The organism is Clavibacter sp. B3I6, from assembly GCF_030816895.1.
In the GTDB taxonomy this organism is placed as follows: Bacteria; Actinomycetota; Actinomycetes; order Actinomycetales; family Microbacteriaceae; genus Clavibacter.
On record NZ_JAUSYL010000001.1, the window covers coordinates 458,389 to 514,477 of the forward strand.

General features: G+C 73.5%; 50 protein-coding genes, 2 tRNA genes and 4 pseudogenes (1 of these 56 cut by a window edge). 15 read left to right on the top strand and 41 right to left on the bottom strand.

The features are described 5' to 3' along the window. Window positions 1-216: 216 nt before the first annotated feature. The 6 genes from aceE to QFZ62_RS02160 all read left to right on the top strand — a co-directional run bounded on the left by aceE (window position 217) and on the right by QFZ62_RS02160 (window position 7,885). Complete coding sequence (gene aceE / locus QFZ62_RS02135; RefSeq protein WP_307501156.1) at window positions 217-2,913, top strand: pyruvate dehydrogenase (acetyl-transferring), homodimeric type; 2,697 nt, start codon at window positions 217-219, stop codon at window positions 2,911-2,913. Window positions 2,914-2,929: 16 nt separating this feature from the next. Then, on the top strand, window positions 2,930-4,204 hold the full coding sequence (locus QFZ62_RS02140) for a CdaR family transcriptional regulator (RefSeq protein WP_307501158.1): 1,275 nt from the start codon (window positions 2,930-2,932) through the stop codon (window positions 4,202-4,204). Window positions 4,205-4,298: 94 nt separating this feature from the next. Continuing rightward, window positions 4,299-5,219: an ACP S-malonyltransferase gene (locus QFZ62_RS02145; RefSeq protein ID WP_307507663.1), complete on the top strand. Its 921-nt coding sequence runs from the start codon at window positions 4,299-4,301 to the stop codon at window positions 5,217-5,219. Window positions 5,220-5,248: 29 nt separating this feature from the next. After that, window positions 5,249-6,262 (top strand): beta-ketoacyl-ACP synthase III, encoded by a 1,014-nt coding sequence (locus QFZ62_RS02150; protein WP_307501160.1) that lies wholly within the window; start codon window positions 5,249-5,251, stop codon window positions 6,260-6,262. Window positions 6,263-6,315: 53 nt separating this feature from the next. Then, on the top strand, window positions 6,316-6,564 hold the full coding sequence (locus QFZ62_RS02155) for an acyl carrier protein (RefSeq protein WP_012038305.1): 249 nt from the start codon (window positions 6,316-6,318) through the stop codon (window positions 6,562-6,564). Between the two features lie 79 nt (window positions 6,565-6,643). Next, window positions 6,644-7,885, top strand: coding sequence for a beta-ketoacyl synthase (locus QFZ62_RS02160; RefSeq protein ID WP_307501162.1), 1,242 nt, complete (start codon window positions 6,644-6,646; stop codon window positions 7,883-7,885). Window positions 7,886-7,964: 79 nt separating this feature from the next. Here QFZ62_RS02160 and QFZ62_RS02165 read toward each other — a convergent pair whose 3' ends face one another. Continuing rightward, window positions 7,965-8,483 carry a DUF3145 domain-containing protein gene (locus QFZ62_RS02165; RefSeq protein WP_119381530.1) on the bottom strand — a complete coding sequence of 173 codons (519 nt, stop codon included), beginning with the start codon at window positions 8,481-8,483 and terminating at the stop codon, window positions 7,965-7,967. A gap of 258 nt (window positions 8,484-8,741) precedes the next feature. Between QFZ62_RS02165 and QFZ62_RS02170 the strand changes: the two genes are divergently transcribed. After that, window positions 8,742-9,341, top strand: coding sequence for a PadR family transcriptional regulator (locus QFZ62_RS02170; protein WP_307501164.1), 600 nt, complete (start codon window positions 8,742-8,744; stop codon window positions 9,339-9,341). A gap of 1 nt (window position 9,342) precedes the next feature. On the opposite strand, the gene QFZ62_RS02175 is transcribed toward QFZ62_RS02170, so the two are convergent. Further along, complete coding sequence (locus QFZ62_RS02175) at window positions 9,343-10,203, bottom strand: DUF1684 domain-containing protein (protein ID WP_307501166.1); 861 nt, start codon at window positions 10,201-10,203, stop codon at window positions 9,343-9,345. Between the two features lie 107 nt (window positions 10,204-10,310). On the opposite strand from QFZ62_RS02175, the gene QFZ62_RS02180 reads away from it, so the two are divergent. Then, window positions 10,311-10,499: a hypothetical protein gene (locus QFZ62_RS02180; protein WP_158586975.1), complete on the top strand. Its 189-nt coding sequence runs from the start codon at window positions 10,311-10,313 to the stop codon at window positions 10,497-10,499. Window positions 10,500-10,572: 73 nt separating this feature from the next. Here QFZ62_RS02180 and QFZ62_RS02185 read toward each other — a convergent pair whose 3' ends face one another. Continuing rightward, window positions 10,573-12,243: a bifunctional 3'-5' exonuclease/DNA polymerase gene (locus tag QFZ62_RS02185; protein ID WP_307501168.1), complete on the bottom strand. Its 1,671-nt coding sequence runs from the start codon at window positions 12,241-12,243 to the stop codon at window positions 10,573-10,575. A 247-nt stretch (window positions 12,244-12,490) separates the two neighbouring features. Between QFZ62_RS02185 and QFZ62_RS02190 the strand changes: the two genes are divergently transcribed. From QFZ62_RS02190 to QFZ62_RS02200, 3 genes and pseudogenes are all read left to right on the top strand, one after another. Then, window positions 12,491-12,694 (top strand): cold-shock protein, encoded by a 204-nt coding sequence (locus QFZ62_RS02190; RefSeq protein WP_012038298.1) that lies wholly within the window; start codon window positions 12,491-12,493, stop codon window positions 12,692-12,694. Between the two features lie 116 nt (window positions 12,695-12,810). Next, on the top strand, window positions 12,811-13,098 hold the full coding sequence (locus QFZ62_RS02195; RefSeq protein ID WP_307501170.1) for a hypothetical protein: 288 nt from the start codon (window positions 12,811-12,813) through the stop codon (window positions 13,096-13,098). A 139-nt stretch (window positions 13,099-13,237) separates the two neighbouring features. Next, window positions 13,238-14,783: pseudogene (locus QFZ62_RS02200) on the top strand (sugar transferase). Between the two features lie 595 nt (window positions 14,784-15,378). On the opposite strand, the gene QFZ62_RS02205 reads toward QFZ62_RS02200, so the two are convergent. After that, complete coding sequence (locus tag QFZ62_RS02205) at window positions 15,379-16,725, bottom strand: glycosyltransferase family 4 protein (RefSeq protein WP_307501172.1); 1,347 nt, start codon at window positions 16,723-16,725, stop codon at window positions 15,379-15,381. A gap of 142 nt (window positions 16,726-16,867) precedes the next feature. Here QFZ62_RS02205 and QFZ62_RS02210 point away from each other — a divergent pair. Then, window positions 16,868-17,142 (top strand): annotated as a pseudogene (locus QFZ62_RS02210) (NAD-dependent epimerase/dehydratase family protein); the annotation flags it as partial. Window positions 17,143-17,192: 50 nt separating this feature from the next. Here the strand turns inward: QFZ62_RS02210 and QFZ62_RS02215 are convergent. The 13 genes from QFZ62_RS02215 to QFZ62_RS02275 form a co-directional block, all read right to left on the bottom strand. Then, window positions 17,193-17,648: a VOC family protein gene (locus QFZ62_RS02215; protein ID WP_307501174.1), complete on the bottom strand. Its 456-nt coding sequence runs from the start codon at window positions 17,646-17,648 to the stop codon at window positions 17,193-17,195. Window positions 17,649-17,673: 25 nt separating this feature from the next. After that, the gene (locus tag QFZ62_RS02220) at window positions 17,674-18,648 is read right to left on the bottom strand and encodes a ketopantoate reductase family protein (protein ID WP_307501176.1); all 975 of its coding nucleotides are present in this window, start codon (window positions 18,646-18,648) and stop codon (window positions 17,674-17,676) included. Beyond that, entirely contained in the window at window positions 18,648-19,499 is an 852-nt protein-coding gene (locus tag QFZ62_RS02225) for an alpha/beta fold hydrolase (protein ID WP_307501178.1), read from the bottom strand. Before QFZ62_RS02225 ends, QFZ62_RS02220 begins: the two co-directional genes overlap by 1 nt. An 80-nt stretch (window positions 19,500-19,579) precedes the next feature. Continuing rightward, window positions 19,580-21,301 carry a DUF885 family protein gene (locus tag QFZ62_RS02230; protein WP_307501180.1) on the bottom strand — a complete coding sequence of 574 codons (1,722 nt, stop codon included), beginning with the start codon at window positions 21,299-21,301 and terminating at the stop codon, window positions 19,580-19,582. Between the two features lie 91 nt (window positions 21,302-21,392). After that, entirely contained in the window at window positions 21,393-22,160 is a 768-nt protein-coding gene (locus QFZ62_RS02235) for an SDR family NAD(P)-dependent oxidoreductase (protein ID WP_307501182.1), read from the bottom strand. 25 nt (window positions 22,161-22,185) lie between these two features. Continuing rightward, window positions 22,186-23,070 carry a MurR/RpiR family transcriptional regulator gene (locus QFZ62_RS02240; protein WP_307501183.1) on the bottom strand — a complete coding sequence of 295 codons (885 nt, stop codon included), beginning with the start codon at window positions 23,068-23,070 and terminating at the stop codon, window positions 22,186-22,188. A 40-nt stretch (window positions 23,071-23,110) separates the two neighbouring features. After that, the gene (locus QFZ62_RS02245) at window positions 23,111-24,064 is read right to left on the bottom strand and encodes an isoaspartyl peptidase/L-asparaginase family protein (RefSeq protein ID WP_307501185.1); all 954 of its coding nucleotides are present in this window, start codon (window positions 24,062-24,064) and stop codon (window positions 23,111-23,113) included. After that, complete coding sequence (locus tag QFZ62_RS02250; protein ID WP_307501187.1) at window positions 24,064-24,900, bottom strand: M55 family metallopeptidase; 837 nt, start codon at window positions 24,898-24,900, stop codon at window positions 24,064-24,066. The genes QFZ62_RS02245 and QFZ62_RS02250 overlap by 1 nt, the downstream gene beginning before the upstream one ends. Further along, window positions 24,897-25,970 (bottom strand): ABC transporter ATP-binding protein, encoded by a 1,074-nt coding sequence (locus tag QFZ62_RS02255; protein ID WP_307501190.1) that lies wholly within the window; start codon window positions 25,968-25,970, stop codon window positions 24,897-24,899. Before QFZ62_RS02255 ends, QFZ62_RS02250 begins: the two co-directional genes overlap by 4 nt. Next, window positions 25,967-27,001 (bottom strand): ABC transporter ATP-binding protein, encoded by a 1,035-nt coding sequence (locus QFZ62_RS02260; protein WP_307501192.1) that lies wholly within the window; start codon window positions 26,999-27,001, stop codon window positions 25,967-25,969. The genes QFZ62_RS02255 and QFZ62_RS02260 overlap by 4 nt, the downstream gene beginning before the upstream one ends. 2 nt (window positions 27,002-27,003) lie before the next feature. Beyond that, window positions 27,004-27,903, bottom strand: a complete 900-nt coding sequence (locus QFZ62_RS02265; protein WP_307501195.1) for an ABC transporter permease — start codon at window positions 27,901-27,903, stop codon at window positions 27,004-27,006. Next, window positions 27,900-28,859 carry an ABC transporter permease gene (locus QFZ62_RS02270; RefSeq protein WP_307501197.1) on the bottom strand — a complete coding sequence of 320 codons (960 nt, stop codon included), beginning with the start codon at window positions 28,857-28,859 and terminating at the stop codon, window positions 27,900-27,902. The genes QFZ62_RS02265 and QFZ62_RS02270 overlap by 4 nt, the downstream gene beginning before the upstream one ends. Window positions 28,860-29,004: 145 nt before the next feature. Next, window positions 29,005-30,564 carry an ABC transporter substrate-binding protein gene (locus QFZ62_RS02275; RefSeq protein ID WP_307501201.1) on the bottom strand — a complete coding sequence of 520 codons (1,560 nt, stop codon included), beginning with the start codon at window positions 30,562-30,564 and terminating at the stop codon, window positions 29,005-29,007. 179 nt (window positions 30,565-30,743) lie between these two features. Between QFZ62_RS02275 and QFZ62_RS02280 the strand changes: the two genes are divergently transcribed. Further along, complete coding sequence (locus QFZ62_RS02280; protein ID WP_307501204.1) at window positions 30,744-31,289, top strand: GNAT family N-acetyltransferase; 546 nt, start codon at window positions 30,744-30,746, stop codon at window positions 31,287-31,289. A gap of 88 nt (window positions 31,290-31,377) precedes the next feature. Here the strand turns inward: QFZ62_RS02280 and QFZ62_RS02285 are convergent, their stop codons facing one another. The 5 genes and pseudogenes from QFZ62_RS02285 to QFZ62_RS15555 all read right to left on the bottom strand — a co-directional run. Beyond that, on the bottom strand, window positions 31,378-33,567 hold the full coding sequence (locus tag QFZ62_RS02285; protein WP_307501206.1) for an acyltransferase family protein: 2,190 nt from the start codon (window positions 33,565-33,567) through the stop codon (window positions 31,378-31,380). A gap of 235 nt (window positions 33,568-33,802) precedes the next feature. Next, a tRNA-Ile gene (locus tag QFZ62_RS02290) sits at window positions 33,803-33,876 on the bottom strand. 16 nt (window positions 33,877-33,892) lie between these two features. Next, window positions 33,893-35,152, bottom strand: a complete 1,260-nt coding sequence (locus QFZ62_RS02295) for a glycosyltransferase (RefSeq protein ID WP_307501208.1) — start codon at window positions 35,150-35,152, stop codon at window positions 33,893-33,895. A gap of 174 nt (window positions 35,153-35,326) precedes the next feature. Beyond that, window positions 35,327-35,584, bottom strand: a complete 258-nt coding sequence (locus QFZ62_RS15550; protein WP_373425931.1) for a hypothetical protein — start codon at window positions 35,582-35,584, stop codon at window positions 35,327-35,329. Between the two features lie 259 nt (window positions 35,585-35,843). Further along, window positions 35,844-36,323: pseudogene (locus tag QFZ62_RS15555) on the bottom strand (DMT family transporter); the annotation flags it as partial. Here QFZ62_RS15555 and def point away from each other — a divergent pair. Next, on the top strand, window positions 36,279-36,845 hold the full coding sequence (gene def / locus QFZ62_RS02305) for a peptide deformylase (RefSeq protein WP_307501210.1): 567 nt from the start codon (window positions 36,279-36,281) through the stop codon (window positions 36,843-36,845). The pseudogene QFZ62_RS15555 and the gene def overlap by 45 nt on opposite strands. 94 nt (window positions 36,846-36,939) lie before the next feature. On the opposite strand, the gene QFZ62_RS02310 is transcribed toward def, so the two are convergent. From QFZ62_RS02310 to QFZ62_RS02355, 11 genes and pseudogenes are all read right to left on the bottom strand, one after another. Then, window positions 36,940-37,012: transfer RNA gene (locus QFZ62_RS02310), tRNA-Asn, on the bottom strand. A gap of 53 nt (window positions 37,013-37,065) precedes the next feature. Then, the gene (locus QFZ62_RS02315) at window positions 37,066-38,334 is read right to left on the bottom strand and encodes an MFS transporter (protein WP_307501212.1); all 1,269 of its coding nucleotides are present in this window, start codon (window positions 38,332-38,334) and stop codon (window positions 37,066-37,068) included. Next, window positions 38,327-39,331 (bottom strand): ABC transporter substrate-binding protein, encoded by a 1,005-nt coding sequence (locus tag QFZ62_RS02320; protein WP_307501214.1) that lies wholly within the window; start codon window positions 39,329-39,331, stop codon window positions 38,327-38,329. The genes QFZ62_RS02315 and QFZ62_RS02320 overlap by 8 nt, the downstream gene beginning before the upstream one ends. Beyond that, window positions 39,328-40,122 (bottom strand): ABC transporter ATP-binding protein, encoded by a 795-nt coding sequence (locus QFZ62_RS02325; protein WP_307501217.1) that lies wholly within the window; start codon window positions 40,120-40,122, stop codon window positions 39,328-39,330. The genes QFZ62_RS02320 and QFZ62_RS02325 overlap by 4 nt, the downstream gene beginning before the upstream one ends. Further along, window positions 40,119-41,261 (bottom strand): iron ABC transporter permease, encoded by a 1,143-nt coding sequence (locus QFZ62_RS02330; RefSeq protein WP_307501220.1) that lies wholly within the window; start codon window positions 41,259-41,261, stop codon window positions 40,119-40,121. The genes QFZ62_RS02325 and QFZ62_RS02330 overlap by 4 nt, the downstream gene beginning before the upstream one ends. A 67-nt stretch (window positions 41,262-41,328) precedes the next feature. Then, a complete protein-coding gene (locus tag QFZ62_RS02335) occupies window positions 41,329-42,675 on the bottom strand; it encodes a YcaO-like family protein (protein ID WP_307501223.1) in 1,347 nt (448 codons plus the stop codon). Between the two features lie 8 nt (window positions 42,676-42,683). Further along, window positions 42,684-44,060, bottom strand: a complete 1,377-nt coding sequence (locus QFZ62_RS02340) for a YcaO-like family protein (RefSeq protein ID WP_307501224.1) — start codon at window positions 44,058-44,060, stop codon at window positions 42,684-42,686. Further along, a complete protein-coding gene (locus QFZ62_RS02345) occupies window positions 44,057-44,716 on the bottom strand; it encodes a CocE/NonD family hydrolase C-terminal non-catalytic domain-containing protein (RefSeq protein ID WP_307501227.1) in 660 nt (219 codons plus the stop codon). The genes QFZ62_RS02340 and QFZ62_RS02345 overlap by 4 nt, the downstream gene beginning before the upstream one ends. Next, window positions 44,664-45,695 (bottom strand): annotated as a pseudogene (locus QFZ62_RS15560) (CocE/NonD family hydrolase); the annotation flags it as partial. The pseudogene QFZ62_RS15560 and the gene QFZ62_RS02345, both read right to left, overlap by 53 nt. Beyond that, window positions 45,692-46,609 carry a hypothetical protein gene (locus QFZ62_RS02350; RefSeq protein WP_307501229.1) on the bottom strand — a complete coding sequence of 306 codons (918 nt, stop codon included), beginning with the start codon at window positions 46,607-46,609 and terminating at the stop codon, window positions 45,692-45,694. The pseudogene QFZ62_RS15560 and the gene QFZ62_RS02350, both read right to left, overlap by 4 nt. Before the next feature lie 106 nt (window positions 46,610-46,715). Then, on the bottom strand, window positions 46,716-46,904 hold the full coding sequence (locus tag QFZ62_RS02355; RefSeq protein WP_043669115.1) for a streptamidine-related RiPP repeat protein: 189 nt from the start codon (window positions 46,902-46,904) through the stop codon (window positions 46,716-46,718). A 105-nt stretch (window positions 46,905-47,009) separates the two neighbouring features. Between QFZ62_RS02355 and QFZ62_RS02360 the strand changes: the two genes are divergently transcribed. Further along, window positions 47,010-47,411: a hypothetical protein gene (locus QFZ62_RS02360; protein ID WP_307501237.1), complete on the top strand. Its 402-nt coding sequence runs from the start codon at window positions 47,010-47,012 to the stop codon at window positions 47,409-47,411. Window positions 47,412-47,450: 39 nt separating this feature from the next. Here the strand turns inward: QFZ62_RS02360 and QFZ62_RS02365 are convergent, their stop codons facing one another. The 8 genes from QFZ62_RS02365 to QFZ62_RS02400 all read right to left on the bottom strand — a co-directional run. Beyond that, the gene (locus QFZ62_RS02365; RefSeq protein ID WP_307501239.1) at window positions 47,451-48,479 is read right to left on the bottom strand and encodes a beta-propeller fold lactonase family protein; all 1,029 of its coding nucleotides are present in this window, start codon (window positions 48,477-48,479) and stop codon (window positions 47,451-47,453) included. A 56-nt stretch (window positions 48,480-48,535) separates the two neighbouring features. Then, on the bottom strand, window positions 48,536-49,441 hold the full coding sequence (locus QFZ62_RS02370; protein ID WP_307507666.1) for a D-isomer specific 2-hydroxyacid dehydrogenase family protein: 906 nt from the start codon (window positions 49,439-49,441) through the stop codon (window positions 48,536-48,538). 110 nt (window positions 49,442-49,551) lie between these two features. Further along, complete coding sequence (locus QFZ62_RS02375) at window positions 49,552-50,037, bottom strand: hypothetical protein (RefSeq protein WP_307501241.1); 486 nt, start codon at window positions 50,035-50,037, stop codon at window positions 49,552-49,554. Further along, window positions 50,034-50,924, bottom strand: a complete 891-nt coding sequence (locus QFZ62_RS02380) for an ABC transporter ATP-binding protein (RefSeq protein ID WP_307501244.1) — start codon at window positions 50,922-50,924, stop codon at window positions 50,034-50,036. The genes QFZ62_RS02375 and QFZ62_RS02380 overlap by 4 nt, the downstream gene beginning before the upstream one ends. 110 nt (window positions 50,925-51,034) lie before the next feature. Next, window positions 51,035-52,747, bottom strand: coding sequence for an ABC transporter ATP-binding protein (locus QFZ62_RS02385; RefSeq protein ID WP_307501247.1), 1,713 nt, complete (start codon window positions 52,745-52,747; stop codon window positions 51,035-51,037). After that, window positions 52,744-53,727 carry an ABC transporter permease gene (locus tag QFZ62_RS02390; protein WP_307501250.1) on the bottom strand — a complete coding sequence of 328 codons (984 nt, stop codon included), beginning with the start codon at window positions 53,725-53,727 and terminating at the stop codon, window positions 52,744-52,746. The genes QFZ62_RS02385 and QFZ62_RS02390 overlap by 4 nt, the downstream gene beginning before the upstream one ends. 1 nt (window position 53,728) lies before the next feature. Then, the gene (locus QFZ62_RS02395; RefSeq protein ID WP_373425932.1) at window positions 53,729-54,820 is read right to left on the bottom strand and encodes an ABC transporter permease; all 1,092 of its coding nucleotides are present in this window, start codon (window positions 54,818-54,820) and stop codon (window positions 53,729-53,731) included. A gap of 142 nt (window positions 54,821-54,962) precedes the next feature. After that, window positions 54,963-56,089, bottom strand: the 3' portion of a protein-coding gene (locus QFZ62_RS02400) for an ABC transporter substrate-binding protein (RefSeq protein WP_307501255.1). 532 nt of this gene lie beyond the right edge of the window; the window shows 1,127 of its 1,659 coding nt (coding positions 533-1,659); its start codon lies beyond the right edge, outside the window; it ends in the stop codon at window positions 54,963-54,965.

A 56,089-nucleotide genomic window follows, 5' to 3' on the forward strand; every position in this document is an offset into this window, starting at 1 on the left:
GATCTTACGCCGCCCGTCCAGGATGTCCAGCGATCGGGCCGGAGCACGCGGACGGGGCGCGCCGAGCCCCGTCCGACACCGTCGGTCGGCATGGGTAGGCTGACTCCTGGCGTACGCGCGGTCTCGCACCCTTCGAGCCCCGTGGCACCGAAGACGATGTCTGCACACCACAGGAAGAGGTCGAGGGTGACTGTCAACGACCAGGATCCGTACTCGGTGAACCACACCGATCAGGATCCGGAAGAGACCGCCGAATGGAACGAGTCCCTCGACGGGCTCGTCGAGACGCAGGGCCGGGGTCGCGCGCGCGACGTCATGCTCAGCCTCCTCAAGCGCTCCAAGGAGCTGCACCTCAACGTGCCGATGGTCCCCACCACGGACTACATCAACACGATCGCGCCGGAGAACGAGCCGGACTTCCCCGGTGACGAGGACATCGAGCGCCGCTACCGCGCGTGGATCCGCTGGAACGCCGCCGTCACGGTGCACCGGGCCCAGCGCCCCGGGATCGCGGTCGGCGGGCACATCGCCACGTACGCCTCCTCCGCCGCCCTCTACGAGGTCGGCTACAACCACTTCTTCCGCGGCCAGGATCACGCCGGCGGCGGAGACCAGGTCTTCGTGCAGGGCCACGCCTCCCCCGGCACCTATGCGCGCGCCTTCCTCGAGGGGCGCCTGAGCGAGCACCAGCTCGACGGCTTCCGTCAGGAGAAGAGCCACGAGGGCGGCGGCCTGTCGTCGTACCCGCACCCCCGCCTCATGCCGGAGTTCTGGCAGTTCCCCACGGTCTCGATGGGCCTCGGTCCGATCAACGCGATCTACCAGGCGCAGGCCAACAAGTACCTCACCAACCGCGGCATCAAGGACGCGTCCGACCAGCAGGTCTGGGCCTTCCTCGGGGACGGCGAGATGGACGAGGTCGAGAGCCGCGGCCAGCTCCAGGTCGCCGCGAACGAGAAGCTCGACAACCTGAACTTCGTCATCAACTGCAACCTGCAGCGCCTCGACGGCCCGGTCCGGGGCAACGGCAAGATCATCCAGGAGCTCGAGAGCTTCTTCCGCGGCGCCGGCTGGAACGTCATCAAGGTCGTCTGGGGCCGCGAGTGGGACGACCTGCTCGCCCGCGACACCGAGGGCGCGCTCCTCGACCTGATGAACCGCACCCCGGACGGCGACTACCAGACCTTCAAGGCCGAGAGCGGCGCCTACATCCGCGAGAACTTCTTCGGGCGCGACGAGCGCACCGCGAAGCTCGTGGAGGGCTACACCGACGACCAGATCTGGAACCTCAAGCGCGGCGGCCACGACTACCGCAAGGTCTACGCGGCGTTCAAGGCGGCGAGCGAGCACACGGGACAGCCCACGGTCATCCTCGCGAAGACCGTCAAGGGCTACGGCCTCGGCCCGAGCTTCGAGGGCCGCAACGCGACCCACCAGATGAAGAAGCTCACGCTCGACAACCTCAAGCAGTTCCGCGACGAGATGCGGGTGCCGATCACGGACGCGCAGCTCGAGGCGGACCCGTACCTGCCGCCGTATTACCACCCCGGCCAGGACGACGAGGCGATCCAGTACATGCAGGAGCGCCGTCGCGCACTCGGCGGGTACTCCCCCGAGCGCCGCACGAAGCACACGGCCATCTCCCTCCCGGACGACTCGGCGTACCGGATCTCGAAGAAGGGCTCCGGCACCCAGGAGATCGCCACGACCATGGCGTTCGTCCGGCTGCTCAAGGACCTCATCCGGGCGAAGGACTTCGGCAACCGCGTCGTCCCGATCATCCCGGACGAGGCCCGCACGTTCGGGATCGACGCCTTCTTCCCGACGGCGAAGATCTACAACCCGAACGGCCAGCACTACACGTCGGTCGACCGCGAGCTGCTGCTCTCCTACAAGGAGAGCCCGCAGGGCCAGATCGTCCACGTGGGCATCAACGAGGCGGGCGCCCTGGCGGCGTTCACCAACCTGGGCACGACCTACTCGACCCAGGGCGAGCCGCTCATCCCGATCTACGTCTTCTACTCGATGTTCGGATTCCAGCGCACGGGCGACGCGATCTGGGCGGCGGGCGACCAGATGGCGCGCGGCTTCCTCATCGGCGCGACCGCGGGACGCACCACGCTGACCGGCGAGGGCCTGCAGCACGCGGACGGCCACTCGCTCGTCCTGTCGCAGACCAACCCGGCGGTCGTGTCCTACGACCCGGCGTACGCCTACGAGATCGGGCACATCGTGCGCACCGGCCTCGAGCGGATGTACGGCGGCCAGCACGAGGACCCCAACGTCATGTACTACCTCACGGTGTACAACGAGCCGATCATCCACCCGGCCGAGCCCGAGGACGTGGACGTGGACGGCATCGTCCGCGGCATCCACAAGCTCAAGGACGGCTGGGTCGAGGGGCCGAAGGCGCAGCTGATGGCCTCCGGCGTCGCGGTGCCGTGGGCGCTCGAGGCGCAGAGGCTCCTCGCCGACGACTGGGGCGTGTCCGCCGACGTGTGGTCCGTCACCTCCTGGGGCGAGCTGCGTCGCGACGGCCTGGCGGCGGAGGAGCACAACCTGCTCCACCCGCACTCCGAGACGCGCGTCCCGTACCTGGAGGAGAAGCTCCGCGGAGCCGAGGGCCCGTTCGTCGCGGTCACCGACTTCTCGCACGCCGTCCCGGACCAGATCCGGCAGTTCGTGCCCGGCGACTACTCGACGCTCGGCGCCGACGGCTTCGGCTTCTCGGACACGCGTCCGGCAGCGCGCCGCTTCTTCGCGATCGACGGTCCGTCGATGGTCGTGAAGACGCTGCAGCGCCTCGCCAAGCAGGGCAAGGTCGACCAGGACGCGCCGAAGTGGGCGATCGACAAGTACCGCCTGCTCGACGTGACCGCCGGCACGACCGGGTCGGCGGGCGGCGAGGCGTGAGCTGCGCCGACCTGACGTGACCACGAGCGATCGGCACGACACCGACGTGGAGACCGGGGAGACGAAGGCGGAGACGCTGACGTGGCTCCGGTCCCTGTCGGGGGAGCTCGCCAGCGCGACGCTCCAGCGGCTGGAGGACACGCTGCCCTGGTACGGCGACATGCCGCCGGGGCGGCGCTCCGCCGTCGGGCTCGTGGCGCAGGCCGGCATCACCTCGTTCATCCACTGGTACGACGATCCCGACTCCACGCCGTGGATCGCCGCGGACGTGTTCGGCGCGGCACCCCGCGAGCTCCTGCGGTCGGTGAGCCTGCAGCAGACGCTGCAGCTCATCCGCGTCACCGTCGAGGTCGTCGAGGACCGCGTGCGCGACCGGCACCGCACGGTGCGCGACGCGATACTCCTGTACTCGCGGGAGATCGCCTTCGCGGCGGCCGACGTATACGCGCGCGCCGCCGAGGCCCGCGGGCTCTGGGACGCGCGGCTCGAGGCGCTCGTGGTCGACAGCATCCTGTCGGGCGAGTACGACGACGAGCTGCCGTCCCGCATCGCGGCGCTGGGCTGGCACGGCCACGGCGAGGTGTCGGTGCTCGTGGGCACCGCCCCCGCCGTCCTCGACGTGGACCAGCTGCGGCGCACCGCGCGGCACCTCGACGCCGACGTCCTCATCGGCGTCCAGGGCAGCCGGCTCGTCCTCGTCATCGGGCGCGCGTCGCCTGCGGTCGTGGATCCCGACGCCCCCGCCCCCGAGGTGCCGCCCGTCACCTTCCTCGAGATCGCGACGCAGCTGGAGCCCGGCTTCGGTTCCGGACACCTGGTCCTCGGCCACGAGGTGCCGAGCCTCGTCGAGGCGTCCCGCAGCGCCCGCGCCGCCCTCGCCGGCTTCGCGGTGGCGCGCTCCTGGCGCAACGCCCCGCGGCCGACGCTCGCCGACGACCTGCTGCCCGAGCGCGCCCTCGCCGGCGATCCGCTGGCCCGCTCCACGCTCATCAACCGGATCTACAAGCCCCTGCAGGCGCACTCCACGGAGCTGCTCGCGACGCTGTGGTGCTACCTGGACACCGGCCGCTCCCTCGAGGCGACGGCGCGGGAGCTGTTCGTGCACCCGAACACCGTGCGGTACCGGCTCAAGCGCGTCTCCGACGTCATCGGCTGGGACGCGACGGGCGCCCGCGAGGCGCTCATCCTCCAGGCGGCGCTCATCATCGGCAGCATCGCCGAGGCGGGCACGACCGTCCCGAAGCAGCAGGGATCCGGCCGCGCCCGGACGAAGCGGCCGGCGGCCAGGTGAGCCGCCGCGCATGTGCCCTCGTCACAACGTCGCAGCGGATCCTCTGTAGGACGTGGACTCCGGCACGCTGCTCGTCGAGTGGGAGGGTGGACGGATGATCATCGTCGTCTGCCCGGGTCAGGGCTCCCAGAAGCCCGGCTTCCTCTCCCCGTGGCTCGAGCACCCCGAGCACGCGCGACGCCTCGGCGAGCTCGGCGACGCGGCCGGGCTCGACCTGGTCACGCACGGCACGACGTCCGACGCGGACACCATCCGTGACACCGCCGTGGCCCAGCCGCTCATCGTCGCCGCGGGCATCATGGCCCTCCACGCGCTCTTCGCCGACGGCCGGGACGCGTACGTCGCCGGCATCGCGGGCCACTCGGTCGGCGAGATCACCGCCGCCGCCGGCGCGGGCATCGTCACCGACACCGAGGCGATGTCGCTCGTCCGGACCCGCGGCGACGCCATGGCCGAGGCCGCCGCCGTCACCCGCACGGGCATGAGCGCTGTCGTGGGCGGCGACCAGGACGCGGTGCTCGCCCGGCTCGCCGAGCTCGGGCTCGAGCCCGCCAACTTCAACGGCGGTGGGCAGATCGTCGTGGCCGGCGACCCGGAGGCCCTGGCGGCGCTGCAGGCCGAGCCGCTGCGCGGCACCCGCGTGATCCCGCTGCAGGTCGCGGGTGCCTTCCACACCCATCACATGGCGCCGGCCGTCGAGGTGCTGCGGCAGGCCGTCGTGCCGCTCGCCCCCCGCGACCCGCGCTTCCCCATCTGGACCAACCGCGACGGCAGCCGGGTCGAGTCCGGCGCCGCGTTCCTCGACCTGGTCGTCGGCCAGGTCGCGAGCCCGGTGCGCTGGGACCTCTGCATGGAGGCCTTCGACGCCGCGGGCGTGACGGGCCTCATCGAGGTCGCTCCCGCGGGTGCGCTCACCGGCCTCGCCAAGCGCGGTCTGAAGGGCCTCCCGACGCTCGCGCTCTCCACGCCCGACGACCTCCCGGCGGCCATCGACATGCTCGACGCGCACGCCTGACCCGCCTCACCGACACCGAACAGGCACACATGACCGACCAGCCCCGTCCCTCCATCCAGACCGCCCCCGTGGTCGAGCGCTTCACCCGCATCTGGGGTCTCGGCGCCGCGCGCGGCGAGCTGGACGTCCCGAACGACGACCTCGTCGGCCCCATCGACTCGTCCGACGAGTGGATCCGCCAGCGCACCGGCATCATCACCCGGAAGCGGGCCGGCGCCGACGTGGACGCGGTCGACCTCGCGACCACCGCGTCGCTCGAGGCCATCGCGAAGGCGGGCATCCGCCCGGAGCAGATCGGCATCGTCCTCGTGAGCACCGTGAGCAACACGGTGCAGACCCCGTCGATGGCGGCGCTCCTGGCCGACCGCATCGGCGCCAACCCCGCGCCCGCCTACGACATCTCCGCGGCGTGCGCCGGGTACACGTACGGCATCGCCCAGGCGGACTCCTTCATCCGGTCCGGCCTCGCCGACTACGTGCTCGTCGTCGGCGCCGAGAAGCTCTCCGACATCGTCGACCCGACCGACCGCTCCATCTCGTTCCTGCTGGGCGACGGCGCCGGTGCGGCGATCGTCGGCCCGAGCGACACGCCGGGCATCTCGCCCACCGTTTGGGGCTCCGACGGGTCGAACTGGGACGCGGTGGGGATGAGCGGCACGCTGAAGAGCATGCGCGACGGATCCGCGTGGCCGACCCTGCGCCAGGACGGCCAGAAGGTCTTCCGCTGGGCCGTGTGGGAGATGGTCAAGGTCGCCAAGGAGGCGCTCGACCGCGCCGGCGTCTCGGCCGACCAGCTCGCCGCCTTCATCCCGCACCAGGCCAACATGCGCATCGTCGACGAGTTTGCGAAGCAGCTGGGCCTCCCCGCGTCCGTCGCCATCGCCCGCGACATCGCGACCACGGGCAACACCTCCGCCGCGTCGATCCCGCTCGCCACCCACCGCCTGCTCGAGGAGGACCCGTCGCTCTCCGGCGGGCTCGCCCTGCAGATCGGCTTCGGCGCCGGACTCGTCTTCGGCGCGCAGGTCGTCGTCCTGCCCTGAGCTTCACCGCCCCATAAGCTGTTCCGGTCATCACGAACCACGAGGAGATACACATGGCACTGTCCACCGAAGAAGTCCTGGCCGGCCTGGCCGAGCTCGTCAACGACGAGACCGGGATCGCCACCGACACCGTCGAGATGGACAAGTCGTTCACCGACGACCTGGACATCGACTCGATCTCGATGATGACGATCGTCGTCAACGCCGAGGAGAAGTTCGACGTGAAGATCCCCGACGAGGAGGTCAAGAACCTCAAGACCGTCGGCGACGCCGTCACCTTCATCACCAACGCGCAGTCCTGATCGCGCGGACGACGGCCGGTCCCGCATCCGGGACCGGCCGTCTCCCTCCCCCGTTCCCGACGTCGAGGAGACGCCACGCATGACCACCCCCAAGAAGATCGTCGTCACCGGCATCGGCGCCACGTCGCCCCTGGGCGGCACCGCCGAGGACACCTGGCAGGCGCTCCTCCGCGGCGAATCGGGCATCACGACCCTCGAGCAGGACTGGGTGGCCAAGTGGGAGATCCCCGTCACCTTCGCCGGGCAGGCCAAGGTGCCGTCCTCCGAGGTGATGCAGCGCATCGAGACCAAGCGCCTCGACCCGTCCAGCCAGTTCGCCCTGACGGCCGCGCGCGAGGCCTGGGCCGACGCCGGATCGCCGGAGGTCGACCCGCTCCGCTTCGCCGTCGACTGGGCGACCGGCATCGGCGGCGTGTGGACGCTGCTGGACGCGTGGGACACCCTCCGCGAGAAGGGCCCGCGCCGGGTCCTGCCCATGACCGTCCCGATGCTGATGCCCAACGGGCCCGCGGCCGCGATCGGCATGGACCTCGGCGCCCGCGCCGGGATCCAGACCGTCGTCTCCGCCTGCGCCTCCAGCACCGAGTCGATCGCCAGCGCCTACGAGCACCTCCAGGCCGGCCGCGCGGACATCATCGTCGCCGGCGGCTCGGAGGCCTCGATCCACCCGCTGCCCATCGCGTCCTTCGCCGCGATGAAGGCGCTCTCCAAGCGCAACGACGATCCCGCGCGCGCCTCACGTCCCTACGACATCGCGCGGGACGGCTTCGTCCTCGGCGAGGGCGGCGCGGCGCTCGTGCTCGAGACCGAGGAGCATGCCAAGGCCCGCGGCGCGCGCATCTACGCCGAGCTCGTCGGCGGCGCCGTCACCAGCGACGCGTTCCACATCACGGCGCCCGACCCCGAGGGCACGGCCGCGGCCCGGGCCATGATCGCGAGCATCGAGGGCGCGGGCTACTCTCGCGCCGACGTGTCGCACATCAACGTGCACGCGACCAGCACGCCCGTCGGCGACATCGCCGAGTACAAGGCGCTCGAGCGGGTCTTCGGGGACGCCGTGCATGGGATCCCCGTGAGCGCCACGAAGGCGTCCACCGGCCACCTGCTCGGCGGCGCCGGCGCCATCGAGGCGGTCTTCACGGTGAAGGCCCTCGCCGAGCGCACCGCTCCCCCGACCATCAACCTCACCGAGCAGGACCCGGACATCAAGCTCGACGTCGTCACCTCGCCGCGCGCGCTGGGCGACGGCGACCTGCTGGCGATCAGCAACTCGTTCGGCTTCGGCGGGCACAACGCGGTCATCGCCTTCCGCAGCGTCTAGCCCCGGCCGCACGCGAAGAGGCCCCGACCACCGCGGTCGGGGCCTCTTCGCGTGCGGGAGGAGACGAGGGGGGGTCGGGTCAGCCGACCTTGTGCAGCCAGACCACCGGGCTGAAGTCGCTGGCGTGGCGGAACGCCTCGAGCTCGTCGTCCCAGGCTTGGCCCATGGCGAGACGCAGCTCGCGGTGCAGCTCCAGGGTGTTCGACCCGGCGATGTCGAGGGCGTAGCGGATGCGGTCCTCGGGGATGACCGTGTTGCCGGCGGTGTCGGTCTGCGCGAAGAACACCCCGAGGTCGGGCGTGTGCATCCACCGGCCGCCGTCGCGTCCGGGTCCCGCGTCCTCGGTGACCTCGTAGCGGAGGTGCTCCCAGCCGCGGAGGCCGCTCGCGATGGCGGCGCCGGAGCCCTCCGGCCCCTCCCAGTAGTACTCGGCGCGCATGGCGCCCTTGAGCACCGGCTGCGGGTCCCACGTGAAGTTCACGGCGTGACCGAGTGCGCGACCTGCCGCCCATTCGACATGGGGGCAGAGCGCGCGAGGGGAGGAGTGCACGTAGAGCACTCCTCGAGCCGGTCTTGAGTTGGCGACGGGTGCTTCCATGGGTCTCCTCCATCCGATCAGATGCGTCTTCCCCAACGATCTGCGTGCGATGGACGAGCTCCACACCTGCCGGTGCGGCCGGCGCGAGCGCCGACGGGTCTCATCATGCCGGGTGATCCTGTGCATCGGCAACATCGCCGCCTCGACGCGCCGGTCCCGCCCGGCACTTCCCCCGCGGCGGCGGGTCCGGGCGGGATGCATGCCGGGAATGCCTAGGCTCCAGGTGTCGGTCTGCCGGGACCGGGAGACGAGGCGGCGATGTCGGTGCGACACGCGCTCCTCGCCGTCCTCACGGAGGGCACCTGCTACGGCTACCAGCTGCGGACGGAGTTCGCCCGGCGCACGGGCACGGCGGCGCCGCTCAACGTCGGCCAGATCTACAACACGCTCGACCGGCTCGAGCGCGACGGCCTCGTGGTCAAGGGCGCGACGGACGACGCGGGCCATGTGCCGTACACGATCACGCGGGCGGGGACCGCCGAGGTGGAGGAATGGCTCGGTGCGAGCGTCGGCGGCGTCGGGACGCGGGACGAGCTGCTCGTGAAGGTGACGCTCGCGCTGTCACTGCCCGGGGCCGACGCGCGGGAGGTGGTGCGCATCCAGCGGGCGAGCACACGCGAGGAGGCCCGCGTCCTCGCCGGGATCCGCCAGGACCTCGAGCACTCCGACGACCCCCCGCTCGCGCGTCTGCTCGCCGTGGAGGCGCAGGAGGCGCAGGCCGCCGCGCGGCTCGCGTGGCTCGAGGCCGCGGAGCGCAGGATCGGCGCGGCCCGGGCGTCGGGAGCGCGACCAGCGGGTCTGGCGGAGGCGCCGCGTCGGGGACGTCCGGCGCGACGGACGGATCCGGCCGCCGGCTGACCTAGTGCAGCAGGCCGCCGGCCTTTGCGAGCACGTTCTTCTCCCCCGCCTCGATGGGCACGGCGAAGCGGTTCTGCTTCGGGGGCATCGGGCAGTTGAAGTTGTAGCTGAAGGCGCACGGGGGCAGGTAGGCCCGGTTGAAGTCGAGGGTGATGGTGCCGTCGGGCGACGGCGCGACCATCAGGAAGCGGCCCACCCCGTAGGTCGACTCGCCGCTCGTCGCGTCGGAGAACACGAGCAGGAGCGCACGGCCCTCGCGGAAGGCCGCGAGCGAGTAGTCCACGCCGTCCTTCGTGAAGGTGATCTCCCCCGGCACGACCTTGTCCTTCGTCGCCCCGTCGTCCTTGAGGTGCTCGAAGCCCATGGCCCGCCCGCCCTCGATCGGCGTGAAGTCCGCCTTCACGACCCACTCCTCGGAGTACGGGAAGGCGTCGATGCCGCCGAAGGCGCGGATCGCCTCGGACTGCGCGTCCCACACGCGGAGGGCGTAGGTGCCCTCCTCGCTGGCGATGACGAAGGCCGACACGGTGTCGCTCGCGACGACCGTCGAGGGCTGCGGGTCGTCACGGCCGCGGACGACCGCCTCGCCGTCGACGAGGACGCCGTCCACGCGGATGCCGTCGGCGGCCGACGCCTGCACGCGCAGGCCGGACACGCCGGGCGCGAGGGGCGACCAGGTGCCGGGGATCCCGTAGACCGGCTGCGGGTCGGCATCGGGCGAGAACCACTGCGTGTTGACGAGCGCGAGGTTGCCCTGCGGCAGGACCACCATCTGCTCCCGTCGGGAGCGGTAGACGGCGAGCACCTCCGTGGGGTCGGCGGGTGCGGGGGCGGTCGCGGCGGTGCCGGCGGGATCGGTCATGATCCCATCCTCGCCGCCCGCGGGGTCCCGGCCAAGTCGACGGGACCGAGCGAGAGGCCGTCCCTCCCGGGGTTCCCCGTGGACGGCGGCGAGCGTACGGTCGGACCATGAGCACAGATCACGAGAGCACCTCGACCGACGACGACGGCACGACGACCCACACCGAGGAGCACGTGGAGTCCTCCTCCTCCTCGGTCACCGAGGAGAGCGGATCCGGCGACCAGACCCCCGACGGCTCCGGCAGCAACACCAGCGAGGGCGACGACCACGAGGGCGACGTCGGCTCCGGCGGCTGATCCTCCCGACGCGCACCGCGACGCCCGGTCCCGTGAGGGGCCGGGCGTCGTCGCGTCCGGGCTTTCCGCGCCGTCACTTGGCCTGGGCGTAGTCGTCGACCACCGCGATCGTGACGGGGAAGTCGACGGGCGCGTCGCCGAAGAGGAGCCGTCCGGCCTCGGCGGCAGCCTCCGCCACGGCGGCGCGCACCTCGTCGACGCGATCGTCCGGCGCGTGCACCATCACCTCGTCGTGCAGGAAGAAGACGAGGTGCGGACGGGACCCGGGCCGCTCCAGGGCGGCGAGCCTCCGGCGGAGGCCGGCCAGCCAGCACAGCGCCCACTCGGCGGCGCTGCCCTGCACGACGAAGTTGCGGGTGAAGCGCCCCTGGTCCCGCGCCGCTGTGCGCGCCCGGGCGGCGTCCGCCGCGGACGCCTCCCCGGCGCGGCCGATCTGCTGCACGTCGCGCCACGCGTCCCCGGGCGGCGGGGAGGACCGCCCGAGCCGGGTGCTGACGACGCCGCCGCTCTCCCCCGCACGCGCCGCCTGCTCGACGAAGCCGGTCGCCCGTGGGTAGGCGCGAACGAGCCGGGGCATGAGGCGGCCGCTCTCCCCCGACGTCGCGCCGTACATGGCGCCGAGCATCGCCACCTTGGCGTGCGCGCGCGTGTCCACCACTCCCGCGTCGACGAGTCCCTGGTAGAGGTCGCTGCCGCGCCCGGCGTCGGCCATGGCGCGGTCCTCGGCCAGCGCCGCGAGGACGCGCGGCTCGAGCTGCGCGGCGTCGGCGACAACGAGCTTCCAGCCGGGGTCCGCGCGCACGGCCGAGCGGATCTGCCGCGGCAGCTGCAGCGCGCCGCCGCCGCTGGCCGCCCACCGGCCCGTGACGACCCCGCCGGGGACGTACTCCGGGTGGAAGCGACCGTCGCGGATCCACGTCTCCATCCACGTCCAGCCGTTGGCGGTGAGGAGCCGCGACAGCTTCTTGTGCTCGAGCAGCGGCGCGATGACCGGGTGGTCGATCTCCTGCAGCTCCCATTGGCGGGTGCTCGCGGCGTCGATGCCGGCCCGGCGCAGCGCGCGGAGCACGTCGGGCGGGCTGTCGACGTTGAGGTCGGGCGCGCGGAGGATCTCCCGGATGCGCGCTGACAGCGCCGCCAGCGCCGGGGGCACGCCGCCGTGCGCGGGGCGCCCGCCGAGCGCGTGGACGAGGAGGGCGTCGTGGACGGCGGTGTCCCATGGCAGCCCGTCCGCGGACATCTCCGCCGCGACGAGCGCACCCGCGGACTCCGCGGCGAGCAGCAGGCGCAGCCGGCCGGGCGCCGTGCTGTCGGCGACGGCCCGGAGCTGCAGGCGCAGCTCCGCGACCAGCTCGTCCGGGGAGCGACCCTCCGGGGCGTCGAGGTCGTCGAACAGCGTGGCCGACGAGGAGCGCTCGCGCTCCGCCTGGGGCGCGCGATCCCACGGCCCCGGCGGCGTGCGGGCGAGCTCGCTCTCGGCGGCGGCGGTGGACAGCCGCAGGATCGCATGGGAGAGCCGGAGGTCGTGGCACCTCGCGACGCGGACGCCCGCCTCCACGAGGGCGCGTGCCCACACGGACGTGTCGTCCCAGACCCAGCGGGGCGGGTCCTCGGCTCGCTCGCGCAGGGCCGCGACCGCCGGCCAGTCCCGGGTCGGGACGTCCTGGACGGCCGTGACGGCGCCGGTGGCATCGAGGTCGACGAGCCGCACCCCCTCGGGCGTCCGGGCGACCACGATGTGCATGCCCTCATCATCCCGCCCGCCTCCGACGCTCCGTGACGCCCGCCCGGCCCTCCACGCGGCGTCACGCAGGGAAACACCGGTGGGAATGTGCCCGCATCCCCCATCGCGTGCCGAGGACCCGCTAAGCTCGTCATCAAGTCGTCAGGTCCTCACGATCCGCCCGGTCCGCCGGAGGGGTCACGAGGGGCTTCCGACCCGCGGTCCCGGGTCCCGGGATCGATGCATCTCTTTTGAAGGAAATTTCGTCATGGCAACAGGCACCGTCAAGTGGTTCAACGCTGAAAAGGGCTTCGGCTTCATCGCTCCCGACAACGGAACCGCGGATGTGTTCGCTCACTACTCCGCGATCGCGACGGGCGGCTACAAGTCGCTCGACGAGAACCAGAAGGTGGAGTTCGAGGTCGCCCAGGGCCCCAAGGGTCCCCAGGCTGAGAACATCCGCCCGCTCTAACGCCACCCGCTCACCATCGGTGAGCGACGCACGCTGAGCTTCCGAGGACGGCTCCGACCATGTGGTCGGAGCCGTCCTCTTTTTCGTGCCCGCGCACGGGTGGGGCACCATGGAGCGTGCCCTCCTACCGCATCACCCTGACCGTCGGCGCGCTGCTGCCCGGCGTGGACCCTGCGCGCGTCCTGCCCGCGGCGGCGGACGAAGCCGCCCGGGTCGCGACGCTCGAGGCCAACGACCTGCAGGTCGTCCGCGGTGAAGCGCGGCTCACGGTCCGGTTCACCGCCGAGGACGACGTCTCGGCGGAGCGGATCGCCGCGGCCGTCCGTGCGCGGACGACGCAGCTCGTCGACGTGCCGCGGGCGAGCATCACACGGCGCGACGGCGGCAGCTGGACACGCGTGTGAGCGTCGGCGGATGACCCGATCCCCGGCGGCCGGTGCCCCCCATTGGGGTCTGGTCGCAGGCGGACACGGTGGACGGCTGTAGTCTCGACAGGACGAGCCGACGTGGCCTCAGGGGATGCACCATCGGCGCGGGGGGACGATGATCGAACAGCAGGGGACGCGCGAGAGCGCGTCCATGCCTCGCGACATGCGCGAGGCGGTAATCGAAGCGGACGCCCTCCGGGCGGAGGATCCCGGCCCCGCGCGCGACCACACGTGGCGCCGTCGGTACGCACTCCGTCTGATGCTGACCGACCTGGTCGTGCTCCTCTGGGTCGTCTTCGGCGTGCAGATCGCCTGGTTCGGGTTGGAGACCTCGGACGTGCGGTTCGACGGGAACGTGCAGGGACTGACTCTCAGCTACACGACGCTGTCGGTCATCCTCATCGCCAGCTGGATGTCCGTCCTCGGCATCTACGGCACGCGCAGCTACCGCGTGCTCGGCACCGGGCCCCAGGAGTACCGCCTCATCCTCGACGCGACGATCCGCCTCTTCGGGGTGCTCGCCATCGTCGCGTTCCTCTTCCGCATCGAGTTCGCTCGCGGCTACATCATGATCGCGTTCCCCCTCGGCCTCCTGACCCTCGCCCTCAGCCGCTGGCTCTGGCGCCAGTGGCTGAACGCGCAGCGCTCCCGGGGCGAGTACTCCTCGCGCGTGCTGCTCATCGGCTCCGAGTCGTCCACGGACTTCCTGGCGCGGGAGCTCGCGCGCCAGCCGTCAGCGGGCTACCACGTCGTGGGCGCGTGCGTCCCCTCGGGCGTCATCGCCTCGACGCTCCCCAGCACGGGCACGCCGGTCCTCGGCAAGCTCGACGACCTGCAGGCCGCGATGCGCGCGGTCGAGGCCGACACCATCGTCATCACCAGCAACGACGAGCTGTCGGCCGAGCGGATCCGCGAGCTCAGCTGGTCGCTCGAGCCCGGCCGTCAGCACCTCGTCGTCGCGCCGAGCCTCACGGACATCGGCGGCCCCGCGGATCCACACGCGACCGGTGGCCGGCCTGCCGCTGATCCACGTGGAGACGCCGCGCTACGAGGGCACGAAGCTGTTCGCCAAGCGCGCGTTCGACATCGTCGCCAGCTCCCTCCTGCTCCTCGTAGCCTCCCCTGTTCTCCTCGCCATCTCGATGACCATCCGCCTCAGCACGCCCGGTCCCGTGCTGTTCCGCCAGGAGCGGGTGGGCATCAACGGGCGGCCGTTCCAGATGCTGAAGTTCCGCACGATGGTGACGGACGCGGAGGCCCTCCTGCTCGCCCTGCAGGACCAGAACCGGGACGCCGGCAACTCCGTGCTCTTCAAGATGAAGGACGACCCGCGGGTGACGCCCGTGGGCCGCTTCCTCCGCCGGTACAGCCTCGACGAGCTCATGCAGCTGGTCAACGTGCTGAACGGCAGCATGTCCCTCGTCGGGCCCCGCCCGCCGCTGGCGCGCGAGGTGGAGACCTACGAGACGAAGGTGCACCGTCGGTTCCTCGTGAAGCCCGGCATCACGGGACTCTGGCAGGTGAGCGGGCGCTCGAACCTCTCCTGGGAGGACAGCGTGCGGCTCGACCTCTACTACGTGGAGAACTGGTCGATCGTCGGGGACCTCGTGATCCTGTGGAAGACCGCGCGTGCCGTGGTGGCGCGCGAGGGGGCGTACTGACGCATGAGATGCGAGAGGGCATGGTCGTCCAGCGCGTAGAGGGCTGAACCTCGATGTGCATCGGGGGGCTCGGCCTCCCATGAGGGCGATGGGGTCGATCATGATCACCGATGGGCTCGTGTTCCATCCTCCGCTGCTGGTGCATCGCTCGGGGTTTACGGACCAGGTGCGTTCGTGCTGGTCTGGCGCGCGAGACGACACGGCTCGTCCGTCGCCGGCTGGACCCGCGCGAGCCCGTGCAGAGCGACGGGGACAGCCCGTTGACGGTGGATCCCTCGAGACGGCGGCCGCATGGACACCTGTCGATCGAGAGGACCTGGTCGAGGATCGCGGAGGCGTTCCATCTCTCATCCATCGTGATGCCCGACCTGCGCCACCGAGCACGGTCGCGACCTCGACGCCCGGCCGTCCTGCTCGTGCGGAGCGTCGCGTCGCCTACCGTCGCCGACCGTCGCCGACACGGCATCGACGGCGATGCCGCGGTAGGCGCCAGCCAGTGGAGGATGCACGAGGCTGACCTCGAACAGGACTGCTCGATGCGACCGTCGCGTCTCAGAGGTGGACGTCAGCGCGGCCGCACGTGAGGAGGGGTGCCTCAGGAGCTCGATCGGCCGGATGGTCTCCTGGGTGCCGATGTCGGCGCGGGACGCGTGACGGACTCGCGCCCCGACCCGCCGTCGGACAGCGCCTGGGCGAAGCGCACGTATCGGGCGTGTGCGCTGACGGGCGCGGCGCGGCTCTGCAGCATGCGCCGGGTCGCGGTGGAGAGCCGGGCAGCTTGCTCTGCGTGCCACCGCATGTGCAGCGCCGCCTGGAGGAGTCGCTCCGGGTTCCCCGGGGGGATGATGGCGGCGGTCTCGTGCTCGCGCACTGCGCTCGCGGTGGTCCCGGCGGCCTCGACCGCTGCGATGATCGGCCGCTTGCAGCTCACGTAGGAGACGAGTTCGCCGGGCATGCTCGTCGCGCCCATGCCGGGGCTCTCGCTGAGCAGGAGCGCGTCCGCCGCCGCGAGTGCGTACGGGTAGTCGTCGCCTGCGATCGGCTGGACGAAGCGCAGCGAGCGGATGCCGGCGCCCAGGGCCTCGAGAGCGACGCGCTGATCGCCCACGCCCGCCAGGACGAATTCGATCCCGAGATCACGCGCATCGGACAGGCGGGCAGCCTCGACGACCGACTCGAGCCCTCGCTCCACGCCCATGTCGCCGGTGTGGATCACGGTGAAGGCGTCGCGCGCCCAGCCGAGACGCGTGCGGGCGGCGGCCGTGGAGATGTCGGCCGAGGCGAGGGGCGTGGAGTTCGGCAGGACGGAGATGCACTGCTGGTCCACGCCCTGGTCGATGAGGCGGTCGCCCAAGGTCGACGTGACGACACCCACGCGATCGGCCCGGCGGAGCAGGGAGCTCTCGGCCCTCGCGACGAGGCGCGATGCCCGGCTGCCCGTGGTGCCGGGGTCCGCTGCGGCATCTGCGGTGAGATCCTGCACGACCACTCCGAACGGACGGCCTCCGCGGCCGAGGGCGCCCGCAACGAGTCCGCCCAGCGAGGGTGTGACCGCGATGACGACATCGCTCGTGTCCCGGCGCACCTCGCGGAGTGCGCCGCGGAGGAAGCTCGAGTCGAGCTCGCCGCGGCCGACGAGTTCGGGCGGCTCCGGAGTGGAGCGCCGGATGCGGGTGATGCGGACGCCGTCGCGCATCTCCTCCCACCACCGGCCCCCGGCCACGTGCTCCTCCTGCAGTCGCCGCTGGGCATGGCGCGGGCTGCCCGTGATGACGTGCACGGACGCCCCCGCGCCGATCAGCGCCTCGGCCATCGCCGTGGTGTGCGGCGCGATGCCGGTGGTCTCCGGCCAGTAGTCGATGCCGATCACGCAGACGCTCAGGCCCGTCAGATCCGGCCCCGTCCGCGTGCGCGCGATGTCAGCATTGCTCACTTCCCCCATGGGGTCATTGTGGCATCCGGCAGTCGACTCGCCGTCAACCGATCCGCGTGAGGGCTGACGGGGCGTCGTGGCGTCATGACGGAGCTCGCAACCGGTACCGGCGCCCGCGTCGGAGGCGCGCGACGCCGTCGCGTCCACCCCCGTGCCGCTCGACCGGTCGGCCCGCATCCACGTGGCCGGGCACCGCGGCCTCGTCGGCTCGGCGATCGCCCGCCGGCTCGAGGCCGAGGGCTTCACGGAGATCGTCGGCCGCACCTCCGCGGAGCTCGACCTGGACCGCGACGCCGTCTTCGCGTTCGACGCCGCCGAGCGGCCGGTGCGCGTCGTCCTCGCCGCCGCCGAGGTGGGCGGGATCCTCGCGGACAGCACCTACCCGTGGGCGTCCTCAGCGACGACCTGCGGATCCGGGTCGATGTGCGCGGCGGCCGTCGTCGTGTCCGGCGGCCGGGTCGACGGCGCCCGCGGCCTCAGGCGCCGTCGGCCGCCCGTCGCAGCCCGGCGATGTCGAGGCGCCCCATGCCGAGCATCGCCTCCTGGGCGCGGGCGGCGCGCTCCCGGTCGGGGTCGCCGAGGAGGGCCGGCAGGATCGAGGGGACGACCTGCCACGAGACGCCGAACGGGTCCGTGAGCCACCCGCAGCGTCCGGGTGCGCCTCCGTCGTCGACGAGCGCGTCCCAGATCCGGTCGAGCTCCTCCTGCGTCTCGACGGGGACGGAGAGCGAGAACGCGGGGGTCTGCGGGTAGAGCGGTCCGCCGTCGAAGAGGATCACGCGCAGCCCGTCGAGCTCGACGGTGGCCGAGGAGCCGGGTCCGTCGGCGTCGGACGACTCGACGACGCGCGACCGCGGGAGCACGGCGGCGTAGAGCGCCGCCGCGTCCCGGACGCGGCCGTCGAGCCAGAGGAACGGGGTGATGGCCTGCATGACGTCCTCGTCTCGGGTCGGGCGCTCAGCGTACCGCCGCGGAACCGCCCGACGGGAGGGCGGCCACCCGGGCCGCGAGCTCGTCGAGGTTCGCCACCTCGCACGTGCGGCGGCCCTCCTCGATGTCGTGGATCATCTCGACGATGATGTCGAAGACCGGGCCCTGGATGTCACGGTGCACCTGGTCGACCTCGGTCTTCCGCCGCCGCACCATGAGGTCACGGTAGATCCCGCTGTGCGTCTTCGCGCTCCGCCGGTTGAAGGCGGCGAGGCGGTCGAGCGAGCCCTCGAGGTCGTCGGGCTCGAAGCCGTCGAAGCCCTCCACGCGGACGGGCGCCTGGGCGAGGACCTCGCGGGCGAGCGCGAGCATCAGCGGGCGGTACGCGTCGCGGTCGAGTGTGTCCGCGATGGGGAGGTCCGAGACGGCGCCGGCCCAGAGCATGGCCCCGTACACCTCCTTGCCCCAGAGGTACCCGAGCACGTTGCCCGTCGGCTGCGCGTACGGCAGCGCGTCCGTCATCTCGCGGACGCGCGGCGTGACCTCCCCGCCGGCCAGCTCCCCCACGTGGAACGCGGCGACGTTCCCCTGCAGGATGCGACCGGGTCCGAGCAGGTCGGCGCCGACGTTGACGAAGCTGGAGACGACGCACTCGGCACCGAGGACCTCGACGAGCACGTCGGCCGTCAGGCCGTTCTGGACCGTGAGGACCCAGCCGTCGGGTGCCAGCCGGTCCCGCAGCAGCTCGGCGGCCGACGCCGTGTGCAGGCTCTTCACGGCGACGACGGCGTGGTCGATGCGGTCGGGCAGCTCGTCGGGGGTCACGGCGTCCACCCGAACGGTGAACTCCTCCACCGGTCCCTCGATGCGCAGGCCGTGCTCGCGGATCGCGCGGACGTGCTCGGCGTCCTGGTCGCACAGCAGCACGCGGTGGCCGGCGCGGGCCATGTGCGCGCCGAGGGTGCCGCCGATGGCGCCGGCCCCGATGACGACGACGTCCATCAGACGACCTCGGCGATCGGGTGGACGCGATCGAGGAACGTGCGCAGGGTCCGCTGGAACAGCTCCGGCTCCTCGGTCTGCGGGGAGTGCCCGGACCGCTCGAAGACGACGAGCTCCGCGTCCGGGATCAGCGACGCGATGGTCTCGGAGGAGCTGACCGGCGTGACCCAGTCGCGGCGGCCGACGGTTACGAGGGTGGGGACGGCGATCCGCGGCAGCCGGTCCTTCACGTCGTACGCGCCCCAGTTGTGCTGGAAGCACCAGTTGTGCGCCTCGTGCCGGTAGATGCCCGCCTCGACGCGCGCGGCCGACCTCACGGGGTCGTAGTCGTAGTCGTAGAGCGGGATGATCTCCGCCCACCGCGCCTTCAGGTCCTCGTCGGAGGTGATGCGCCCCGACCAGTACCGGTCGAAGCTCTCCCAGTCGATCTCGACGCGGTCCTGCTGCCGGGCGTTCTCGAACGCGAGCTCGAGGTTCGAGCCGTCGGGCGAGGTGTCGCGGAGGATGATGCCGCTCACGTGCTCGGGGTAGGCGATCGCGTACTCGAGCGCGATGAACCCGCCATAGGAGCCGCCCGCGATGATCACCTGCTCGACCCCCGCCCACTGCCGGATGCCGTCGACGTCCGCCGCCCACTGGGCGTGCGAGTACGGCTCGATGCCCTCGCTCCGGCCGCAGCCGCGCGCATCGAAGACGATGACGCGGAAGCGGTCGGCGAGCGGGCCGAACGTGGAGCGGGGCTCGGCGAGGGAGCCGATGCCGCCGCCTCCGTGGTGGGCGATGATGACGGGCGCGTCCTCGGGGCCCATCACCTCCACGTTGAGGCGGCAGCCGTTGATCGTGATGTCCATGTGTCCTCCTCGGGACGGTTCGCGTGCGGGACGGGATGCGGGGCGGGTCGGTGCGGGTCGGGGATGCGGTCGCTCGACGGTCAGCCGACGAGGCCGTCGCGCCAGCGGGTCACGGTGCGCTCGAGCACCGACAGCGGCACGGCGCCGTCCCCGAGCACGACGCCGTGGAAGCCGGGCAGCGTGAAGCGGTCGCCGAGGACGGCGCGGGACTCCTCGCGGAGGCGCAGGATCTCCCGGCGGCCGATCATGTACGCGAGCGCCTGGCCGGGCCAGGAGATGTAGCGGTCGACCTCGCTCTGCACGTGCGCCCGGGTGGTCGCGGTGTGCGCCCACATGAAGTCGACGCCCTGCTGCCGGGTCCAGCCCAGGTGGTGGATCCCCGTGTCGACCACCAGCCGACACGCGCGCAGGGCGAGGAACGACAGCATCCCGAGGCGCGAGACGTCATCCGTGTACAGGTCCATCTCGTCGGCGAGCTGCTCCGAGTAGAGGCCCCAGCCCTCGTTGAAGCTGCACGCCTCGACGTCGAGGTGGCGGCGGTAGCGCGGGATGTCGAGGGTCTGCGCGGTGGCGAGCTGCAGGTGGTGACCGGGCACCGACTCGTGGAACGCCAGGCACTCGTACTCGTAGCGGTAGCGCGTCGCGGGGTCCGTCGCGAGCAGGCAGTGCGCGCCGGGACGGCTGCCGTCGACGGCCGGCGGGCGGTAGTACGCGAGGGCCGAGTGCTCCGCCTCGATGGGGTTGATGACCTCCAGGACGCAGTCGCGGATGTCGTACGGCGGGAACAGGAGGGGGCGGGCGGCCTGCGCGCGGTCGAGGGCGGCCTGCGCCACGTCGATGATCTGCTGGCTGGTCTCGAAGCGGAGCGCGGGGTCGTCCCGCATGCGCTCCGCGATGCGCGGCAGCTCGCGCTCCCCGAGGGCCCGCCCCCCGATCTCCGCCCAGCGCGGCACCATGTCCTCCAGCACCTCGAGGCCGATGCGGTGGATCTCCTCGGGGTCGAGGTCCGTCGTCGTGTGCCGGCGGACCGCGTCGAGGTAGCCCGCCTCGCCGCCCGCGGTGTGCTGGATGCCCACGCGGTCGTCGGGCCGCGCGCCCGGGATCAGCTCGTCGCCGAGACGGGACGCCAGCCGGGACATCGCCGGGCGGATGGACGCCTCGACCGTCCGCCTGGCGCGGTCGGCCGCGGCTCCGGCCGCCGGGCTCCCCGCGCGGGTCGGCGCGAGCAGGGCGTCGTCGTCGACCGGGAGCGCGAGGTACCCCTCGAGCTGCTGGACGGCGTGCGCCAGCCCCATGCGCGTCGAGGGCCGGCCGGCGGCCGTCTCCTCGGCGTAGCGGTCGCCGAGCGCGTCGAGGACGCCCGCGATGCCGTCGAGCCGGGAGAGGTACCGGTCGGCGCCCGCGGCGTCCTCGATCGTCATCGCGGGGACGGCCTGGAAGACGAGGCCCTGGCGGCTCACGTAGCCCTTGGCCGACGCGTTGGCCGCCCACAGCGAGTGGCGGGCGTCGTCGGACGCCCCGCGGGCGAGGACCCGGAGGACGTCGCGGTCGGTGCGCTGGGCGTCGTCGAGCCCGGCCTCGTCGAGGGCGGCGGCCTCGTCGGCCACCGCGGCGAGGTCGGCGGCCGCCTCGGCGCTCGCGGCGGCGCTCGGGTCGCCGGCCAGGTGGTCGAACTCGTCGATGCCGAGGAGGGTCGCGTTGTAGGGGTCGTACGTGTGCTGCACGCGGAAGTAGCGCTCGCCCAGCTCGGCGAGGCGGTCGGCGGCGGATGCGGGCGCGGGAGCGGGGACGCGGTCGGGCATGGGGTTCCTGTCGGGACGTGGCGGGGGGGGGGGGGGCGAGGGGCCGAGGGGGCGGCGACGGCGCGGCCGGGCGGACGCGGCGCGCCGGGGATCAGAAGAGCGAGTGGCCGCCGTCGATGGAGAGGGTCTGGCCGCTGATCCAGCCGGCGTCGGGGTGGGCGAGGAAGACGACGCCCCGCGCGATGTCCTCGGGCGTGCCCGTGCGGCGGACGGGGATCCTCTCGAGCAGCGCCCGCTGGCCGTCCTCGCCGTACGACTCCCACTGCGCGACCGTGGTCGGGTTCGAGAGCACGAAGCCCGGGGCGATGCCGTTGACCGTGATCCCGTGCGGCCCGAGCTCGTGCGCCATCTGACGGGTGAAGCCGATCTGCGCGGCCTTCGCGGAGGCGTAGGCCTGGATCCCCGTGAGGCTGACGCTGCGGCCCGCGCCCGAGGAGATCACGACGATGCGGCCGGAGCCGCGTGCCTTCATCGAGCGCGCGGCGGCGCGCGTGCACGCCATCGTGGTCGTGAGGTTCGCGCGGACGACGTCGTCCCAGGCCTCGTCGGTCAGCTCGTCGATGGGCGTGTGCGTCTGGCCGACGACGCCCCCCGCGACGTTGACGAGCACGTCGACGTCGCCGACGCTCCGGAAGAACGCCTCCACCTCCGCGGTGACGCTGAGGTCGACCGTGTCCCGGTCGACGCCGTGGACGCGGGCGCCCGCGGCGGTCAGGGCGTCCGCGATCGCGCGGCCGATGCCCTGCGCCGTGCCGGTGACGACGGCGGTGCGTCCGGCGAACGGGAGGGCGGCGGATGCGGCGGTCGCGGCGGACGCGGGGGCGTCCGACGTTCGGTCCGCGGTGGCGGTGTCGGTCATGCGGGGTTCCTGTCTTCTTCGGGGATCACGGGACGTCGCCCGGGACGGGCGGCTCGGCGTCGCCGGCGCGGTAGGCGCGGAGGATGTGCACGGACTCCTCCCACTGGCGCATCCGCTCCAGTCCGGACTCGCCGGTGGCCTGCAGCACCTGCTCGACCAGCGCCTCCAGGAGCACCAGGAGCGCCGCCATGGAGTCGAACGGGATGCCGTCGACCTTCACGGGGAGCACGACGTCGGCGCCCTCCGCGGCGGGGCTCAGCCACTGGTCGGTGATGATGATGGTGGAGGCGCCCTGGCGGCGCGCGAGCTCCGCCGCCTCCTTCGCCGCGAGCTCGTAGCGGCGGAGGTCGATGATGATCGCCACCGACCCGCGACCGAGCCGCAGGTAGCGCCCGATGTCGTGCCCGAGCGGCTCGCCCACGAACTCGATGCCAGGCACCACCTGGTCGAGCTGCGTCGCGAGGAGCATCGCGAGGAAGCGGCTGAAGTAGCCGCCGGAGACGACCACGTGCTTGGGCTTCCCGGCGAGCAGCTGCACGGCGCGCTCCATCTCGCTCGGCGGCACCGTCTCGTGGAGGCCCTCGACGAGCTGGATCCGGCTCGCCGTCGACCGCGAGAACAGCTCCCCGTCCTCCGCGGTCGAGCGGCTCCGCGTGGTGCGGGTGACCGGGCTGTTCATGTGGTGCGTGATCTCGTCGCGCAGCCGCTGCTGGAAGTCGGGGTAGCTGCCGATGCCGAGCCGCGTGACGAGGCGCAGCACCGTGGGGGTGCTGGTGCCCGCGGCCTTGGCGAGGGTGGCGGCGCTGCCGAGGCCCGCGCTCGGGTAGCTCGCGAGCAGCGTGCGCGCGACCTTCCGCTCGGCGGGCGTGAGCTCGTCCATCCGGGCGAAGATCTCTTCCTTGAGGGGCATGTTCCGTCTTTCCGTCGGGGGTGGGCGGGATCGTGCGCTCCTATGTGAGCACGACCACGCGTCCGTCCTGCGGGAACGCGGCGAAGAGGGTCGGCGAGTTGTGCGCGATGACGAGCGTGCCGTCGCCGCCGACGGCGACGAGCCCGCCGCTGGCGCCGCGCGTCGTGAGCTCCGCCTCGACGGTGGCCCGGACGGCCTCCTCGAGCGTGGAGCCGAGGTACGCTACCCGCGACGCGATGTCGTGCGACACCACCCCGCGGAGGAACGACTCGCCCTCGCCCGTGCAGGACACGGCGGCCACGCCGTCGCGGGCGTAGGTGCCCGCGCCGATGACGGGTGTGTCGCCGACGCGGCCGATGCTCTGGTTGACCATCCCGCCCGTGCTGGTCGCGGCGGCCAGCGCCCCCGTGCGGTCGCGGGCGACCGCGCCGACCGTGCCGTGGCGGGCCCCCTGGAGGAGGTCGGCCCGGACACGCGCGAGCTGCTGCCGGCGGGCCTCGGTGACGAAGTAGTCCGCGTCCGCGGTCGCGAGCCCCCAGTCGGCCACGAGCTCGGCGGACGGGTCGACGAGGAGCACGTGGTCGGTCTCCTCGAGCACCGCGCGGGCCGCGAGGACCGGGTTCCGGGCGTGCCGGGACACGGCGACGGCGCCGGCGAGGCCCGCCCCCGTCATGACCGCGGCGTCGAGCTCGGCGTGCCCGTCGGCGGTGAGGGCGGCACCGCGCCCGGCGTTGAACAGCGGGTCGTCCTCCAGCTCGAGGACGGTGGCGCACACGGCGTCGAGGGCGGATCCGCCGCGCGCCAGCACCGCGCTCCCCGCCGCGTGGGCCCGGCGGAGGCCCGCCTCGAACGCGGCGGCCTCCTCCCGGGACAGCTCGAGGATCCGCCCGCCCGCGCCGCCGTGCAGCGCGAGCGCCGTGCCGTAGGGCCCGGGCGGCACGCTCCACGACCGCGTCGGACGCGGCGCCTGCGACGACTCCTCGGAGGTGCCCATCAGCGGCCCCCGGCCTGCCGGGTGATGTAGTTCACGGCGACGAACGAGCGGAAGACCTCGAGGAGGTCGTCGCCCTCGATGCGCACCCGGCGGTCGGCGGACTTCTCGGCGCCCCGCACCCACGCGGCGACGTCGGCCATGTCGGCCGTCTGCACGTCGAGCTCGAGCACCGCGGGGCGCGCGATCCCGGGGAGCCGCATGCCGCTCTCCGCGACCCGGCGCACCGCCTCCTCGGCGCCCGCCCGGATCTGCCGGCACGACTCCTCCGGGTGCAGGTTCAGCGCGCTGAAGCGGGTGATGGACTCCTTCGTCTGCACGTGCACGGCGTCGGGCGCGAACGGCTCGGTCTCGGTCCAGGTGACCTGGTCGCCGGAGACGAACGCGATGGGCACGCCGTGGTGGTCGGCGACGAGCGCGTTGATGCCGCTCTCCCCCACCTCGGTGCCGTTGACGCGCGCGCCGGCGAAGACCTCCGGGTTGTAGGTGTGCGACATGGTGGACGGCGGGCCCGAGATGGAGCCGTGGTAGCCGACCAGGAAGATCGCGTCGAACGTGTCGTCGAGGCCCTGCATCATGTAGCCCGGCTTGTGGCGCCCCGAGAGGTACCGCGCGCCGCCCGCGATGCGACGCGGGTCGAGGTTCGCCATGCGGCTGTGCGAGTCGTTGAGCACGATCTCCGTCGCACCGCCCGCGATCGCGCCCTCGATGGCGGCGTTCACCTCGGCCTGCAGGAGCTCGCAGCCGAGCGCGTAGGCCGCGCCGCTGTCGGGCCGGCACTGCTCCCAGTCGACGACGCCGGCGACGCCCTCCATGTCGAGCGACATCCAGATCCTCATGCGTTCCCCTGTTCCTGTGTGACGGCGCCCGCGGGGGCGTCGAGCTCGTGGGCCCGGATGCACGCGCTCGCGTGTCCGGGCGAGACGGCCGCGAGGGCCGGGTCGGTGGTGCGGCACGCCGCGACGGCGTACGGGCAGCGCGGGTGGAAGCGGCAGCCGCTCGGCACCGCGAACGGACTCGGCGGCTCGCCCTCGAGCACGGCCTCCGCGTTGACGCTCCCGGCGGACATCCGCGGGATCGAGTCGATGAGCGCCCGCGTGTACGGGTGCCGCGGGTCGCGGAACAGCTCGTCGGTGTCGGCGACCTCCACGATGCGGCCGAGGTACATCACGGCGACCCGCTGGCTGAGGTGCTGCACGACGGCGAGGTTGTGCGCGACGAACAGGATGCTGAGGCCGAGCTCCCGCTGCAGCCGGGCGAACAGCTCGAGGATCGTCGCCTGCACGGACACGTCGAGCGCGGACACCGGCTCGTCGGCGATCAGGATGTCGGGCCGCACGGCGAGGGCGCGCGCGATGGCGATCCGCTGGCGCTGGCCGCCGGAGAACTGGCTCGGGTAGGCGTCGAGCGCGTCCTCCTCGAGGCCCACGAGGTTGAGGAGCCGGACGCTCTCGGCCCGCGCCTCGCGGCGCGGGACGATGCGGTGCAGGAGGAGCAGCTCCGCCAGCATCGCGCCGACGCTGATCCGCGGGTTGAGCGAGGAGTACGGGTCCTGGAACACCATCTGGATCCGCCGGCTCGCCTCCCGGTCGCGGCGCGCCGGCATGGGCGCGCCGTGGTACTCGACGTCGCCGGAGGTGGGCGCCGTGCTCCCCACGAGGATCTTCGCGAGCGTCGACTTGCCGGAGCCCGACTCCCCCACGAGCGCGAGGATCTCGCCCTTGCCGAGGTGCAGCTCGACCCCGTCGAGCGCGGTGAGGTGCGAGCCCGGGGAGCCGCCGCGCGTGAGCTGCGACAGCACGGATCCGCCGACCCGGTAGGTCTTGGTGACGTCGGCGACGCGCAGCACGGGCGGCGCGTCGGGCCCGGTGCCCGCGTCGGCGGGACGACCCGCGACCACGGCGCTCACGCGGGCACCCCGAGGAAGATGCGCGACGACTCGATGCAGGCCGCCCGGTGGTCGGGCGCCACCTCCTCGAAGGGCGGCATCGCCGCGGTGCACGCGTCGACCGCGAAGGCGCAGCGCGGCGCGAACGGGCAGCCGGACGGCCGGTTCCGGACGTTCGGCGGGAAGCCCGGGATGGCGATGAGCTCGCGGTCGGGCTGGTCGAAGTCGGGCGCCGAGTCCAGGAGGCCCTTCGTGTACGGGTGGCGCGGGTCGCGGAACACGTCGGCGACGCGGCCCGCCTCCACGACGCGGCCGGCGTACATGACGGCCATGTCGGTGCAGGTCTGGTTGACCACGGCGAGGTCGTGGGTGACGAAGGCGAGGGCCGCGCCCGTCTCGACGCACAGCTGCTCGAGGAGCCGGAGCACCTGGTGCTGCACGGTCACGTCGAGGGCCGTGGTGGGCTCGTCGCAGAGCAGCAGGCGCGGGCGGCACGAGAGCGCCATCGCGATCATGACCCGCTGCCGGAGCCCCCCGGAGAGCTCGTGGGGGTAGGCGCGCGCCCGCCGCGCGGGGTCGGGGATGCCCGTGCGGGCCATCATCTCGATCGCGAGCTCCAGCGCGGCCTTCCGGGACAGCCCGAGGTGGCGGCGCGGGCCCTCCGCGATCTGCTCGCCGACCCGCATGACGGGGTTGAGGGCGGTCATCGGCTCCTGGAAGATCATCGCGATGCCGGGGCCCATCAGGAGGCGCCGCCGGGCGGCGGGCATCGGCACGAGGTCCACGCCCTCGTACAGGATCCGCCCCGACAGCACCTCGACGCCCTTGGGGAGGAGCCCCGCGATGGCCCGGAGCGTCAACGACTTGCCGGACCCGGACTCCCCGACGATGCCGAAGCGCTCGCCCTCCAGGACCTGGAACGAGAGGTCGTCGACGATGGCGGTGGGCGGGCCGCCGCGGTGGCGGATGCCGAGCGTGAGGTGCTCCACGCTGAGGAGCACGGTCGCGGACGCCGGAGCGCCCAGGGCGCCGGCGGGTGTCGCGTCGGTCACGGTCACTTCCTTCTCTCCGGGCTGAGCAGGTCGGATAGGCCGTCGCCGAGGAGGGACAGGCCGAGGCTCGTCACCACCACCACGAGGCCGGGGATGGTGGCCTGCTGCCACTGGGTGGTGATGAACTCCTGGCCGTCGACGATCATCGAGCCCCACTCGGCGGTGGGCGGCGCGATGCCGAGGCCGAGGTAGCCGAGGGTGACGATCGCCATGATGTCCATGACGATGTCGCTCATGCCGTAGATGATCGCCTGGCTCAGCACGTTCGGGCCGATGTGCTTGACGAGGATCCGCCCGTGCGACATCCCGCCGAGCTTCGCCGCGACGACGTAGTCCTGCTTCTTGGCCACGAGCACCTCGCCCCGGACGATCTTGGCGTAGGAGACCCAGGACACGGCGGCGATGGCGAGGTAGATGCTCTGCTCGCCGGCGCCGAAGACGAACACCAGGACGATGACCATCACGTAGAAGGGGAAGGCGAAGAACACGTCCACGATGCGCATGACGATCGTGTCGAGGATCCCGCCGAAGTAGCCCGAGATCGCGCCGACGATCGTCCCGAAGACGAAGGGCAGGAGCACCGCGAGGAAGCCGACCCGCAGGTCGACGCGTGCGCCCCAGATGAGGCGCGACAGCACGTCGCGGCCGTACTTGTCGGTGCCCAGCCAGTGTTCGGCGCTCGGGGACTGCAGCGCGTTCGGCAGGTCCTGCAGCACGGGGTCGTAGGGCGCGATGACCGGCGCGAGGATCGCGACGAGCACGAGCGCCCCGGTGATGATGCCGCCGGCGACCAGCGGGCCGTTGCGGTACCAGGGGCGCAGGGCCCGCGATCCGCGGCGGCTCCGGCGACGCGCCTGGAAGCCCGCGAGCACCGCGGTCGGCGTGGTGATGCCCGTGCTCATGCCGCGTCCTTCCCGCCGAGGGTGACCCGGGGATCGAGCATCGTGTAGACGACGTCCGTGAGGATGCCGACGACCACGACGAAGAGGGCGACGAAGAGCGTCACCGCCTGGATGGTGGGGAAGTCCCGGCTGAAGATCGCGTTGACCATGAGCGAGCCGAGTCCGGGGAGCGCGAACACCTTCTCGATGACGAGCGAGCCGCCCACGAGGTAGCCGAGGTTCACGCCGATGATCGAGACCGTGGGGATGGCCGCGTTCCGCAGCACGTGGTCGCGGAACAGGTGCACGCCCGCGGAGCCCTTGGACCGCGCGGTGCCGACGTGCTCCGACTCGAGCACGTCGATCATCGAGGCGCGGAGGCTCCGGATCACGGTCGGGCTCATGGCGATGGCGAGCGTCAGCGCGGGGAGGAACAGGAACCGCACGTGCTCGGCGGCGTCGCGTCCGTAGCCGCCCACGGGGAAGGCGCCGAGGCCGACCGCGAGCACGAGGATCAGCATGATGCCGACCCAGAACTGCGGCATGCCCTGCCCGACGAGCGTGAACAGCCGGACGCCGAGGTCCCGGGACGAGCCCGGCCGGCTGGCCGCGATCGCCGCGAGCGGGATGCTGATGACGAGGGAGAGGACGAGCGCGTACCCGAGGAGCGACATGGTGACGGGGATCGCCTGGAAGACGAGCTCGGTGACGGGCAGCTGGTAGGTGAGGCTCGTCCCGAGGTCCCCGCGGACGAGCTGCGCGAGGAAGATGCCGTACTGCTCCCAGAGGGGGCGGTCGAGGCCGAGCTGCTCGGTGAGGGCGGCGACGCTCGCGTCGGTGGCGCGCTCCCCCAGGATCGCGAGGGCCGGGTTGCCGGGGAGCAGGTGCGCCATGAAGAAGACGATGAGCGTCACCCCGAAGGCGACCGGGACGGCCTGGAGGAGCCGGCCGGGGATGAAGCGCAGGCGGTGCAGCATGCTCCTCCTCGAGGTCTGATGCGGTGGTGGTGGACGGTGCGGTCCCGGGCGGCGGCCGTCCCGGTGGGGACAGCCGCCGCGCGGTGTCGACGCTGTGTACTGATCGTTACAGTAGCCGGTCAGTGTTTCCGTGCTGTTACATCCGTCAGGACGACTTGGTGACGTCCTCGAGGTGGTAGTTGCCGAGCGGCGTCACCTCGAACCCGTCGATCCGGTCGCTGATGGCGTAGGCGTACGGCGAGTAGTAGAGGTAGGCGAGGAAGGCGGACTCCCCCGTCCTCTCCTGCAGCTGCCGGTACAGGTCGCCGCGCTTCGCGTCGTCCGTCTCCAGCTGCGCCTGCTTGTTGATCGCCACGACCTCGGGGTCGTCGTAGTACGTGAACGCGGAGTGCGAGCCGCCCTCGGGGTCGACCGCGAACGAGGTCCACTGGTCGGGGTCGGGGATGTCCATCGTCCAGGCCGAGAGGGTCATGTCGAAGTCGGAGTCGAGGCGCGCCTGCTTGTTGGCGGTCGGGTCCAGCTGCGTGATCTCCACGGTGATCCCGAGCTCCGCGAGCTCCGACTGCAGGATCTGCGCGACGGACGTCTGGTTCGGATCGCCCGAGCGGATCAGGAGCTTCGTCGAGAACCCGTCCGGCATGCTCGACTGCGCGAGCTCCGCCTTGGCCTTGGCCATGTCGAGCTCGGGGGCGCCGGTGTCGCCGTCGTAGTAGGGCGTCCCGGGCGAGAGGAGCGAGTCGGCGGTCTCGCCGTTGCCGAAGAGCACGGCGTCGACGAGCGACTCGCGGTCGATGGCGTACGCGATCGCACGGCGCACGTGCACGTCGTCGAAGGGCTTCCGCTGCTGGTTGAAGGCGAGGTAGTCGATCTGCGTCGACGGGAAGGTCACGGCCTCCACGCCCTCGGTCTCCTGGAGCGAGGCGAAGCTCGACCAGTCCGGGGTGTCGTTGATGTCGATCTGGCCGCCCTGCAGCTGGAGCTTGCGGGTGTTCGCGTCGGGCACGACCGTCCAGGTCACGCTGTCGAGGGTCGGCTTGCCGTCCTGCCAGTACTCGGCGTTCTTGGTGAGCTTCACCGACTGGCCCTTCGTCCAGGAGTCCCAGACGAACGGTCCCGTGCCGACGGGGGCCTCGTAGAACTCCTCGACCGTCTTGCCGCCGTAGTCGAGCGGCACGACGCCGTTGCTGAAGATCGAGAGGTCGGCGATGAGCGGCGCCCACGGGTACTTGAGCTTCACGGTGAGGGTGGTGTCGTCCGTGGCCTCGACGGTGTCGATGGCCGCGTTCACGAAGCCCCAGCCGCTCGCGCCCGTCTTCGTGTCCTCGTCGATCGAGAACTTCACGTCGGCGGCGGTCATCGGGTCGCCGGTCGAGAACGTCACGTCGTCGCGGAGGGCGATCGTGTACGTGAGCTGGTCGTCGGAGATCTCGTAGCCGGTGGCGAGCCACGGGTCGACCTTCGCGCCGTCCTCGCTGACCATGAAGAGCGGCTCCATGATCTGCTGCATCACGCGGATGGAGTTGTTGTCGAACGTGGTGGTCTTGTCCATCGCGATGATGTCGGCGGAGCGGGCGATGACGAGGTCGCCGCCGGTGGCGGTGCCGCCGTCGCTCGACGAGCTGCCGCCGCCTCCGCCGCAGGCGGCGAGGGCGAGCGTCGCGGTGGTCGCGAGCGCGATGGCCGCGACTCGGACGGGTCTGATCATGGGGGGCCTCACTGTGTCTGGCGCTGCCTGTCGGCGCACGCGGGTCGGATCCGAGGACGAGCCGATCGCGGCCGACCTCCGAGGAGGATCCACCCGCGCTCCGCTGCGCTCGTCTCAAAAGTTACAGTAAGGCTTGATCTTTTCCATCTTGTTACGTATGGAATACGGAGACCGACGCGATGCCCGATCCCGACGACGTCCTGCGGCTGCGGCCGTTCCGCCCTGCCCGCGACGCGGAGCCCCTCCGCTCCTGGTTCCCCGACGAGGCGGCGTTCCGCCTGTTCGCGGGCGACGACGCGCCGTGGCCGTTCACGCCCGACGACGCGGCGCGACCGGGCCATCCCGCGGCACGCGCGTGGTCGGCCGTCGTCACGCCCGGATCGGAGGGCGGCCGCGGGACGGACGGCGGTCCTCGGCGCGGCGCACCGGACGACGCCGTCGGGCACGTGGAGATCGTCCCCGTGACGGCCGGCGCGGATGGCGGTGTCCCGGGCGCGCGCCTGACGCGGATCGCGCTGGCGCCCGCGGTGCGCGGGCGGGGCTGGGGTCCGGTCCTCGTGGAGGCGGCCGTCCGGCAGGCGGCGCGGGAGGGAGCCCGCCGCGTCGGGCTGAACGTGGTGCCGGGCAACGACGCGGCCCTCCGGGCGTACGCCCGCGCGGGGTTCGTCGATCGCGGGCGGAACCCCGAGCACCCGTCCTACGTGTGGATGTCGCGGGAGGTCTGAGGCGGCCGCCCGACGGGGGCAGCCGGCGCGCCGAGGCGACCGGACTAAGGGGGCGGCCGCTCGACCGAGCGGCCGCCTCCGTCGTGGATCAGGCGGGGACGGCCGCCCGGGCCTCCTCGAGCACCTGCGTGAACGCGGGGATGATGATCGCCGCGTACTGCGGGGTGGTGTGCACGCTGTCGCGCTTCGTCGGCGTCGTCCCGACGAACGCGGGGCAGCGCTCCTCGAAGCAGAAGAGCGGCGAGGTGTCGACGTACGCGATGCCGAGGGTCTTCGCGGCGTCCTCCTGGGCGCGGTCGCCCACCTTCCAGGCGCCGGGGATCTCCGCGGTGCAGTCCGCGGGCGTGGAGACCTTCGTCGCGCACGTCTCGAGCGGCTGGCCGACGGGCGGGGACGAGACGAGGACGACCTCGCCGACGTCGCCGCGCACCTTGTCGACGGTGCTCTGGACGCCCGCGGACCACTCGGCCACGGCGTCGTCGCCCGTCGCCTTCGAGGCGAGCTTCAGGACCTGGCCGTAGCTGTTGCTCACGAAGAGCATCTCCGGCTTCTCCTCGGCGATGGCGGCGGCCGCCTTCTCGCGGAAGTCGAGGCAGCCGCTCTTCGTGGAGGCGTCCGGGAAGTCCCACTCGACGTCCATGACGGCGCAGCCGGCGTACGTCAGGCCGCGGATGTGGTGGGTGGACTCGTACATGGCGCGCACCGTCGGCAGGAGCGTGATGCCCGTGGAGTCGCCGAGCACCATGATCGTCGGCTTCTTGGGGTCGCCGAACGAGCAGGAGCGCGCGTCGTCGGGATCGGTGCGGCCGCAGCCCTGGGCGTCCTCCACGGGGACGGCGGCCTTCTCCAGGCCGTCGACGGCGGGGACGAGCTCCGGCCACTCGGTGGCCGACAGCGCGTCGCGGATCTGCGTCTGCAGGGCGCCGAGGTCGCCCGCGGCGACCGGGGCGTCCGCCGGCGCGTCCCCCGTGCCCGCGGAGGCGGGCACGTCGAGCGCCGAGACGTCGGACGACTCCTGCTGCCGGACGACGGCGAGGCTGAGCATGGTGATCGTCACCAGCGCGACGGTCCCGATGGCGCCGACCTTCGTGCCGGTGCTCAGGCCGAAGCCGGACTGGCGGCTCGCGCGCTTGCGCTTGCGGCGCGCGGCGGCCCCGGGCTCCAGCCACTCGGAGCGGCGGATCGGGTTCTCGAGGCCGTGGTACGAGAGCACCGAGAGGCCGAGGGTCAGGACGAGCACGATGATCGGGTAGGCGAGCCCGGCGGTGTCGGACACGGCCGCGAGGATCACGATCACGGGGAAGTGCCACAGGTACAGCGAGTACGAGATGTCGCCGAGGTAGCGCGACACGGGGTTGGTGAGCGGCCAGATGAACCGCTGGGCACCGCCGGTGCCGCCGGCGATCACGAGGGCGGCGCCGACCACGGGGATCATGGAGCCGGGCGCGGGGATGGGCGACTCGCTGTTGAGGGCGAAGAGGCCGTAGGCGATGACCGCGAGGCCCAGCCAGGCGAGGACCGGGCGCACGGCGTCCGGGATGCGCAGCAGCAGCGGCATGGCCACCGCGAGCAGGGCGCCGATGCCGAGCTCCCAGGCGCGCGAGAAGGTCGAGAAGTACGCGACGGCGGCGTTGCCGGCGGTGTCCGCCAGGGCCCAGGCGAACGACCCGACGGTGACGACGAGGAGGATCGCCGTGAGGATCCCGTGGTGGCGGCCCGCGCCGCGGAAGCGCAGCGAGAGCGCGAGGCCCAGCGTGAGGAGGATCGGCCAGACGACGTAGAACTGCTCCTCGACGCCCAGCGACCAGTAGTGCTGGACGGGCGAGACGGCGCTGTCGGCGGCCCAGTAGTCCGTGTCGGTCGCGGCGAAGCGCCAGTTGGCGACGAAGAAGAAGGCCGCGAGGCTGTCCCACGCGATGCTCGTGGCGCGCCCGGTCAGGAACACCAGGAAGCTGGCGAGCACCGTGACCACGAGGACCGCGGTGGAGGCGGGCAGGATCCGCTTGACGCGCTTGCGATAGAACTCGCCGAACGAGATGCGCCCCAGGCGCTCGTGCTGGCGCAGGAGCAGCGACGTGATGATGAAGCCCGAGATCACGAAGAAGACGTCGACGCCGAGGAACCCGCCGGACGGCCAGGCGAGCAGGTGGTCGAGGATGACCGCCACGACCGCGAGCGCGCGGAGCCCCTGGATGTCGCCGCGGAAGGACCTCGTGCTGGAGCCCTCCGGTGCGACCGTGGTCGGCGGCAGGGTGTCGCGTGCTCTGGTGCTGGTCATCGTGTCCTCGCGGTGATGGTCGGATCCCGCTCGGACGCGTGCGCCTCGACGGCGGGTGGCCGGTGGCGGTCGTCAGGGGCGGGGGCCCCGCGACCGGTCAATTCTTCGCTCATGGTAATCGAGAGCCGATGCAGATGGTGAACCGGGCAGGGCTCGCGGCGCCGATGCGGCGCACCCCAGTTGGAGGGGGGCGCGGGATCGGGGGCGCGACGGCGGCGCGATGCGCGACGGTGCGTAGGGCGGATGGGACTTGAACCCATGACCGACGGATTATGAGTCCGCTGCTCTGACCAGCTGAGCTACCGCCCCGGGACGGACGGACGGGCTAGGCGGCGCCTCGGCCGTCCGCGTGTCCGTGCGCCTCGTCCGTGACCGGGGTGGCCACGGACTCGCCACGATACAGGCTCTCGAACGTCGAGATCGTGCGCTCGATGTCGTGCGACGCGACCACCTGGAGGCTCTCGCGCTTCATGCGCTGGAGCTCCTCCTCGGGCGCCTCGAGCACCAGCCGGAGCTTCGCGGCGAGGTCGTCGGCGTCGCCCGGGCGGAAGAGGTAGCCGTTCTCGCCGTCGTGCACGAGGTGCGGGAGCGCCATGGCGTCGGCCGCGACCACGGGCAGGGCGGAGGCCATGGCCTCCATGGTGACGATGGACTGCAGCTCGGCGATGCTGGGCATCGCGAGGACGGTGGCGCGCGTGTAGGCGCGGCGGAGCTCCTCGTCGGTGACGTAGCCGGTGAACGTGGTGCGGTCGGCGATGCCGAGGTCGGACGCGAGCTTCTCGAGCGCGGTCTTCTGGTCTCCCCCGCCGACGATCTCGAGCTCGGCGTCGAGCGACGCGGGCAGGAGCGCGAACGCGCGGAGCAGCACGTCGATCTGCTTCTCCCCCGTGACCCGGCCGACGAACACGATGCGGTTGCGCGTGCGCGGCGCGAAGTCCGGCGTGTAGTTCGCGGCGTCGATGCCGCAGGAGATCGCGATGACGCCTTCGAGTCCCGTGTACCGCTCGAGGAACTGGGCGGCGCGGCGTGTGGGTGTGGTGACGGCCTCGGCACGGCCGAAGGTGCGGCGGGCGGCCTTCCACGCCATCGTGATGGCCTTGTCCTGCCAGGCCACCGGGAGCAGCGTGTGCTGGAGCATGTTCTCCGGCATGAAGTGGTTCGTGCCGATGATGCGGATGCCGCGCTTCGCGGCCTCGATGCTGAGGCCGCGGCCCGTGATGATGTGCGACTGGAAGTGGACGACGTCGGGCTGGACGGCGTCGAGGATCCTGGCGCTGTTCTGGTTGATGTGCCACGGCAGGGCGAACCGCAGCCAGTCGTGCGGGTACCAGCGCCAGCTGCGGAGGCGGTGCGCCGTGACCTGCTGGCCGTCGTGCACCTCGGTCCACGTGCCGTGCTTGCGGTTGGCAGCGGGGGCGACGATGTGCACCTCGTGCCCGCGTCGGACGAGACCTCCCGCGAGGCGCTCGGCGAAGCGCGCCGCCCCGTTCACGTCCGGCGGGAACGTGTCGGCGCCGATGAGGATGCGCAGCGGGCGATCGGAGGTCGCGGGCTCGCGCGGGGTCGTGTCCGAGGTGTTCGGCAAGAAGTGTCTCTCCAGTGGTGTCGGCGTCCGGCGCGCCACGTGGATCCGGGTGGCGCGGGCCGGGTGTCGGGAAGCACCGTATCGCACGGGTCCGCGCGGGGGCCGACGCCGCACCGGGAGGCCCGGAGCCCGCGGCGGCACCGCGCGGCGACGGCGCGGAGGGCGCCCGACGCGTCAGGAGGCGTGCGGGTGGTGCTTGGCGAGCTGGAACACGCCGGCCACGGCGACGGCGCCCGCGACGAGGAAGGCCACGCCCGCGTAGAACGGGGCGTCGGACGCCTCCCCCAGCACCGTGACGCCGATGCAGACGGCGACGAGCGGGTCGACGACCGTGAGGCCCGCGATGACGAGGTCCGGCGGGCCCGACGAGTACGCGGTCTGCACGAAGTACGCGCCGAGGAGCGTGGCCGCGATGAGGGCCGCGATGCACACGGCCGTGAGCGCGTCGAAGTCGCCCGCTGGTGAGGCGGTTGATGACGACCTTGGCGAGCGTCGCCACAAACCCGTAGAGCACGCCCGCGCTGATGATGTAGAAGATCGCGCGCACGTGGCGACGGAAGTAGAGGAAGAGGCCGCCGAGCACCACGAGCACGATGCCGAGGATCACGAGGATCGTGATGAGCTCGGGCGTGCGGATGGGCGTCTCCTTGGCGAACACGGCCGCGAAGACCACGAAGAGGCCGACGCCGCCGATGCAGAGCGCCACCGCGCGCTTGGCCTTGAGGTCGAGCCGGACGCCGGTGGCGCGCGAGTTGAGGATGGCGGTGACCACGAGGGCCACGGCGCCGAGGGGCTGCACGACGATGAGCGGTGCCAGGCGGAGGCTCGCGAGCTGGAACACGATGGCGAGGCCGAGCATCACCGTCCCGGCGACCCACGAGGGCCGGCCGAGGAGCGCGCCGAGCTGGCGGAGGCTGAGGCCCGAGGTGCTCTTCGTGCCGCGCGCCTCCATCTTCGCGACGCCCTGCGACTGCAGCTGCGCGCCCAGCGAGAGGAACACGGCGCCCACGAGGGCGATCGGGATGCCGAGCGCCTGGTACGGGGTCAGCGATGCTGCCTGGAGCACGGGGCTGGCGTCGAAGGGCACGCCCCGACTGTACCCGGCGGCCCGCCTATCATCGGCTGCATGCCCGTCCTCCCGATCCGGATCACCGGAGACCCCGTCCTGCACGCCCGCGCCCGCGACGTCGAGGTGTTCGACGACGTCCTCCGGACCCTCGTCGCGGACATGTACGAGACCATGGACGAGGCGCCGGGCGTGGGCCTCGCGGCCCCGCAGGTGGGTGTGCCGCTGCGCGTCTTCGTCTACTCGTACGAGACCGAGGCGGGCGAGCCGCTGCGGGGCGTGGCCGTGAACCCCGACCTCTTCATCACGCCCGTGCCGGTGCGCGAGGCCGACGAGGACACCGAGGAGGAGGGCTGCCTGTCGTTCCCGGGCGAGCGCTTTTCGCTCGTGCGCGCCGAGCGGGCGATCCTCCGCGCGGTCGACCTCGACGGGATGCCCTTCGAGCTCGAGGCCGAGGGGTGGTTCGCGCGCATCCTGCAGCACGAGTACGACCACCTCGACGGCTACCTCTACACCGACCGGCTCGCGCACGAGCACGCGAAGCCCGTGGCCAAGGTGATCCGCAAGAGCGGCTGGGGCGTCCCCGGCGTCTCGTGGCTCCCAGGGCGCGACCGGCTCGAGGACTGAGGGACGCGGCCGGGCGGCCGTGCGACCGGCGGCATCACCGCATCCCGCGCGGGCCAAGGAAAAAGGCCCCGCGGGTGGAGCCGCGAGGCCTTCGCTCCCCGAGTTGGACTCGAACCAACAACCTGCCGGTTAACAGCCGGCTGCTCTGCCAATTGAGCTATCGAGGATCACGTGGAGCAACCTGGAAAGCGTAGCAAAGAATTCGGGCGCCTCCGCTCACCTAGCGCGCGACGGTCGTGTCGCCGCTGTCGGGGACGGGCAGGTCGGCGAGGCGCGGCGCGCGCCGGAGCCCGGAGGCGGCGGCTCCCGCGAGGCTCGCCAGGGCTCCGAGGCCGGTGACGAGGATCGCCGTGCGGATCCCGGCGGACGAGGCGATGACGCCGCCGAGCCCCGCCCCGATCGGCTGCCCGCCCCACGCGACCATGCGCGCCGTGGTGTTGACGCGGCCCTGCAGGTGCGCGGGCGTCACCGTCTGCCGGACGACGATCCCGGACAGCGCGACGGTGGAGGTCGCCGCCTGCCAGGCCGCGAGGACGAGGACGGCGACGACGAGGGACCCGACCGCGGACCAGGCCGCGGTGAGCGCCACCTGCAGCGCGAGCGCGCCGAGCGCGATCGCGCCGACGCCGACCCGCCGCTGGACGGGGCGGAGGGCTCGCGACGCCGCGAGGGTCCCGCAGGCGGCCGCCGCCGCGAGGATCCCGAGCGCCGGGCCGTCGGCGGGCTCGTCGAGGCCGTGGGCCACCATCACCACGAGCGTGCCCGTCACCGCTCCCCCGGTCAGGCTGCTGCCGGCGCCGACGAGCGTGAGGTCGCGCACGAGAGGAGCACGGCGGATGTGCTGGAGCCCCTCGAGGATCTCGTGGCCAAGGCGACGGGGCACGCGGGCGGGCGGCCGCGCGACGGGTGCCCAGCGGACGCGGACCAGCAGCACGGCCGCGGCCGCGAAGCTCGCCGCGTCGATCGCGAGGACCGCCGGTGCGCCGACGCCGGTCACCGCGGCGGCCCCGGCGAGCGGGCCCGCGATGCCGATCACCGTGTAGACCGTCGTCATGCGCGTGGTGGCGGCGCCCACGCGGTCACGGCCCACCAGCGCGGGCACGGCGGAGAAGCTCGCGGCGTCGAAGAAGACGAAGAGCGAGGACACGGCCGCGGCGACGGCGACGAGGAGCGCCGGATGCGGGGGGCCGGCCAGCGCCGCGAGCGGCACGGTCGCCGTCGCCGCGGCGCTCAGCCAGGTGGTGGCGAGCATCGTCCGGCGGGCGTCCCACCCGTCCACGAGCGCGCCCACCGGCAGGGCGAGCAGCAGGTACGGCAGCGCCTCCATCATCGCGACGAGGCCGAGCAGCGCGGGGTCGCCCGTGGTCGTGAAGACCAGCACCGGGAGGGCGACCGCCGTGAGCGCGTTGCCCGCCCAGGAGATGCCGCGCGAGACGACGTAGAGGTCGAAGGCGCGGGGATCGCGGGACGACGGGGTCCGCTCAGCCATGGAGCAGCGCGTGCAGGGCGACGACCCCGTCGACCGCGCGGGAGCCGATGAAGTCGGTGGACGGGAGCGCGAGCAGGCGGCCCTCGCGCACGGCCCGGACGCCGGGCAGGCGCGCCTCGAGGTCGGCGCGGACGCCGTCGCGCTCGGCGTCGGTGGAGTAGAGGTACACGATCGTGCCGGGATCGCGCCGCGCCACGTCCTCGACGCTGATCTCTCCGTAGTACTGGTCCGCGGGCAGGGCGTCCTCGTACACGTTCCGGCCGCCGGCGCGGGCGACGACGTCGCTGTAGAGGCCGCGGGCGTCGGCGTACACGGATCCGTCGAAGATCTGCAGCACCGCGAGGTCGACCGGGTCCGCGCTCGCGACGGCCGCGTCGACCGCGGCGAGCTGCGACCGCGCGTCGGCGACGGCGCGGTCGGCGGCCTCGCCGGCGCCGAGGAGGACGCCGAGCGATCGGAGGTCGGTCACGGCATCGTCGACGTGGCCGGTGGTGACCTGGCCGTGGCAGAACGAGCTGATGACGTAGACGCGGATCCCGAGGGCGGCCAGGTCGTCGATCGTGGGCAGCTCGGTGCCGTCGAAGTGGTACTCGCCGTCGGCCACGATGAGGTCGGGGTGCGCCGCCAGCAGGGTCTCCCGGTCGACGGCGCCCGTCGCGAGGACGGGGACCCGGTCGTAGGCCTCGCGGTAGCGGTCGAGCGGGGGCGACTGGTCCGTGTAGGCCTGGCCGACGATCCGGTCGCCCGCGCCCAGCTCGAGCAGCATCTCGGTGACCGCGGGCCACAGGGAGACGATGCGCTGCGGGCCCTCGGCGAACGACAGGGTGCGGTCGCAGGAGTCGACGGACACGGGTCCCGAGGCGCCGGCCGTCGGGGCGGTGCGGTCGTCGGCGGAGGCGGTCGCGCAGCCCGCGAGGAGGAGGGCGGCGGCGGTCGCGCCGGCCGCGAGGGCGAGGATCCGGTGTGCGCGGCGGCGTGCGGGGATGCGGGTGGTCATGGTCGTCCGTCCTGGGTGCGGGTCGTGGTGGGCGTGCTGAAGAAGAGGTGGCGGCGGCCCGTGACGGGGTGCTCGCCCAGGTGCACGTCGACGCCGAAGACGTCGCGGAGGATCCCCGGGCGCAGCACCTCGTCGGGCGTCCCGCCGGCGACGATGCGGCCCTGGTGCACGACGTGGATCCGGTCGCAGTAGGCGGCGGCGAGGTTGAGGTCGTGCAGGGCGACGACCACCGTGACGCCGAGCCCCCGCACGAGGTCGAGGAGCTCCAGCTGGGTCGCGACGTCGAGGTGGTTGGTCGGCTCGTCGAGCACGAGGATCCGCGGACGCTGCGCGAGGGCGGCCGCGAGCATCACGCGCTGGCGCTCGCCGCCGGACAGGGAGCGGACGGCGCGGTCGGCGAGGTGGGCGGCGCCCGTGCGTGCGAGGCAGGCGTCGACGAGCGCGCGGTCGTCGTCCGTGTCGCGGTCGAGCGCGCGCTTGTGCGGCGTGAGCCCGGTGGCGACGACCGCGCGGACGTCGAGCGCGCCGTCGTCGCCGTGGTCCTGCGTGAGCGCGGCGACGACGCGGGCGGAGTCGCGGGGCCGCATGCCGCGGAGGTCCCGGTCGCCGAGGAGCACCGTGCCCCGCGCGACCGGCAGGGCCCGGTACAGGGCCTTGAGGAGCGTGGACTTGCCGCTGCCGTTCGGGCCGACGAGGCCGACCAGCTCGCCGTCGCGCGCCTCCAGCGTGGCCGCGGTGACGGGCGTCGCACGCCCGATGCGGACGACCACGTCCTCGATCGACAGCCTCATCGGGTCCGCCCGCCGTCGGCGCGGAGCAGGACCGCGAGGAACACGGGGACGCCGACGAGCGCGGTGACGATCGAGAGCGGCAGCTCGCGCGGGGCGGTGAGCGTGCGCCCCGCGAGGTCGGCGAGGACGAGGAACAGACCGCCGACGAGCGCGGCGAGCGGCAGCAGGCGCCGGTGCGCGGGACCCACGACGAGGCGGACGAGATGCGGGGCGATGAGGCCCACGAACCCGACGCCGCCCGCCACCGACACGGCCGCGGCCGTGAGCAGCGCGGAGACGGCGAAGAGGAGCGTCCGGGATCGGGAGAGGTCGACGCCGAGGGACGCCGCGCGGTCGTCGCCGAGGAGGAGCGCGTCGAGCGTCCGCCCGGCGGCCAGGAGCCCGACGAGTCCGGCCGCGAGCGCGACGGCGGGCAGGGCGAGCGACGACCAGGTGGCACCCGAGACGCTGCCGAGGAGCCAGAACAGCACGCCGGCGATCTGGTCGGGCGACGCCTGCAGCTGCAGCCAGCTCGTGAGCGCCTGCAGGAGCGAGGAGATCGAGACGCCGACGAGCACCAGGCGCGCCGGATCCACGCGGCCGCCGCGCCGCCCGAGCGCCAGCACGAGCGCGAGGGTCCCGATGGCCCCCGCGAAGGCCGCGCCCGTGACGCCGAGCGTCGCGAGGAGGCCCGCCGCGGACGCGCCGACGACGAGCGCCGCCACCGCCCCGAGCGACGCGCCCGACGCGATGCCGAGGACGAAGGGATCCGCGAGCGGGTTGCGGATCAGCGTCTGCAGGACCGTGCCCGCGAGGGCGAGCGCGGCGCCCGTGACGAGCGCGAGCAGCACGCGCGGCGCCCGGTACTCCCACACGATCTGGTCGTCGATGGGGTCGAGGCCGCCGCCGGGGCCCGCGCCGAGGGCGTGGTGCACCACCACCTGCGCGACGTGCAGGGGCGAGACCGGCACCGAGCCCGTCCCCATCGCGACCGCCAGGACGATCGGCGCCGCGAGGAGCAGGGCGGGGACGAGGACGCGCCGTGTGATCCGGGCACGACCGGGCGCGCGCGAGGTCGGTGCGGGGGCGGTGTCCGCGGGGGTCGGGGTCGGCGGTGCGGGGGTCGGGGTGGGTGCTGCGGGGGTCGTCGTCGGTTCCATGTCGCTCTCGGGTGGGTGATCGGGTGTCGGGAGGGCTGGGTGCACGGCGGGCTCGGGGCGGACCGGCTCAGTGCGGGAGCGGCACGGGCCTCGGAGCGCGCGGCGGCGCGGGATCCGGGCCGCCGAGGAAGGGCAGCGCGTGCGGCGCGTTCGAGCGGAGGCCGGGCACGATCACGCGCATCACGTGCAGGCCGGCGCGGCGGACCTCCGGGAGCGTCACGTCGACCGCGAGCACGTCGTGCCCGCGCGCTCGCATCGCCTCGACGAGCTCCGGCAGCCGCTCCCGCCCTCCCCACCGGTCGGACGCATCCGCGAGCGGGATGCGGCCGGTGATGGACCGGGCGAGCTCCTCCCGGAACACGCGCTGCACGACCGGGTCCAGGTGCAGCTGCAGGTGGCAGCCGTAGTCGACGACGTCGGTGAGGTCGTCCCGGTAGGCGAGGCGGTAGGCCCGGTCGGCGCGCCAGGGCTTCAGCGGGCTGCCCGGGTCGCGCGCGGCGGCCATGTAGGGCCCGTCGGGGTCGTCGAGATCGGCCTGGAAGAGCTGCAGCTGCAGGGCCTCCCCCAGCGCCTTGCGGGCGGCGCGCGTCGGGAGCCCGCCGCTCGCCATGCCGAGCGTGAGGCAGCCGGTGCGGGCGTCCGCGAGCAGGGCGCCGAGGACGGGGACGCCGGATCCGTGCGGGAACAGGAACCAGCGGCAGGAGAGGGCGCCGTCCGGCCCGCGCGCCAGGTCGTGCAGCGCCCGCGGGACGTCGAGCTCGACGACGCCCTCGCCGTCCGTCCAGGCGCGCGTCATCGCGTCGCGCTCGACCACCTCGCCGAGCCCGCCCCAGAGGGCCTCCTCGCGGGATCGCCCGGTCGCGAGCCCGGCCTGCATGATCGGGTGCACCGCGGGCGGCACGAGGAGCGCGTGCGACACCCAGACCAGCGAGGCGGGGACGAGCACGCGGTCCGCCGTCCCGAGCCGCTCGGCCTCCGTCCAGTCGACGACGGCGTCCGCGTCGAGGACGTCGACGGGCAGCCGACCGCTCGCGTGCTGCGCGACGGAGTACAGGGAGAGGGCGGCCGGATCCAGCACGGCGCGCCCTGCCGCGCGGAGCCGCCGGGCCGAGTCGCGCACGAGCCCGGCGGGCACGAGGTTGCCGCAGTACCGCTCGACCGCCTCGCCCACGGCTGCGCCGCGCACGGCGTCCGGATCCGCGAAGGCGTGGCCCGCGCCCGACGCGTCCGAGGCCCACCCGCAGAAGGCGGTCGAGTCGGCGAGCACGGCGTGGGCGAGCTGGAACGCGAGCGGGAAGTGCGCGGGGGTCGCGCGCGGCTCGACGCGGCGGATCACGCCGGTGCGCGCGTCGACGAGGTCGGCGGGCAGCGGTCCGCGCGGGCGGGCGGGTGCGGATGCGGGTGCGGGGTCCATCGGGCCTCTCATGCCAGGGGGATCGGGTCGGGGACGAGGGCGTCGACGCTCGCCGGGATGCGGTCGAAGCTAAGGCGACGCGGGACGTCGAGGTAGCGGGCGGATCCGCGCAGCGGGTACGCGGGCGGCCCGTTCCCCACGAGCCCGGGCACGACCACGCGGACGACCTCGAGCCCTGCGAGCCGGACGTCGGGCGTCGTCAGGTCGACGGACACCGCGCGGAGGCCGAGCCGGGCGAGCGCCTCCAGGTGCGTCTCGAGGGCACCGGCCGCGTCGATCCGCGGCAGCGCCTCGAGGGGCGCGGCGGCGGCGGGCCGGAGCCGGTCGAGGTGCGACCCGTTCATCCGCGGGTCGAGGTGCAGCTGCGCGACGGGCGGCAGGTCGGTGAGGCGCGCGTACCCGGGTCCCGCGTCGTCGAGGTAGCGCCGGTCGGCGCGGTACGGCAGGAACACGTGCTCCTCGATGCCGCCGGCGCGGACCGCCCGCCAGACCTCGCTCGCCGGGTCGACGAGCTGCCGGGTGAGCTGCAGGAGTCCGAGCGCCTCCACGAGCGCCTTCGTCGCCGCCTGCTCGGGCGTGCTGCGGCAGGCGCTGCCGAACGCGACCATGCGGGACCCGTCGTCGTGCTCCTCCTCGAGGAAGGCGGCGACGACGGGCGCGGGCGACTCCGACGGGACCTCGAGGAGGCGCACGCGGACGCGCGGCGCCGTCGGGTCCTCGGTCCAGCCCAGCGCGCCCGTGATCCGGCCGCCGTCGTCGACGAGGCGCGTGGAGGCGCCGCTCGCCCACCAGATCGCCGTCGCGTCGCGCTCCCAGAGCTCCTCGAGCGCGTTGCGGACGGCCATGCGCGCGTCCGAGCCCGCGGCGATCCCGGAGTAGGCGAGCGAGTGGCGCGGCACCTCGGCGGCGCGCGAGCCGTGCACGACGTCGAGCCAGGCGAGGGAGGCGGGCACGAGGACGGGACCGCCGTCGTGCAGGTCGACGCCCGGGGCCCAGAGCACCTCGTCGTGCCGGGTGAACGGGCGGAAGGGGAAGCCGGGGGCGGCGTGCTGCGCGGGCGAGTAGAGGGCCAGCTCCTCCGGATCCACCGCGCGGGCGCCGCCGGCCGTCAGCGACGCGTGCGATCCGCGGACGAGGCGCTCGGGCACGGCGTTGCCGCAGTACCGCTCGACGGCCTCCCCGCAGGCGGCGAGCCGCGCGGGCAGCGGGTCGCCCGCGGACGCCCCGAAGCCGAAGCCGTCGGCCCGCCACGGCGCGAAGCGGTCGGCGCGGGAGACCGTGGCGCCGTGCCCGACCCACGCGAAGGGCAGGCGCGGATCGGCCGGCTGCCGCGCCAGGGAGGTGATGAGGCCCGTGCGGGCGTCGACGAGGTCGGCGATGCTCACGATGCGCTCCCCGAGCCGGTGCGCTCCCGCGGGACGGACGATGCGGGCGGATCGGCGGTGATCGCGTCGCCGCCCGCTCGCGCCCCGTCCGGCGTCGGCGCGGTGCCCGCGGCGACCGGCAGCACCAGCGTGAGCGGGGTCGCGGCGTCGAGCGCCACCCGCTGCCGCACCGGCACCTGCGTCGTGGACGTGCACCGCTCCCCCGGCGGCCCGCCGAGGTTCCGCGCGAGCCGCGGGGCGTCGGCGCCCGCGAGCTCCAGCACGAGCACGGTGCCGACGGGGAGCAGGACCGCGACGGGTCCGAGCGGCACGCCGAGCCGCAGCCCGTCGTGCGGGCCGGCGACCGTCGTCTCGCCGACGGCGAGCTCCTGCTCCCCTCCGTCGGGGCTCGAGGCGAGGAGCCGGGCGATCCAGTCGGTGCCGGGGGCGTCGGAGGAGCTCGTGAGCTCGACGGCGACGTCGCCGGTGAGGCGCAGCGGCCCGTCGAGCGGCAGGGTGCGGGCGCGCACCGCGTCCGGGCGGGACGCGAGCGCGCGCCGGTCGACGCCCGGGGTGGCGCGAGGGCCGTGGATCCCGCGGGTCGTGCACGAAGCCGGCCTCGCCACCCGCCGACCACGCGACGCGGGTCGGCGTGTGCGGCGGGGGCCACGCGTCATGGTCCTCCCAGCCGGACCCGCGCACGTGGACCCGGGCGCGCCGGGCTGGCAGGGAGCCGTCGAGGGCGTCGCGGATCCAGTCGACGAGGATCCGGCCCCACGGGATGACGGTGTCGTCGCCGTGGTCGAGGTCGCCGACGCGCCCCGAGGCGCTGCCGACGAGGTCGTGCTCCCACGGGCCGACGAGGAGATGCGCGGGGACGCCGGGCACCGCGGATCCGGCGACGGCGTGGTTCGCGAGCGTCTCCGGCAGCAGCAGGTCGTGCCAGCCGCCCACGTGCAGTGTCGCGCAGGTCAGCGCGGCGAGCTCCGCCCGCGTGATCTCCTCCCCCGTCCGCGCGTCCGGCCCGTCCTCCACGATCCGGCGCCACGACGGCAGGTGCGCGCCCATCGCCCGGGGGACGTCGACGACGGGGAGGTGCCGCAGGAGGCCCGGTCGTTCGGCGAACACGAGCGCCGCGAGCCCGTCGCGGCTCGTGCGGGAGTCGCCGCGCTCGAGCCACCAGGACGCGTGCTCCGCGAGCCGGAGGATCCCGCCGCCGCCGAACTTGGTGCCGGCGAGCGACATCGAGGGACCGAGGGACACGACCGCGCGGACCGCGGCCGGGCGCTCGGCCGCCATGGCCCACGCGGTGGCGCCCGAGTACGAGCCGCCGTACGCGACGACGCGGCCGTCGCTCCAGGGCTGCGCGGCGATCCAGTCCACCAGGGCCGCGCCGTCGGCCCGCTCCCCGCGGTACGGCGCCCAGATCCCGTCGGAGTCGTGGCGGCCGCGCACGTCCTGCACGACGTACGCCAGGCCGCGCTCCCGCCAGGCGCGCCCCTCGGCGAGGTGCCGGGAGCGTCCGTACGGGGTGCGCGTGACGACGCACGGGACGCGGGCGTCGGGCCCTGCCGCCGCGGGCACGTGGGCGTCGAGCACGAGGACGGTCCCGTCGGCCGCGGCGAGCGGGACCCCGAAGCGGTCGGAGCCGGTCACCGGTCGCCCGCGGTCGTCGGGTGCTCGCGAGCGGGGCGTGCGGCGATCAGGGGTGCCTCGGCGAGGTCGACGGGGAGCGGCAGCACGGGATGCCGCTCGACGAGCCCCGTCGCGAGGACGATCGTGTGCTCGTGGCGGATGCCCGGTCCGGCCGCCACGTCGCCGCCCTCCCGGGCCGCGGCGCCGCGCGACAGGTGCTCCGCGAGCTCGTGGATCACGATGCCGGCAGCCGTCGCGGCGGCGCCGGTGCCGACGCCGTGCCACGCGTCCAGCGGGGTGATCCCCGCGGCCGCGCGCGCATCGGCCTCCCCCCACAGCCGCTCCAGCTCCTCGACCACGCGATGGGCGGCGCGACGGCGGCCCCGGTAGTCGGCGTAGGTGACGGCCCCCGCTCCGCCCGGCGCCTGCAGCGGTCCGACGACCAAAAGCTCGCCCTCCTGGTGCACGCGATGCCAGGGCATCCCGGTGCGGCCGAGCTCCCGCCCGAGCGCGGTCCAGGCGGCGTCGGGCTGCTCCGGCGCGATCGAGACGAGGGCGCAGGCGACCGGCGGGACGGCGTCGTCCGGGTCGAGGGCGGCCGCCCGGTCGCCGAGCAGCGCGTGCAGCGCGGCGGCGACGGGCCCGGTGCCCTGGATCGCGACGGGCCCGGCGCCCGGGAGGGGACGCGGCGCGTCGTCGGCGAAGCCGGTGAGGGCGCCCCGATCCCGCAGGAGCCGCACGAGGGGGGCGCCCGGGTCGTCCGTCGCCGACGGGGCGTCGGGATCCTCGACCCCGCCGGCGGCGAGGCGCTCGACGACGTCGGCCACGAGGGCGTCCGGACCGCTGACGCGGTGGAACTCGAGCGCGGGGGTGACATGCCGCCACTCGTCGACGGCGACGCGGTAGAGGCGATGGTGCGGGGCGAGGCGGAGCATGCGGTCTCACGATCGGTGGCGGTGGCGGTGGCGGTGGCGGCCGGTGCGGATCCGGCGGACGCGGTCCCGGCCGGCGCGCGGGTGCGCGCCGGCCGGCTTCCCTCTCCTAGTCCTGGAGAGCGAAGGGGTTGTGCACGAGGGCGTTCGTGCCCGGACCCTGCGGCGCGCTGAGCACGTCGTCGCCGGCGATCGCCTCGACGGCGAACGGGTTGTGGACGAGGGCGTTCGTGCCCGGTCCCTGCGGCGCGCTGAGCACGTCGTCGCCGGCGATCCTGGTGATGGAGACGTCGATCATGTCGGCATCCTCTCTCTTTAGTACTGAGAACCGTTCTCAGTACGGGGAGAGGTTAGGGCCGTCGGCATCGGAGTCGGACGCGCCGTCCACAGGTAGCGTCGGGACATGGGGATGTTCCAGGTCGTGCGGGCACGGCCGAACGACGCGGACCGCCTGTGGGCGCTGCTCGAGGAGGATCACCGGGAGCGCGCGACCGCACCCGCGGGGGTGGCGGCCGATGCGGACGAGGTGCGCGGGTCCGACCCGGCCGACGACGCGGTCGCCGCGCGCGCGGGTGACCCGCCCGCGGACACGCTGCCGACCCTCGAGGCCCGACGACGACGCGTCGTGAGCCTCGTATCGGACCCCGCGCACCCCGTGCTCATCGCCTACTCGGGGATCCGCGCGGTCGGCTTCGCCCTGATGGACCGCAACGGCGTCGACGGCCGGGCGTTCACGTCCGCGGGCTGGCGGGGCCTGGGCGTGGAGGAGGAGATCCGGGCGGCCGCGCCCCTGCTGCTGCGCTGATCGGCCCCGCCCTCAGGAGCGACCGGACGATGCCGCGGGCTACGACACCGGCAGCAGGCAGGTCGGGCTCGGCACGACGATGACGGCCGGTCCCGCCGCGGGCAGGCCCGTCGCCGGGTCGAGCCGGAACGAGGTGACGGTGCCGGATCCCTGGTTCGCCACGTGCAGCCGGTCGTCGACGAGCACGTGGTGCCGGGGCGTCGTGCCGCCGCAGTCGAACGCGGCGACGGGGCCGAGCGAGCCGTCCGCCGCGACGCCGACCACGGCGATCCGGTCGGAGCCGCGGAGCCCCACGTAGGCGAGGCGCTCGTCGGCCGACACCTGCACCTCGGCCGCGGAGTCGCGCGCGTCGGGCTCGGCGGCGCAGGAGGTGGACGCGGCGATGCGCCAGGAACCGCCGGACCCCTCGAGGGCGTGCAGCGTCCCGTCGAGCTCGCCCACCACCAGGACGCGACCGGAGGCGAGGAGGGCGAGGTGCCGCGGCCCGGTGCCGGCCGGGAACGCGACGCTCGTGACCCGGTCGAGGCGGCCGTCGCGGAGCGCGTGCACGTGCACGGCGTCGGTGCCGAGGTCGGCGCTCAGCACGACGCCGCCGCCGACGTGCAGCGTGCTGTGCGCGTGCGGGCCGTCCTGCTGCGGGCGCGGGCCCGATCCCTCGGCGGTGAGCAGCTGCGTCGCCTCGCCGATGGTGCCGTCGTCGTGGAGCGGATGGACGGCGACGGTGCCGTCGCCGTAGTGCGAGGTGAGGAGGAGGTCGTCCACGATGTGGAGGTGGCAGGGTCCGGATCCGCCGCTCGGCTGCCCGCCCGCCCACTGCAGCGACCCACCGGGCCCGCGACGGAAGGCCTCGACGCGGGCGGACGCCTCGCCCACCGCGTAGACCATGTCGCCGCGGGCGAGGAGGAACGAGGGCGAGGGGGTCTCCACTGCGGTGCCGACGACCGCGAGGTCGCCCGTGATGGGGTCGACGGCGAGGCCCGTGATGCCGATGCCGGATCCCCCGCCATCGGCGGTGTACCCGCCCGCCCAGATCGAGACCTCGGGCACGGCGGCTTCCTCGGGCGTCATCACGTCGCCCACCCTACGCGGCGCCCCCGACGGGCCGGGGACGGCCGCCGGGCGGGTCAGTAGCCGGAGGACGGCTCCACGATGCCGACGAAGTCGCCCGTGCGGATGAACGCCTCCGTGTTGAGCCGGATCCGCTCGGCCAGCAGCGGCCGCACCATGTCCGGCGTGTCGGCCGTGTGCGGCGTGACGAGGCAGCGGGGCTCGGAGAAGAGCGGGTGACCGTCCGGGAGCGGCTCGGGCGACGTGACGTCGAGGCCGGCGCCGTGGATCCCGCCGGTGCGGAGGGCCTCGAGCAGGGCGTCGGAGTCGACGAGCGCGCCGCGGGCGATGTTGACGAGCACGGCCGTGTCCTTCATGGCCTCGAGCTGCGCGGCGCCGATGAGCCGGGCCGTGTCGTCGGTGCTGGCGGCGGCGAGCATCACGATGTCCGCGCCCGGCAGGACCTCGTCGAGCCGGTCGGCGGTGACGGTGCGGTCGGCGCCCTCGACCGGATCGCCGCTCCGCCGCACCACGGTGACGGTGCAGTCGAAGGGTGCGAGCAGGCGGATGTACTCCAGGGCGATGCCGCCCGCGCCGACCACGACGACCTCGGCGCCGTAGAGCGAGAGGCCGGCCGAGTCGCCCCATGACGTCGCGCGGGCGCGCTCGGGCAGCTGCCGCAGGGCCGCGAGGGTCAGCGCGAGGGCGTGCTCGGCGACGGGCTGGGAGTACGCGCCCTTCGCGCTGGTCCAGACGAGGTCGGGACGGTCGCAGGCGCGGAGCGTGTCGGCGAACGCGTCCACCCCCGCGAACGGCAGCTGCACCCACTGCACCTGCGGGTTGGCGGCGAGCGTGTCGGTCAGCTCGTCGGCGCGGCGGATGGAGAGCCAGACGATGCCGCGCGTCTCCTCCGAGAGCTCGGCGACCTCGCCGCCGCCCGCGCGGACGGCCTCGAGGTACGCGTCCTCGGTGCGCGGCAGCATCGCCACGGGACCGGGGGTCGGGCGCGCGTCGCCGGTGAGGCGGTGCGGCGTGGCGCCGTCGACCGCGCGATGGACGCGGCGCGGGGCGGGGGCGGATGCGGCAGTGTCGGTCATGTGCGGGGCCTCCGGGGGTGCGGTATGCGGACAGGGGGTTCGGGGAGCCGGACGGCGGGGACGCGGGCGGCGGTGGCGAGGACGGCCGCGCGGATCCACGCGGCGGCGGGCGACGGGTCCGCGGGCGACGGATCCGCGGGCGACGGCTCGGCGGGCGACGGGGCCTCGGAGTCCGCAGGTGCGAGCGCCGCGAGCGGGATCCTCAGGTGCGGCTGCGCGCCGGGCCAGGGCCGGACGGTCTCCGCGGCGACGCCCTCGGGCGGCGGCGGGATCACGGCGTCGGAGGGGGCGAGGAGGAACGCGCCGTCGAGGACGCGCGCGACGAGGCGGTCGCCGATCCGCACGGCGGGGACGCCGAGGACGGTCTCCAGCCGGGCGTCGAGGCCGGTCAGCACCGTGTCGACGACCGCCGCCGCGCGGGCGGCGTCCCGGGCGGCGGTGCCGTCCGGGTCCGCCTCCGCGTCCCGCCCGGGCCCGGTCACGCGCCGTCCGCCCGGGCCGCGTCCGCCGAGGGCTCGCGCCCGCGATCGGCCGCCGAGCGCGACTCGGCCAGCCCCTGCACGTACGGGTGCGTGGGATCCGCCAGGACGTCGTCGATGTCGCCGTAGCCCACCAGCGTCCCGCGGTGCAGCACGGCCAGGCGGTCGGTGAGGCGCTCGACGACCGCGAGGTCGTGGCTGACGACGAGGGCGGAGAAGCCGCCGCGCGACTGCAGGTCGCGGAGGAGGTCGAGCACGGCGACGCGGCTCATCACGTCGACGCCGGAGGTGGGCTCGTCGGCGATGAGCAGGCGCGGCCCGAGCACGAGCGCGCGGGCGAGGGCGACGCGCTGGCGCTGGCCGCTGGAGAGCTCGTGCGGGTAGCGGTCCTGCGTGCCCGGCGGCAGGTCGAGCGCCGTGAGCAGCGTGACGACCCGGCGCGCGGCCACCTGGCTGTCGAAGCGGCGGTCACGGGAGAAGATCGGCTCGGCGATGGCCTCGCTCGCCGTGAGCTGCGGGTGGAGCGTGGTGCCGGCGTCCTGCGGCACGTAGCCGATGCCGTAGGTGGTGCGCGTGCGGGCGCGGCGGCCCATGCGCCGGAGCCCCTGGCCGAGCACCGACGCGTCGCCGCCCGTGATGCGCGGCACCGCGGCGCCCTCGTCAGACGGGACGAGGCCCGCGAGCACGCGCGCCAGGGACGACTTCCCGGATCCGCTCGCCCCTACGACCCCGAGCACCTGGCCCGGGAGGAGGCGGAGCGTGATGCCGTCGACGGCGGGCGGCGTCTCCGCGCCGCGTCTGGCGGGGTACGCGAGCCGGAGGTCGCGCGCATCGAGGACGGGCTCGGTCGGCTCGCCGCCCGGCGCGGCCTCTCGGGGGGTGTGCGTCATGCGCTGCTCCGTCCTCGGCGCGGTCGTCCGGCCGGCGGTGGGCCGGCCGGACGAGGGGTGCGGGTTCCGTCCATCATGCCCGGCGCGGGCCGGGCGCCGCTCGGAGCCGCCTAGCCGGCGGTCCGCTCGGCGGCGCGCAGCGCGTGCAGCCGGGCGCGGCGCTCGGCCTGCTCGACCGGGTCGGGCACGGGCAGCGACGCGAGGAGGCGCTGCGTGTACGGGTGCTGCGGGTTCCCGAGCACCTCGGCGCCCGTGCCCTCCTCCACCAGCTCGCCGCGGTACAGCACCGCGATCCGGTCGGCGAGCAGGTCGACGACGGCGAGGTCGTGGCTGATGAACAGCCCCGCGAACCCCAGCTCGCGCTGCAGCTCGGCGAACAGCTCCAGCACGCGCGCCTGCACGGAGACGTCGAGCGCGCTCGTGGGCTCGTCGGCGACGAGGAGCGACGGCTCGAGCGCGAGGCCGCGGGCGAGGCTCGCGCGCTGCCGCTGCCCGCCGGAGAGCTCGTGCGGGTACCGGTCGCCGAACGCCTTCGGCAGCTGGACCGCCTCCATCAGCTCGTCGACGCGGCCGCGCGCGGCCTGCGGGGACCTGGCGCGCCCGTGCACGATGAGCGGCTCGGCCACGCACTCCGCGATGGTGAGGCGCGGGTTGAAGCTCGTGGCCGGGTCCTGGAACACGAACCCGATGTCCTGGCGGAGCTTCCGGAAGTCGCGCTCGCGGACCCCGAGCATCTCGGTGCCGAGGACCTGCAGGGATCCGCCCGTGACGTTCGTGAGCCCCGCGATGGCGCGCCCGATGGTGGTCTTGCCGGAGCCCGACTCCCCCACGAGCCCGAGGACCTCGCCGGCCTCGATGTGGAGGTCGACGCCCTTCACCGCGCGGAACGCGGGGCTCCCGAGACGGCCCGGGTACTCGATCTCGAGCCCGCGCGCGACGACGACGGGCGCGGCCTGCGTCGTCGACGCCTCCCTGGCCCGCGTGCGCACGGCGGCGCGCTCCACGGTGGCGGCGACGCCCTCGCCGAGCTTCGGCACGGAGGCCAGCAGGTTCCGCGTGTACTCCTCCTTCGGCGCCGAGAACAGCGTCGCGACGTCCGCCTGCTCGACGAGCCGCGAGCGGTACATGACGGCGACGCGGTCGGCGAGGTCGGCGACGACGCCCATGTTGTGGGTGATGAGGATCACGGCGGCGCCGAACTCGTCGCGGCAGCGGCGCAGCAGGTCGAGGATCTCGGCCTGCACGGTCACGTCGAGCGCGGTGGTCGGCTCGTCGGCCACGATGAGCCCGGGGTCGAGCACGAGCGCCATCGCGATGACGACGCGCTGCTTCTGCCCGCCGGAGAACTGGTGCGGGTAGTGGTCCACCCGTGTCTCGGGGTCGGGGATCCCCACGCGGCGGAGGATGTCGATCGCCTTCGCGCGCCCCTCCTTCTTGGAGATGCGGCCGTGGGCGCGGAGGCCCTCGATGATCTGCCAGCCGATGGTGTGCACGGGGTTCAGCGCCGTGGACGGCTCCTGGAACACCATCGCGACGTCACGGCCGCGCACCTGGCGGAGCTTGTCGGCCGAGAGGGACAGCACGTCGACCGCGCCCTGGCCCGTCCGGTCGCTGAGGAGCACGGCGCCGTCGGTGACGGCCGTGTCCGGGAGGAGCCCCAGCACCGTGCGGGCGGTGACGGACTTGCCCGACCCCGACTCCCCCACGATGGCGAGGATCTCGCCGGGCGACACCGTGAGGGACACGCCGTCGACCGCGCGGACGTCGCCGCCGTCGGTCGCGAAGGTCACCCCGAGGTCGCGGATCTCGACGACGTCGCTCATGCGGCCACCTTCTTCTTCTCGGCGCGCTTGCGGGCGCGCAGCTTGGGGTCGGAGATGTCGTTGACGCTCTCGCCGACGAGCGTGAGCCCGAGGACGAGCAGGACGATCGCGACGCCGGGGAACACGCCCGTCCACCAGACGCCGCTCGCGGTGTCGGCGAGGGCGCGGTTGAGGTCGTAGCCCCACTCCGCGGCCGACGTCGGCGAGATGCCGAAGCCGAGGAAGCCGAGGCCCGCGAGCGTGAGGATGGCCTCCGACGCGTTGAGCGTGAGGATGAGCGGCAGCGTGCGGGTGGAGTTCCGCAGCACGTGCACGAACATGATGCGCGGCGTCGACGTGCCGATGACCTTGGCGCTCTCGACGAACGCCTCCGCCTTCAGCCGCACGACCTCGGCGCGGATCACCCGGAAGTACTGCGGGATGTAGACCACCGTGATGCTCACCGCGGCCGACAGGATGCCGCCCCACAGGCTCGACTGCCCGCCGTTCAGGACGATGCTCACCACGATGGCGAGCAGGAGCGTCGGGAACGGGTAGATGGCGTCGGCGATGACCACGAGGATCCGGTCGAGCCAGCCGCCGAGGTAGCCGGAGACGACGCCGAGCAGCACGCCCGCGAACAGCGACAGGATCACGGCGATGACGACGACGGACAGCGCGGTCTGCGTGCCCCAGACGACGCGCGAGAACACGTCGTAGCCGCCGACCGTGGTGCCCCAGATGTGGGTGCCGTCGGGCGCGGACTGGCGCGGGAAGGACCCGGTGTCGTCGGCGCCCTGCGCGAACCCGAACGGGGCGATGAGCGGCGCGAAGGCCGCGAGCAGGATGAACAGCCCGGTGATGACGATGCCCGCGATGAGCATCCCGCGCTGGAGGCCGACGCTCTGCCGCACGTGGGAGACGAGCGGGAGGCGCTGCCAGAGCGTCCGGCGGGCGGGCCCGGTCGCCACGGCGACCGGCGTGGTGGTGGTGTCGCTCATGTCAGTACCTCACTCGCGGGTCGATGAGCGCCGCGACGACGTCGACGATGAAGTTGGTCACGGCCACGATGACGGCGAGCAGCGCGACGATGCCCTGCACCGCCACGAAGTCGCGCGAGGCCAGGTACTGCGCGAGCTGGAAGCCGAGGCCCCGCCACTCGAAGGTCGTCTCGGTGAGCACGGCGCCGCCGAGCATCACCGCGATCTGCAGGCCGACCACCGTGATGATGGGGATGAGGGCGGGCTTCAGCGCGTGCCGCGTGGTGAGGCGGAACTCGCCGACGCCGCGCGAGCGGGCCGCGTCCACGTACTCGGTGCCGAGCGTGGAGATGACGTTGGTGCGCACGAGCCGCAGGAAGATGCCGGCCGTGAGGAGCCCGAGCGCGAGGGCGGGGAGCACGGCGTGCTCGAGCACGTCGCCCACCGCGGTGGGGCTGCCGAGGCGGAGCGCGTCGATCAGGTAGATGCCGGTGGGGTTCTCCAGGCGTCCGAGCGCGACCGAGACGCGCGTGTCGGCGCGGCCGGAGAGCGGCAGGATCCCGAGCCAGACGGAGAAGACGAGCTTGAGGAGCAGGCCCGCGAAGAAGACGGGGGTCGCGTAGGCGAGGATCGCGAGGATGCGGAGCACCGCGTCGGGGGTGCGGTCCTTGTAGTACGCGGCGACGAGGCCGAGCGGGATGCCGATGAGGAACGCGACGATCAGCGAGTAGATGACGAGCTCGAGCGTGGCCGAGCCGTACTGCAGCAGGATGTCGCTGATCAACCGGTTGTCGGTGAGCGAGCGGCCGAAGTTCCCCGTCGCGATCTGGCCGAGGTACTCGAGGTACTGCACGATGATCGGGCGGTCGAAGCCCGCCGTGGCGAGCCGCTCCTGCAGCTGCTCCGGGGTGAGCCGGTCGCCGACGGCCGCGGAGATCGGGTCGCCCACGATGCGCATGAGGAAGAACACGAGCGTGACGAGGATGAACACCGTCGGGATGATGAGCACGGCGCGGATGAGGATGTACTGGCCGAGCCCGATCCCCTGCTTCCGGGCCTTGGGCTGCGCCCCGGGGGGTGCGGACGCGGGCACTGCGTCGGGTAGGACTGTCACGAGCGGGTGGGCCTTTCGGGTCGTCGTCCGGAGCCGTGCCGGGTGGCACGGAGGGTGACAGGAGGATGGGGCGCTCCGCGGTAGCGGAGCGCCCCATCGGGAGGAGGGCGTCAGTCTAACCGGCGCCCTCCCGGGGGCCGGATCAGCCCTTGGTGATCGGCGCGTAGCGGAACTTGAACGACGCGTCGAGCGTCACGCCGTCCACGCCCTCGCCGGCGACCGCGACCTGCGAGCCCTGGAGCAGGGGCAGGGTCGGCAGGTCGGCGGCGACCTCGTCCTGGATCTGGCCGATGAGCTCGGCGCGCTTCGTGGTGTCGGCCTCCGAGAGCTGCTGCGTGATGAGGTCGGCGACCTCCGCGTTCTCGTAGTGGTTCTTCACGAAGCTCTGCGGGGAGAAGAACGGCGTCAGGTAGTTGTCCGCGTCCGAGTAGTCGGGGAACCAGCCGAGCTGGTACGCCGGGTACTCGTCGTTGACGCGGGCCTTGCTGTACTGGTCCCACAGCGTGGACTGCAGGTTGACCTGGAACAGGCCCGTCTTCTCGAGCTGCTGCTTGACCAGCGCGTACTCGTCGTCGGAGCCGGCGCCGTAGTGGTCCGGGTTGAACTGCAGGTCGAGCGCGACGGGCGTCTGCACGCCGGCGTCGGCGAGGGCCTTGGCGGCCTTGTCGGCGTCGGGCTTGCCGTCGCCGTCGCCGTACAGGCCCTTGAGCGCCTCGTTCGCGCCGGACAGGCCGTCCGCCACGTAGGAGAACAGCGGCGTGTAGGTGCCGTTGTAGACCGCGGTGGAGAGCTCCTCGCGGTCGATGAGGTCGGCGGCCGCCTGGCGGACGGCGAGGGCCTTCGCCTCGTCGGCCTCGCCCGTCGTCTTGCCGAAGGGCTGCGTGTTGAGGTTGAACGTGATGTAGCGGATCTCGCCGCCGGGGCCCTCGATGACCTCGACCTTGTCGTCCTTCTTGAGGTCGGCGATGTCGGTCGCGCCGAGCGAGCGGCCCGCGACGTCGATCTCGCCGTTCTGCACGGCGAGCTTCATCGTGGTCTCGTCGGCGTAGTACTTCGCCGTCACGCCCTCGTTGGCCGCCTTCGGCAGCACGCCCGCGTACTCCGCGTTGGGCGCGTACGCGATGAGCTGGTTGAGCTGGAAGTCGGTGATGACGTACTGGCCCGCGAAGGCGTTCGCCTCGACGATGTCGGCCGGGTCGGCCAGGGCGTCCGCGGGGAACACCTCCTCGTCGACGATGGGGCCGGCGGGGCTGGAGAGCACCTGCTCGA

Coding starts and splice junctions, on each gene's coding strand:
- QFZ62_RS02145 (WP_307507663.1), top strand. CDS start 4,299: ATGATCATCGTCGTCTGCCCGGGTCAGGGCTCCCAGAAGCCCGGCTTC.
- QFZ62_RS02150 (WP_307501160.1), top strand. CDS start 5,249: ATGACCGACCAGCCCCGTCCCTCCATCCAGACCGCCCCCGTGGTCGAG.
- QFZ62_RS02155 (WP_012038305.1), top strand. CDS start 6,316: ATGGCACTGTCCACCGAAGAAGTCCTGGCCGGCCTGGCCGAGCTCGTC.
- QFZ62_RS02160 (WP_307501162.1), top strand. CDS start 6,644: ATGACCACCCCCAAGAAGATCGTCGTCACCGGCATCGGCGCCACGTCG.
- QFZ62_RS02165 (WP_119381530.1), bottom strand. CDS start 8,483: ATGGAAGCACCCGTCGCCAACTCAAGACCGGCTCGAGGAGTGCTCTAC.
- QFZ62_RS02170 (WP_307501164.1), top strand. CDS start 8,742: ATGTCGGTGCGACACGCGCTCCTCGCCGTCCTCACGGAGGGCACCTGC.
- QFZ62_RS02175 (WP_307501166.1), bottom strand. CDS start 10,203: ATGACCGATCCCGCCGGCACCGCCGCGACCGCCCCCGCACCCGCCGAC.
- QFZ62_RS02180 (WP_158586975.1), top strand. CDS start 10,311: ATGAGCACAGATCACGAGAGCACCTCGACCGACGACGACGGCACGACG.
- QFZ62_RS02185 (WP_307501168.1), bottom strand. CDS start 12,243: ATGCACATCGTGGTCGCCCGGACGCCCGAGGGGGTGCGGCTCGTCGAC.
- QFZ62_RS02190 (WP_012038298.1), top strand. CDS start 12,491: ATGGCAACAGGCACCGTCAAGTGGTTCAACGCTGAAAAGGGCTTCGGC.
- QFZ62_RS02205 (WP_307501172.1), bottom strand. CDS start 16,725: ATGGGGGAAGTGAGCAATGCTGACATCGCGCGCACGCGGACGGGGCCG.
- QFZ62_RS02215 (WP_307501174.1), bottom strand. CDS start 17,648: ATGCAGGCCATCACCCCGTTCCTCTGGCTCGACGGCCGCGTCCGGGAC.
- QFZ62_RS02220 (WP_307501176.1), bottom strand. CDS start 18,648: ATGGACGTCGTCGTCATCGGGGCCGGCGCCATCGGCGGCACCCTCGGC.
- QFZ62_RS02225 (WP_307501178.1), bottom strand. CDS start 19,499: ATGGACATCACGATCAACGGCTGCCGCCTCAACGTGGAGGTGATGGGC.
- QFZ62_RS02230 (WP_307501180.1), bottom strand. CDS start 21,301: ATGCCCGACCGCGTCCCCGCTCCCGCGCCCGCATCCGCCGCCGACCGC.
- QFZ62_RS02235 (WP_307501182.1), bottom strand. CDS start 22,160: ATGACCGACACCGCCACCGCGGACCGAACGTCGGACGCCCCCGCGTCC.
- QFZ62_RS02240 (WP_307501183.1), bottom strand. CDS start 23,070: ATGCCCCTCAAGGAAGAGATCTTCGCCCGGATGGACGAGCTCACGCCC.
- QFZ62_RS02245 (WP_307501185.1), bottom strand. CDS start 24,064: ATGGGCACCTCCGAGGAGTCGTCGCAGGCGCCGCGTCCGACGCGGTCG.
- QFZ62_RS02250 (WP_307501187.1), bottom strand. CDS start 24,900: ATGAGGATCTGGATGTCGCTCGACATGGAGGGCGTCGCCGGCGTCGTC.
- QFZ62_RS02265 (WP_307501195.1), bottom strand. CDS start 27,903: ATGAGCACGGGCATCACCACGCCGACCGCGGTGCTCGCGGGCTTCCAG.
- QFZ62_RS02270 (WP_307501197.1), bottom strand. CDS start 28,859: ATGCTGCACCGCCTGCGCTTCATCCCCGGCCGGCTCCTCCAGGCCGTC.
- QFZ62_RS02275 (WP_307501201.1), bottom strand. CDS start 30,564: ATGATCAGACCCGTCCGAGTCGCGGCCATCGCGCTCGCGACCACCGCG.
- QFZ62_RS02280 (WP_307501204.1), top strand. CDS start 30,744: ATGCCCGATCCCGACGACGTCCTGCGGCTGCGGCCGTTCCGCCCTGCC.
- QFZ62_RS02285 (WP_307501206.1), bottom strand. CDS start 33,567: ATGACCAGCACCAGAGCACGCGACACCCTGCCGCCGACCACGGTCGCA.
- def (WP_307501210.1), top strand. CDS start 36,279: ATGCCCGTCCTCCCGATCCGGATCACCGGAGACCCCGTCCTGCACGCC.
- QFZ62_RS02315 (WP_307501212.1), bottom strand. CDS start 38,334: ATGGCTGAGCGGACCCCGTCGTCCCGCGATCCCCGCGCCTTCGACCTC.
- QFZ62_RS02320 (WP_307501214.1), bottom strand. CDS start 39,331: ATGACCACCCGCATCCCCGCACGCCGCCGCGCACACCGGATCCTCGCC.
- QFZ62_RS02325 (WP_307501217.1), bottom strand. CDS start 40,122: ATGAGGCTGTCGATCGAGGACGTGGTCGTCCGCATCGGGCGTGCGACG.
- QFZ62_RS02330 (WP_307501220.1), bottom strand. CDS start 41,261: ATGGAACCGACGACGACCCCCGCAGCACCCACCCCGACCCCCGCACCG.
- QFZ62_RS02335 (WP_307501223.1), bottom strand. CDS start 42,675: ATGGACCCCGCACCCGCATCCGCACCCGCCCGCCCGCGCGGACCGCTG.
- QFZ62_RS02345 (WP_307501227.1), bottom strand. CDS start 44,716: ATGACGCGTGGCCCCCGCCGCACACGCCGACCCGCGTCGCGTGGTCGG.
- QFZ62_RS02350 (WP_307501229.1), bottom strand. CDS start 46,609: ATGCTCCGCCTCGCCCCGCACCATCGCCTCTACCGCGTCGCCGTCGAC.
- QFZ62_RS02355 (WP_043669115.1), bottom strand. CDS start 46,904: ATGATCGACGTCTCCATCACCAGGATCGCCGGCGACGACGTGCTCAGC.
- QFZ62_RS02360 (WP_307501237.1), top strand. CDS start 47,010: ATGGGGATGTTCCAGGTCGTGCGGGCACGGCCGAACGACGCGGACCGC.
- QFZ62_RS02365 (WP_307501239.1), bottom strand. CDS start 48,479: ATGACGCCCGAGGAAGCCGCCGTGCCCGAGGTCTCGATCTGGGCGGGC.
- QFZ62_RS02370 (WP_307507666.1), bottom strand. CDS start 49,441: ATGCTGCCGCGCACCGAGGACGCGTACCTCGAGGCCGTCCGCGCGGGC.
- QFZ62_RS02380 (WP_307501244.1), bottom strand. CDS start 50,924: ATGACGCACACCCCCCGAGAGGCCGCGCCGGGCGGCGAGCCGACCGAG.
- QFZ62_RS02385 (WP_307501247.1), bottom strand. CDS start 52,747: ATGAGCGACGTCGTCGAGATCCGCGACCTCGGGGTGACCTTCGCGACC.
- QFZ62_RS02390 (WP_307501250.1), bottom strand. CDS start 53,727: ATGAGCGACACCACCACCACGCCGGTCGCCGTGGCGACCGGGCCCGCC.